The sequence below is a fragment of the Polyangium fumosum genome (assembly GCF_005144585.1).
GTDB classification, from domain to species: Bacteria; Myxococcota_A; Polyangia; order Polyangiales; family Polyangiaceae; genus Polyangium; species Polyangium fumosum.
The window spans coordinates 1-57,671 of the sequence record NZ_SSMQ01000043.1 but is presented as its reverse complement, the minus strand read 5'-3'; the positions used below and the strand labels follow the sequence as shown (position 1 = coordinate 57,671).

At 69.2% G+C, this 57,671-nt stretch carries 43 protein-coding genes and 2 pseudogenes (1 of these 45 running past the window's edge); 19 read left to right on the top strand and 26 right to left on the bottom strand.

Translation table 11 applies throughout. The annotated features are described in order from the left end of the window. The 4 genes in view from E8A74_RS32810 to E8A74_RS52970 are tightly spaced (at most 59 nt apart) and all read right to left on the bottom strand, a layout consistent with a single transcriptional unit that may run on beyond the window. On the bottom strand, positions 1-953 hold the 5' portion of the coding sequence (locus tag E8A74_RS32810; RefSeq protein WP_136933058.1) for an alpha/beta fold hydrolase. It extends 7 nt beyond the left edge of the window; only the first 953 of its 960 coding nucleotides appear in the window; its start codon is at positions 951-953; its stop codon lies beyond the left edge, outside the window. Then, a complete protein-coding gene (locus tag E8A74_RS32805; protein WP_136933057.1) occupies positions 953-1,537 on the bottom strand; it encodes a 2-hydroxychromene-2-carboxylate isomerase in 585 nt (194 codons plus the stop codon). The genes E8A74_RS32810 and E8A74_RS32805 overlap by 1 nt, the downstream gene beginning before the upstream one ends. 59 nt (positions 1,538-1,596) lie before the next feature. Next, positions 1,597-2,778, bottom strand: a complete 1,182-nt coding sequence (locus tag E8A74_RS32800; protein WP_136933056.1) for a rhomboid family intramembrane serine protease — start codon at positions 2,776-2,778, stop codon at positions 1,597-1,599. Positions 2,779-2,793: 15 nt separating this feature from the next. Continuing rightward, a complete protein-coding gene (locus tag E8A74_RS52970; RefSeq protein WP_170229551.1) occupies positions 2,794-4,365 on the bottom strand; it encodes a WD40 repeat domain-containing protein in 1,572 nt (523 codons plus the stop codon). Between the two features lie 360 nt (positions 4,366-4,725). Here E8A74_RS52970 and E8A74_RS32790 point away from each other — a divergent pair, with 360 nt between their 5' ends. Beyond that, entirely contained in the window at positions 4,726-5,382 is a 657-nt protein-coding gene (locus E8A74_RS32790) for a hypothetical protein (RefSeq protein ID WP_136933055.1), read from the top strand. Positions 5,383-5,385: 3 nt separating this feature from the next. On the opposite strand, the gene E8A74_RS32785 is transcribed toward E8A74_RS32790, so the two are convergent. Next, positions 5,386-6,507 carry a penicillin-binding transpeptidase domain-containing protein gene (locus E8A74_RS32785; RefSeq protein WP_232379858.1) on the bottom strand — a complete coding sequence of 374 codons (1,122 nt, stop codon included), beginning with the start codon at positions 6,505-6,507 and terminating at the stop codon, positions 5,386-5,388. Between the two features lie 100 nt (positions 6,508-6,607). Here E8A74_RS32785 and ribA point away from each other — a divergent pair, with 100 nt between their 5' ends. Then, a complete protein-coding gene (ribA, locus tag E8A74_RS32780) occupies positions 6,608-7,399 on the top strand; it encodes a GTP cyclohydrolase II (protein ID WP_136933054.1) in 792 nt (263 codons plus the stop codon). On the opposite strand, the gene E8A74_RS32775 is transcribed toward ribA, so the two are convergent. Both E8A74_RS32775 and yddG read right to left on the bottom strand, forming a co-directional pair. After that, positions 7,383-8,885, bottom strand: coding sequence for a cytochrome B6 (locus E8A74_RS32775; protein ID WP_420814223.1), 1,503 nt, complete (start codon positions 8,883-8,885; stop codon positions 7,383-7,385). The genes ribA and E8A74_RS32775 overlap by 17 nt on opposite strands. Before the next feature lie 168 nt (positions 8,886-9,053). Continuing rightward, positions 9,054-9,926: an aromatic amino acid exporter YddG gene (gene yddG, locus E8A74_RS32770; protein WP_136933053.1), complete on the bottom strand. Its 873-nt coding sequence runs from the start codon at positions 9,924-9,926 to the stop codon at positions 9,054-9,056. A 231-nt stretch (positions 9,927-10,157) separates the two neighbouring features. Here yddG and E8A74_RS32765 point away from each other — a divergent pair, with 231 nt between their 5' ends. The 3 genes from E8A74_RS32765 (at position 10,158) to E8A74_RS32755 (ending at position 13,007) form a co-directional block, all read left to right on the top strand. After that, on the top strand, positions 10,158-11,297 hold the full coding sequence (locus E8A74_RS32765) for a hypothetical protein (protein ID WP_136933052.1): 1,140 nt from the start codon (positions 10,158-10,160) through the stop codon (positions 11,295-11,297). A gap of 67 nt (positions 11,298-11,364) precedes the next feature. Next, positions 11,365-11,628, top strand: coding sequence for a hypothetical protein (locus tag E8A74_RS32760; RefSeq protein ID WP_136933051.1), 264 nt, complete (start codon positions 11,365-11,367; stop codon positions 11,626-11,628). After that, on the top strand, positions 11,625-13,007 hold the full coding sequence (locus E8A74_RS32755) for a tetratricopeptide repeat protein (protein ID WP_136933050.1): 1,383 nt from the start codon (positions 11,625-11,627) through the stop codon (positions 13,005-13,007). The genes E8A74_RS32760 and E8A74_RS32755 overlap by 4 nt, the downstream gene beginning before the upstream one ends. A gap of 113 nt (positions 13,008-13,120) precedes the next feature. Here the strand turns inward: E8A74_RS32755 and E8A74_RS32750 are convergent, their stop codons facing one another. Beyond that, the gene (locus E8A74_RS32750) at positions 13,121-18,046 is read right to left on the bottom strand and encodes an AAA family ATPase (protein WP_136933049.1); all 4,926 of its coding nucleotides are present in this window, start codon (positions 18,044-18,046) and stop codon (positions 13,121-13,123) included. Positions 18,047-18,456: 410 nt separating this feature from the next. Here E8A74_RS32750 and E8A74_RS32740 point away from each other — a divergent pair, with 410 nt between their 5' ends. Next, entirely contained in the window at positions 18,457-18,900 is a 444-nt protein-coding gene (locus tag E8A74_RS32740) for an RNA polymerase sigma factor (RefSeq protein WP_136933048.1), read from the top strand. A gap of 638 nt (positions 18,901-19,538) precedes the next feature. Further along, a complete protein-coding gene (locus E8A74_RS32730) occupies positions 19,539-20,618 on the top strand; it encodes a polysaccharide deacetylase family protein (RefSeq protein ID WP_136933047.1) in 1,080 nt (359 codons plus the stop codon). Positions 20,619-20,634: 16 nt separating this feature from the next. On the opposite strand, the gene E8A74_RS54170 is transcribed toward E8A74_RS32730, so the two are convergent. Continuing rightward, entirely contained in the window at positions 20,635-22,614 is a 1,980-nt protein-coding gene (locus tag E8A74_RS54170; protein WP_211365495.1) for a TolB-like translocation protein, read from the bottom strand. Positions 22,615-22,895: 281 nt separating this feature from the next. On the opposite strand from E8A74_RS54170, the gene E8A74_RS32715 reads away from it, so the two are divergent. Beyond that, positions 22,896-23,714 (top strand): pentapeptide repeat-containing protein, encoded by an 819-nt coding sequence (locus E8A74_RS32715; protein WP_136933045.1) that lies wholly within the window; start codon positions 22,896-22,898, stop codon positions 23,712-23,714. Positions 23,715-23,724: 10 nt separating this feature from the next. Here E8A74_RS32715 and E8A74_RS32710 read toward each other — a convergent pair whose 3' ends face one another. Next, positions 23,725-24,366, bottom strand: coding sequence for a hypothetical protein (locus E8A74_RS32710; protein ID WP_136933044.1), 642 nt, complete (start codon positions 24,364-24,366; stop codon positions 23,725-23,727). Between the two features lie 134 nt (positions 24,367-24,500). After that, the gene (locus tag E8A74_RS32705) at positions 24,501-25,760 is read right to left on the bottom strand and encodes a CAP domain-containing protein (protein ID WP_136933043.1); all 1,260 of its coding nucleotides are present in this window, start codon (positions 25,758-25,760) and stop codon (positions 24,501-24,503) included. A 165-nt stretch (positions 25,761-25,925) separates the two neighbouring features. Here E8A74_RS32705 and uxaC point away from each other — a divergent pair, with 165 nt between their 5' ends. The 3 genes from uxaC to E8A74_RS32690 are packed head-to-tail and all read left to right on the top strand — an operon-like array spanning position 25,926 to position 29,435. Then, entirely contained in the window at positions 25,926-27,362 is a 1,437-nt protein-coding gene (uxaC, locus tag E8A74_RS32700; RefSeq protein WP_136933042.1) for a glucuronate isomerase, read from the top strand. Next, complete coding sequence (locus E8A74_RS32695) at positions 27,359-28,183, top strand: SDR family oxidoreductase (protein ID WP_136933041.1); 825 nt, start codon at positions 27,359-27,361, stop codon at positions 28,181-28,183. The genes uxaC and E8A74_RS32695 overlap by 4 nt, the downstream gene beginning before the upstream one ends. A 1-nt stretch (position 28,184) precedes the next feature. Beyond that, positions 28,185-29,435: a lactate racemase domain-containing protein gene (locus E8A74_RS32690; protein ID WP_136933040.1), complete on the top strand. Its 1,251-nt coding sequence runs from the start codon at positions 28,185-28,187 to the stop codon at positions 29,433-29,435. Here E8A74_RS32690 and E8A74_RS32685 read toward each other — a convergent pair. From E8A74_RS32685 to E8A74_RS32675, 3 genes are read right to left on the bottom strand one after another with little or no spacing between them, the layout of a single operon-like run. Beyond that, the gene (locus E8A74_RS32685; protein ID WP_232379856.1) at positions 29,421-30,215 is read right to left on the bottom strand and encodes an ATP-binding cassette domain-containing protein; all 795 of its coding nucleotides are present in this window, start codon (positions 30,213-30,215) and stop codon (positions 29,421-29,423) included. The genes E8A74_RS32690 and E8A74_RS32685 overlap by 15 nt on opposite strands. Then, positions 30,212-31,201 carry an ABC transporter permease gene (locus E8A74_RS32680; RefSeq protein WP_136933039.1) on the bottom strand — a complete coding sequence of 330 codons (990 nt, stop codon included), beginning with the start codon at positions 31,199-31,201 and terminating at the stop codon, positions 30,212-30,214. The genes E8A74_RS32685 and E8A74_RS32680 overlap by 4 nt, the downstream gene beginning before the upstream one ends. Before the next feature lie 2 nt (positions 31,202-31,203). Beyond that, positions 31,204-32,202: a sugar ABC transporter substrate-binding protein gene (locus tag E8A74_RS32675; RefSeq protein ID WP_136933038.1), complete on the bottom strand. Its 999-nt coding sequence runs from the start codon at positions 32,200-32,202 to the stop codon at positions 31,204-31,206. A gap of 85 nt (positions 32,203-32,287) precedes the next feature. On the opposite strand from E8A74_RS32675, the gene E8A74_RS32670 reads away from it, so the two are divergent. Beyond that, positions 32,288-33,106: an inositol oxygenase family protein gene (locus E8A74_RS32670; protein WP_136933037.1), complete on the top strand. Its 819-nt coding sequence runs from the start codon at positions 32,288-32,290 to the stop codon at positions 33,104-33,106. On the opposite strand, the gene E8A74_RS32665 is transcribed toward E8A74_RS32670, so the two are convergent. The 5 genes from E8A74_RS32665 to E8A74_RS32645 form a co-directional block, all read right to left on the bottom strand. Next, complete coding sequence (locus E8A74_RS32665) at positions 33,107-34,519, bottom strand: gluconokinase (protein ID WP_136933036.1); 1,413 nt, start codon at positions 34,517-34,519, stop codon at positions 33,107-33,109. Between the two features lie 472 nt (positions 34,520-34,991). Then, the gene (locus E8A74_RS32660) at positions 34,992-37,271 is read right to left on the bottom strand and encodes a xanthine dehydrogenase family protein molybdopterin-binding subunit (protein WP_136933035.1); all 2,280 of its coding nucleotides are present in this window, start codon (positions 37,269-37,271) and stop codon (positions 34,992-34,994) included. Beyond that, complete coding sequence (locus E8A74_RS32655) at positions 37,268-37,735, bottom strand: (2Fe-2S)-binding protein (protein ID WP_136933034.1); 468 nt, start codon at positions 37,733-37,735, stop codon at positions 37,268-37,270. Before E8A74_RS32655 ends, E8A74_RS32660 begins: the two co-directional genes overlap by 4 nt. After that, positions 37,732-38,376, bottom strand: coding sequence for an Isoquinoline 1-oxidoreductase subunit (locus E8A74_RS32650; protein WP_136933033.1), 645 nt, complete (start codon positions 38,374-38,376; stop codon positions 37,732-37,734). Before E8A74_RS32650 ends, E8A74_RS32655 begins: the two co-directional genes overlap by 4 nt. A 98-nt stretch (positions 38,377-38,474) precedes the next feature. After that, positions 38,475-39,101, bottom strand: a complete 627-nt coding sequence (locus E8A74_RS32645) for an SMI1/KNR4 family protein (RefSeq protein ID WP_136933032.1) — start codon at positions 39,099-39,101, stop codon at positions 38,475-38,477. A gap of 206 nt (positions 39,102-39,307) precedes the next feature. On the opposite strand from E8A74_RS32645, the gene E8A74_RS32640 reads away from it, so the two are divergent. Beyond that, a complete protein-coding gene (locus tag E8A74_RS32640; RefSeq protein WP_136933031.1) occupies positions 39,308-40,252 on the top strand; it encodes a DUF1349 domain-containing protein in 945 nt (314 codons plus the stop codon). A 34-nt stretch (positions 40,253-40,286) separates the two neighbouring features. Here the strand turns inward: E8A74_RS32640 and E8A74_RS52960 are convergent, their stop codons facing one another. The 3 genes from E8A74_RS52960 to E8A74_RS54165 form a co-directional block, all read right to left on the bottom strand. Continuing rightward, positions 40,287-42,980, bottom strand: coding sequence for a hypothetical protein (locus tag E8A74_RS52960; protein WP_170229550.1), 2,694 nt, complete (start codon positions 42,978-42,980; stop codon positions 40,287-40,289). 986 nt (positions 42,981-43,966) lie between these two features. Next, positions 43,967-44,779, bottom strand: coding sequence for a hypothetical protein (locus E8A74_RS32630; protein ID WP_136933030.1), 813 nt, complete (start codon positions 44,777-44,779; stop codon positions 43,967-43,969). Between the two features lie 158 nt (positions 44,780-44,937). Beyond that, a complete protein-coding gene (locus tag E8A74_RS54165; RefSeq protein WP_211365494.1) occupies positions 44,938-47,550 on the bottom strand; it encodes a hypothetical protein in 2,613 nt (870 codons plus the stop codon). A gap of 495 nt (positions 47,551-48,045) precedes the next feature. Here E8A74_RS54165 and E8A74_RS32620 point away from each other — a divergent pair, with 495 nt between their 5' ends. Then, positions 48,046-50,208: an FG-GAP-like repeat-containing protein gene (locus tag E8A74_RS32620; protein ID WP_232379855.1), complete on the top strand. Its 2,163-nt coding sequence runs from the start codon at positions 48,046-48,048 to the stop codon at positions 50,206-50,208. Positions 50,209-50,543: 335 nt separating this feature from the next. Next, complete coding sequence (locus E8A74_RS32615) at positions 50,544-51,014, top strand: glutathione peroxidase (protein ID WP_136933098.1); 471 nt, start codon at positions 50,544-50,546, stop codon at positions 51,012-51,014. A 129-nt stretch (positions 51,015-51,143) separates the two neighbouring features. Here the strand turns inward: E8A74_RS32615 and E8A74_RS32610 are convergent, their stop codons facing one another. The 4 genes and pseudogenes from E8A74_RS32610 to E8A74_RS32590 form a co-directional block, all read right to left on the bottom strand. Beyond that, entirely contained in the window at positions 51,144-51,698 is a 555-nt protein-coding gene (locus E8A74_RS32610; protein ID WP_136933028.1) for a dihydrofolate reductase family protein, read from the bottom strand. Next, entirely contained in the window at positions 51,686-51,946 is a 261-nt protein-coding gene (locus tag E8A74_RS32605) for a hypothetical protein (RefSeq protein ID WP_136933027.1), read from the bottom strand. The genes E8A74_RS32610 and E8A74_RS32605 overlap by 13 nt, the downstream gene beginning before the upstream one ends. A 277-nt stretch (positions 51,947-52,223) precedes the next feature. After that, a pseudogene (locus E8A74_RS32595) lies at positions 52,224-52,753 on the bottom strand (NHL repeat-containing protein); the annotation flags it as partial. Between the two features lie 61 nt (positions 52,754-52,814). Next, positions 52,815-53,219, bottom strand: a pseudogene (locus tag E8A74_RS32590) (helix-turn-helix domain-containing protein); the annotation flags it as partial. 122 nt (positions 53,220-53,341) lie between these two features. Between E8A74_RS32590 and E8A74_RS32585 the strand changes: the two are divergent. Genes E8A74_RS32585 through E8A74_RS32570 form a run of 4 tightly spaced genes read left to right on the top strand, consistent with a single transcriptional unit; the run spans position 53,342 to position 57,359 of the window. Then, complete coding sequence (locus tag E8A74_RS32585; protein WP_136933026.1) at positions 53,342-54,055, top strand: response regulator transcription factor; 714 nt, start codon at positions 53,342-53,344, stop codon at positions 54,053-54,055. A gap of 3 nt (positions 54,056-54,058) precedes the next feature. After that, the gene (locus E8A74_RS32580; protein ID WP_136933025.1) at positions 54,059-55,423 is read left to right on the top strand and encodes a sensor histidine kinase; all 1,365 of its coding nucleotides are present in this window, start codon (positions 54,059-54,061) and stop codon (positions 55,421-55,423) included. A 35-nt stretch (positions 55,424-55,458) separates the two neighbouring features. Continuing rightward, positions 55,459-56,589, top strand: coding sequence for a CotH kinase family protein (locus tag E8A74_RS32575; RefSeq protein WP_136933024.1), 1,131 nt, complete (start codon positions 55,459-55,461; stop codon positions 56,587-56,589). A 14-nt stretch (positions 56,590-56,603) separates the two neighbouring features. Then, positions 56,604-57,359, top strand: a complete 756-nt coding sequence (locus tag E8A74_RS32570) for a polyphosphate polymerase domain-containing protein (protein ID WP_232379854.1) — start codon at positions 56,604-56,606, stop codon at positions 57,357-57,359. Positions 57,360-57,671: the final 312 nt, after the last annotated feature.

Here is a 57,671-nt window from a genome sequence, read left to right as displayed (position 1 = left end):
CCGAGCGAGGCGCCCGCGCGCTCGGGGTCCTCGGCGGCGCGGAGGAAGGGCAGGATGGTCTCGACCATCCGATCGGGCGAGTCGACGTGGGAGAAATGCGACGTGCCTTCGAGGTATCGAAGCTCGGAGCCCCGCGCGAGGCGGTGGAGGGCTTCCCCCACGCGGGGCGAGACCACCGGATCCTTCCGGGCGTACACGAAGAGCAGCGGCACGGGGAAGGGCGCGCGGCCGAGCTCGTCGACGAAGGCATGGAAGCCCGCGGGCGCGAGCGTCTCGTGCAGCGATTTCGTGAAGCACGCGAGCCCCGCGTCCGTGGCGAGCGGCGCGCCGTACTCGTCGAGCTCCTCGCGCGATTTGAGCCGTTCGTCGTGGTAATGGACGTTCCGGTACACCCAGCGGCGCGGGTCGCGCTGCACGAGGTAACGAAGAAGCGCGCGGCCCGCGCCCGTCGAGAGCATGGCCCGCAGCGCCACGTACCGCGGCTCCGGCGTGCCCGGCGCGTGGTTCACGACGAGGCGCGAGACGGCCGCTGGATCCTCCAAGGCGAGGTGCATCGCCACGTACCCGCCGAGCGAGTTGCCCATGACGGCGCACCCGCGGATGCCGAGCGCCTGCTGGAGCTCGGCGAGGAACGTGCCAAAGCTCCGCGGCGAAAAGTCCGCCCGTGTCGGTTTGTCGGAACGGCCGGCGCCGGGCAGGTCGGGCGCGAAGACACGGAAGAACCGGCCGAGGGGCTCGAGCACGTACCGGAACGAGTAACTCGACGTCATGAGCCCGTGCACGAGCAGGAGCGGCGGGCCCGAGCCCACGACACGGACGTGCACGCCGACGTCGCCGAAGATGCGGGAAGACACCTGCACGCGGCGCGCCTCGGCGCGGTGGTAGCCGTGCGGGATGCGCGGCAGCGCGGGGAGCGCCTCGTAGGGGAGCCGTTCGAAGGGTCGGAGCGCCATCAGCCTTTCAGCGCTTCCTCGACGAAGTGGAGCCGATCGTTGCCCCAGAAGAGCTCGTCCCCGACGAACATCGCAGGCGCGCCGAACGCGCCGCGCGTGATGGCCTCGTCGGTGTCCGCGCGGAGCCGATCCTTGATCGCGGGCGTCTCGATCGCGGCGAGCGCGGCCTCGGCGTCGAGGCCCACGCCGCGCGCGAGCTCGGCGAGCGTCTCGGGGCTCGCGATGTCCCGATCCTCCGCCCACATGGCGCGGAAGGTGGCCTGCGAGAACGCCTCGGCTTTGCCTTGCTCCGCGGCGACGTGGACCATGCGCATGGCCTTGATCGTGTTCGAGGGGAAGTGGCTGGAGAAGCGGAAGGGCACACCGTAGTGCCGCGCCCAGCGATCGAGGTCCTTGAAGAGGTACGCGCCCTTCGTGGGGATCTTGGCCGGCATGTCGTTGCCCGCGGCCTTGAAGACGGCGAAGAGCACGAAGGGGCGGTACGCGATCGTCGCGCCGACACGCGCCGCGAGGGCCGGGAGCTGCGTGGCGGCGAGGTAGCTGTACGGGGACGAGAAGTCGAAAAAGAAGTCGACGGTCTTCAAGGGGCGGCCTCCGGGAAACGACGAGTGTAGGGGCGATGAATCGCGCAGAGAAGGGGCGTTCACGGGCCCGCGTCGCGTTCGATCCCCGCGTCGACGTCGAAGGATGGCTCCGCAGGGCCGTTGCCAGGGTCCACGTGGAGGGCCACGGCGCGCGCGCGGAGCCGCCCGGCCTCCTCGTGACGGCCGAGCTCTTCGTAGGTGCGGCTCAGGCTGTAGAGCGAGAACGCGTCGTCGCCGTCGAGCGCGAGCACCTCTTCGTAGAGGCGTATGGCTTCGTCGTGCTTGCCGTCCGCCTGCGCCGCGTCGGCGCGGGAGCGCTTCGTGTCGACGAGCGTGCGCTTCATGCCCGTGTTCTCGGGCGCGAGCGCGACGGCCTGCGTGTACGCGCGCGTCGCGTCGTCGAGCTTGCCCTTGCGCGCGTACGCGATGCCGAGGTTGTACCAGAAGGTCGCGCTCTTCGGGCTCACCTCGAGCGCCTTCTCGTACCGCGAGATGGCCTCGTCGAAGTTCCCCGCGTCGAACGCCTCGTAAGCGAGGCGCGCGCTGTCGCCGCCTCCGTCCTTCGAGACGTTGACGCGCGGGCGGAGCACGGTCGCGCCCGCGCCCGAGGCCGCGACGACGAGCAAGACCCCGAGCCCCGCTCCGGCGCGCACCGAAGCGCGTCGACGCGCGACCCGCAGGCCCCCCGTGATCACGAGCCCCATGAGCACGCCGAGCAGCGCGCCCACGCCGTGCGCCACGTTCGCGACGGGCAAGACGTCGAAGACGGTCGTCGCGATGCAGAAGAAGAACCAGACGATGAAGAGCTGCGTCGAGCGCGCGTCCACGGTGCCGCGCATGCGCGCGTCCGCGCGATCGAGCACCCACGCGAGGCCGAAGAGGCCGTAGACCACGCCGGACAGGCCGATCCCGCCGACGAAGGCCGCGTACTCGGCCGCCGCCGATCCCGCGGCGAAGAGGAGCACGAGGCCGAGCAAGCGGAACGATCCGAAGCGCTCCTCCAGCATCGTCCCTAGGACCCAGAGCCAGGCGATGTTGAAAACCAAGTGCAACGCATTGGCGTGCGGCAAGGCGCTCGTGACGAGGCGCCACGGCTCGCCCTCGAACGCGCGCACGTTCATCACGAGCGGCTGGATCGATCGACCCGACGCGTCGAGCACCGTGACGAAGAGGGCGAGCATCGCCACGCCGGCGGTGATCGGAAAACGCACGAACTCGGAGACGGGCGGCGGCTTCTTCAAGGCGCGTCGGAGGGCTCAGGGCTCGAGCTTCAGCTCGGCCGCGTGGATCAGGGCCTCGAGATCGTCGAGCGAGGGCAGCGGCGCATGATCGAGCGTGATGGTGAGCGAGCCGGGGCCACGCTCGATCTGGACGTCGCCCTCGCCCGCGCCCGGCGCGATCTCCGCAGCCCACTCGCGATCGGCCGCGGCGACGCGGCGCGCCTCCGCGCTCAGACGATCGCGGATCCAGCGCGAGAGGCGCACCAGGCTCGACGAGGGCGGCGGATCCTGCTCGGGCTCGTCCGCGGTGACGGTCACGAGGAGGCGGTACCGATCGGCGCTCGTCCGGATCTGCACGTACGCATAACCGCCGCGTAGCGGCAGACGCACGCCGAGGCCGTCGGCGTCACGCGCGAGCAGGTTCGCCGCGGTGCGGTAGCTCGACTCGGCCCAGCCCGTCGACAAGCGTGCGATCAGCGCCGCTGCTGCGCTCGACAGGGCGACATCCGCGCTGCCCTGCGCCTCGGGGACGACCCGCAGCGTCTGCGGGGGCGTCGGGATGCGCCCCTCGAACTCACGGCTCCGCAACGTCACCGTGCGGCTCGCCGGACCCACGCCGGAGGGCGTGTCGTCGCCCGCGTCGTCGGCCGGGGACACGCGCAGATCCCCGCTCTCGGCGTCCCGCAGCCACACCGCGCCGCACCACCACGCGGCCACGGTCTTGCCGTTCGGCAAGAACGCCATCGGGCCCGGGCTCGCCGTCCAGAGAGGGCGCGCGAGCGGCACGCTGAAGACCTGCGTCGCGCGGGTCCGGCCGAGCGCGGTGACGAGCGCGCCGTCCGGCGAGAACTCGAGCGCCGCGACGCCGCGCAGCAAGGTGAGGCCGTTCTTCACCGCGAGCACCGCGCGCGGCTCGCCCTCGTGGCCCGGCTCGAACAAGCGGATCCGGCTGTCCGGCCCCGCCGCCGCGACGAGCGTTCCATCGGGCGAGAACGCGACGGCCGCGTCGGTCTCGCGCACGCCCTCGGGCCGCACGTCCCGGAAATCGTCCGTCGACCAGTGCACGACCGGCGTCACGCCCGTGGCCGCCGTGAGCAGGCGACCGTCGGGGCTCCAGGCGAGGCTGCGAAGCCGCCGTCGATGCGGATACGAGAGCTCCTGCACGAGCGCTCCATCCGCGAGCCGGTAGACGAGCACCGCGCTCGTGAGGCGATCGGCCGTGACCGCGAGCAACGTGCCGTCGGGCGAGAGCGCGATCGGCGCCTCGCCGCGCCACGGCTCGGGCGTCAAGCATCGCCCCGTGACGAGGTCGAAGACCTGCACCGTGTGCACGGCCTCGTCGGCCTCCACGCGCGCGTCGAGGGCGGAACGGGCTGCGCTCGGCGGCACACGCGCGTCGTCGGACCACGCCGTGACGAGGCGCCCGCCGTCGGGCGAGAGCGCGAGCCCCGTCGCGCCCACGCCGAACCGGAAGAGCGCTCGGCCGACGCGCAGATCGTAGACGACCGTGCGCCCGTTGCCGATCGCCGACGCCGCGAGTCGCTTGCCGTCGGCGGAGACGGCGAGGGCCGTGGCCTCGTGCGAGAGGGGGAGTTGACTTGCGTGCACGCGGCACGAGTCTAGCGCCCCCGCGTCCGTGAGACGATGCCCGGACAGAGGGACCGTGGTCCTTTTTGGACGATCGTTTGCCCGAGGCCACCCCCCCTGCGCGCCGCGCCCCGTAGCCCACATCTGTAAACGATGTCACAGGCTCTCGCCGTGACGCGCCTCCCGCGACTTCGTCCGGGTACGGCGTGTCGGCAGGGCGCCCTCGGCGCGGACCCGATTGACCGGGACGCCGCGGGCCCAATCTTCACCCTGACGAACGTGGTGGAGGGTCCACCGGTCGTCCGCGCGACGGAAATTGCGGTCCGCCTTCGTTTGGATCGCGCCGCGGGCGCGCCGAACGAAGGCGGGATGGGGGGCGCCATGTCGAAACGAACACGTTCATCCCGATCGAACCTCTCTCCGAAGACGAGGCGCGCCGCGCTCTCGTTCGTGCCTCTCCTCCTCGGAGGCATGCTGCTCGCCGGCCAAGGCTGCTTCGCGGGCGCCGATGCCGCCGACAACGGGCTGACGTCGGCCCCGAGCTCCCTCGTCGCGCAGCCCGAGCCCTCGAGGGAGGAATGGCGCGACTTGGCGGATGCCGCGAAATCGATCTCCCTGCCTTCCGCGAGCGCCATCAGCGATATCCCGGATTCCGGGATCCAGAGCGCGGCCCAGGAGCTCTACGACGCGCTTTCGGACTTCCAGGGCGCCGCCTCCGCCGATTACGAGACGCTTCGCGGCGCCGCGGAGCGCGTGAACGCGGCGGGGTCAGGCCTTTTTCAGGCCATCCAGGACGTCGTGGGCGGCGGCGGCGAGGAGCCGGGGCGGGAGCGCATCACCCGCCCGCCGCCCGACGTCGACCCAACCGAGGCGATCGCGCTCGCGCTCTCCGCCTCCGAGCGGGAATACCGCCGGTGCCTGCGGCACACCCTCACGGGCTACACGCTCTGCCTCGCCACGGCCACGACGATCGGACTGAAGGCGCAGTGCAATGCGAACTTCCTCGCCCTCACGATCGCCTGCACCGCGGTCGCCTGAAGCTCAGCGCCCGCGTCGCTCGTCGCGGCTGCCCGCGAAGTAGGCTTCGAGCAGCTCGCGGCCGACGATGTTCGCCTTCGTCCGCCAGGTGATGTCGTTCGCCAGCATGACCGCCACGGCGATCTCCGGCTTGTCCGCAGGCGCGAAGGAGGCAAACCACGAGAACATGCGCGCCGGCTTCTTGCCGACGAGCGTGCCCGTCTTCGCGGCCACGGCCATGCCGGGCAGCGCGCGCGTCCCGTCCGCGTGGCGGAACGCTTTGACGCACGTGCCCCGCTTCGTGGTGACCTGGAGCATGCGGTTCAGCGTGCGCGCGACGCGCGGATCGAGGGCGCGGCGCTCGACCACGCGGGCGACGGGCACGCCGGGATCCTTGAGCACGAGCCGCACGCGCTCGCCGCCGTTGGCGATGGTCTGCATCGCGAAGAGCGCGCCGAGCGGCGAGAGCTTTCCGTTCCAGAACCCCGCGGCGGCGCGGGCCATGCCGAAAGGATCGGCCGGGATCTCGACGCGCCCCGCGTGGGCGGGGACGTCGATCGGCACGTCGCCGGCGAACCCGAGCGCGGAGGCCATGCGCCGCAGATCGTCCGGGTCGAGGTGCCGCTTCGCCATTCGCGCGAACACCATGTTGATGCTCTTGCCGAGGGCCTCGCCGAAGGGCGTGCAGGCGCTGCCGCCGCGCCGGTCGAGATCGGCCTCCGTGATGTCGTGCTCGCCGCCCGACCAGCACGCCTCCGTGCCTTCGTTCGCGTGGCCGCCGTCGAGCAGCGCCGCGGCCGTGACGATCTTGAAGAGGCTCGCGCTCGGGGCGTAGGGCTCGGCCACGAAGTCGCGGTTGCCGCGGCTCGCCCAGACGAGGATACGCCCGGTGCGCACGTCCGAGGCGACGATCGCGGCCTCGGGGGCGCCCGAGCGCGCGAGCAGCCGCTCGGCCTCGCGTTGCAGGCGAGGATCGAGCGTCAGGCGCACGGGCTTGGCCTGGCCCCCCACGGCGCCGTAGGCGGCCTCGGACGTGACACGGACGCGGTGGAGGCCGAGCGACGCGGCCTCTGCGTCGGGCGAGCCGACGAGGAGGACGGACGCGAGCGCGGCCGGGGCGAGGAGGGCGCGGATCGGGGACACCACGGGGGGCTATCGATCGAACGGCGCCCGTAGGCCAAGATTTTTGGCATCGGCACCCGGGCCTGCTAGTCGCAAGGCGGGTGGTGGGAGGAGAGAAAGGTCGATGACGAACGCCGGTCGTGGGGGCTTGCTCGATCTCGTGGAGCGGGACCGGGTCCACGAATGCGACGGCTACGGCCCGGCGGGGCTCTGCGTGCGGGTGGTCGGCGTCGCGGATCTGCCGACGCGGGTCGGCCGCTTCCAGATCGTCGCCTTCTGGAACAACCGCGACGCGAAGGAACACGTGGCCATGGTGCACGGCGACGTGATGGGCGCCGAGGAGGTGCCCACGCGCCTGCACTCGGAGTGCCTGACGGGCGACGTGATGGGCTCGCTCCGCTGCGATTGTCGGGATCAGCTCCTCGAAGGCCTGCGGCTCATCCAGTCGATGGAGCGCGGCATTTTGCTGTATCTGCGGCAGGAAGGCCGCGGGATCGGGCTCATCAACAAGATTCGGGCCTACGGCCTGCAGGATCAGGGCCTCGACACGGTGGAGGCGAACCTCGCGCTCGGCTTCCGCGACGACGAGCGGGACTACGCGGTGGCGGCGCACATGCTCCAGAGCCTCGTCGTGAAGTCGGTCCGGCTCATCACGAACAACCCGAACAAGATAAGCCAGCTCGAGCAGTACGGCGTGAAGGTGGCGGGCCGGATCCCGCACGTGATCCCGCCGAACGACTACAACAAGTTTTACCTCGAAACGAAGGCGAAGCGCAGCGGCCACTACATCGACATGGAGGGCAAGCCGCACCTCGCCGAGCAGAGTGATCCGGTGATGGTCGACGGGATGGACGGCCCGGCCGAGGAGAACCCGGCCGAGACGGACGCGCGCGGAAGACCTACAGGACCCGCATGAACGCGACGAGGTCGCTCTTCTCCTGATCGGAGAGCTTGAGCTCGAGCACGAGGTTGAAGAACTCGACCGTGTCTTCGAGCGTGAGCAGCCGTCCGTCGTGCAAATAAGGCGGCGAGTCCTTGATGCCGCGCAGCGGGAACGTCTTGATGGCCCCGTCGGCGATGGCGAGCCGCCCGTTGATCAGCGTGGGCGGGAAGAACCGCTCCGTCCGCAGATCGTGCATGAAGTTGTCCGAGTAAATGGGCGCCGGGTGGCAGTTCGCGCATTGCCCCTTGCCGAAGAAGACCTCCTGCCCGCGCATCTCCTCGGGCGTCGCGAGCTTCGGATCGAGCTTCCTGTCGAGGACCCGGAGCTTCGGCGCGGGCGGGAAGTCGAGCAGCTCCTGGAACTCGGCCATCGCGTGCACCTCGCTGCCGCGATCGAGGAAGTGCACGCCCTTCTTCTGGGCGATGACGGGATCCCCGTCGAAATACGCGGCGCGCTGCTCGAACTCCGTGAAATCCTCGATGCTGCGGAGGGCGCGTTGTGAGCCGAAGAGGCGCTGCTGATTCACGCCGCGCAGGGAGGGCGTGTCGATGCGCCGCCGGTGCGATTGCGGGCGGACGTCGCCGACGAGGTGGAACGCGGCGTTGGAATGGCCGTTCGTGTGGCATTCGAAGCACGAGACGCCGAGGGAGGGTTTGGCCGAGCGGCGATCGCTGGTCTGGTTGAATTGCTGCTGCGGGAACTGCGAGACGAGCAGCCGGAGGCCGTCGAGCTGCTTCGGGTTCAGGATGCCGTCGAAGAGCTCGAAGAAGTTCTGCGTGGTGACGAGCTGCCCGCGCGAGACGTCGCCGAGCTCCGGCCGGGTCGTGAGGAAGATGGGCGGCGGGAACTCGGGGATGAAATGCTCGGGCAGGTCGAACTCCACGTCGAACCGCTCGAGATCACGGCCCTCCTGCTTCTTGATCTCCGTGATGTGGACCTTCGGGAAGACCATCCCGCCCTCGCCCTGTTTGGCGTGGGGCAGGGGGAAGAAGCCTGCAGGCCAGAGTTTTTTGTCCTTGATCTCGGCGGGCGTCATGCCCGCGAGGGCGCTCCAGGTGACCCCGGCGGGGAGTTTGACGCGGATGCCGGTCTGGATCGGCTTTCCGCGGGACATGGTGACGCCTTTCGAGCTCCGGTTGGCGAGGTCGTACCGCTCGGCGAGCAGGTCCGCCTGGCGGCGCATGACGCCCGACTTCTCGGCCGAGAGCCGCTTCATGATCTGCGCGAAGGGCTCCTCGATGTCGACGGGGGCGTAGCTCGTCTTTCGATCGCCCGGGGCGAGCAAGCCGAGCCGCGGATCGAGCGTGAGGGCCGAATCGGTGGAAGCCGCGCCCGCTGCGGCCCCGGGCTTCGGGCCGGCCTGCGGCTCGGCGATGGCTTGTCCAGGCATCCCCGCCGAGCAAGCCGCGCCCGCGGCGAAAATGAGCCCCAAGAGAAGGGAAGGATGAGACAACCGCATCGAATCCTCCTGCTGACTTCGACTGTTCGGCTTGGATGCCGCACGCCGGACCCGCGTCGCGCCAGAAAAAACGGAAAGAAGGAGGAAGGGGGAGGATGCGCGGGATCTTCGAGAAAAACGAGGCAGAAGGGAACGACCGGGACGGGTCCGCGCGCGGGACCCCGGGCTTTACCGCGTCGACCGCTTCGTTCCGATCGTAGCGACCAGCGCCCCGACGACGATGAGCCCGCACGAGACGGCGAGCGTGACGCTCGGCTTTGCATGGCCTGCGAGCACCAAAATGGCGGTCGAGAGCACCGGAGCCGCATACGACGCGACGCCGAGGAGGCGGATGTCGCCGCGCTTGACGCCGATATCCCACACATAAAAAGCAATGCCGACCGGGCCGATGCCGAGCGCGAGGAGCGCGAGCCATTGCGTTGTGTTTTGAGGCCAAACCGTCGTTTCGAAGGCGAGGTGGCCGAGCAAGCTGAGGGCGGAGGTCGCGAGGCAAAAACCGGCCACGGCGTCGGTCGGCACCTCGCCAAAGCGCCGGGAGAGGACGGAGTACCCCGACCACACGAAGGCCGCCGCGAAGGCGCACGCATACCCCGGTAGGTACTCCGTCCGGGCGTCGAGGGCGCCGCGGCCGAGGAAAAGGACGAGAATGCCGGCGAAGCCGAGGAGCGCGCCCAGGAGATGGGACGCGCGGAGCCGCTCGCCGGGCAGGAACGACGAAAACAGCACGATGAGCAGGGGCCAGAAGTAGTTGATGAGGCCGGATTCGGCGGGCGGCGCCCATCGCAAAGCCGCAAAGTAGAGGGCGTGATAGCCGAAGAGGCCGCCCGTGCCGAGGGCCCAGACAAGCGGGGGCTGGCGGAGGGATCGGATGGCGTGGGGCCGACGGAGCCACGTCACGACGCCGACGAGGCCGCCGACGAGGAAGGTCATGGCGGCGAGCTGGAAGGGCGGGACGGTGCCCGAGGCAGCGGTGAAGACGGCGAGGAGCGACCAGAGGAGGACGGCCGAAAAGCCGGCGGCGGTGGCGGTGCGGGGGGTCATGCAATCGCGGGCGGAAGCTAGCACGAGGCAAGCAGCAGGCTCGCGGCTCGGCCAAGGCGGCGCGAGGGGTCGAGCTGCGCGCGAGATACCCGCGTTCGGCGCGTCCGGCGCACCGTACGAGCGCCGCGAGGAACATCACGAACGCGTGCGGGCGAAGGGCCTTCGATGACGGAAATTGGGCGGGAGGGGCGCAAACGGGGATGATGCCGGGGGGCGGCCAGGGAGGCAGCGATGACCGGCAAGACAGGGGGCGACCGAGGCGGGTTCCGGCAGGGCGCGCGTCCGCAACATCCGGCGAAGGCAGCGCAGCCGAAGCCTGCGCCCGCGACGGCTGGACCGCGCGCCCCACATCCGGCGAAGGTGGCGCAGCCGAAGCCTACGCCCGCGGCAGCGACGTCGCGCGCCCCACATCCGGCGAAGGTGGCGCAGCCGAAGCCTACGCCCGCGGCAGCGACGTCGCGCCCGCCGCATCCGGCCGCGGTCGTGCAGCGGCGAGCGGCGCACCCGCCCCACGCTGCGGCCGCCCCTCCACCACGCGCGGAGGGGCAGCCGGTGGCCCAGCCGTTCGGAGCGATGGCGGTCGCCGCGGCGCCCTACGTTGGAGGCGCGATGGTCCTCGGGGGGCTCGCGTATGGGGCCTATCGCCTCCTGTACGGCGGGGGCGGCGGGGGGCTCGATTTTCCCCGGGGGAACCTCCGGGACGACGCCCCGGAGGTCCGGCTCCGCTGGGCGGACCTCTTCGCCAACCCCCCGCAGTTCCTGGGCGCTCGGGAGATGACGCCCGAGGCGCGTTTCATGCCCGCCGGCCCGGTCGAGTCCGTCGGGACCCAATCGATTCCCCGGGTCTTCACGTACAACTGCGAAGGCCGACACACCGACCTCGTCGAGGCGCTGGGGGGTCGGGCCGTGGGTGTGAAGGTCCTCCAGGCGGGCACGAACACGTCACGCGAGGCCGTCTTCGTGCCGTGGGCGCAGAACCAGGCCCATCGCGTCACGCTGAACAACCAGATGGACGTGTTCATGACCGACCCCTTGAACGGATGCGGCATCTTGATCGCCGGCAACCGCAACGGGCCCACCGTGATCCACGCGAATTACTACATCGGGCCGGAGGACCCAGGGATCGCCGAGGCCGCGCAGCTCGCCAACCGGCCCCCCCGGGAGCATTGCAACCACCTGCGCGAAGCAGCCTACGACGAGCTCGCGCAACACCTCAATATGAACAACCACTACCTCTTCTCCCCCAGGGCGTATTACGCGAACGGGCTTGGCGCGCGTGTGTTCGGGATACGCACGAACGATGGGTGGACGTTTTATGCCACGACGCGCGCAGGTCAGAACACGGTGACGGCGCGCATCTGGCCGGCGTGAGCGGGGGGACGGGGTACCCGCCCTGGCTTTGCAACGATGGCTCGGCCCGTGATACCCTCCGAGGCCTATGAAAAGGCGTGGCCTCGGCTGGAGCGCGCTCGTTTTGTTCACTTGGTTCTCCTGGGTGGATGCCGCGCGGGCCGACATCCTGCCGGAACCCTCGCGGCCGAAGGACTGGGACGAGCATCCCGCCCCCACGCCCGATGTACCCCTCGAGGACGCGCTGGCGCGCCGGCTCTTGCCGCTGCTCGCCATCGGCATGGCGGGAGGATCGGCGCTCGTCGCATTGAAGCGTGCGCGCATCCACGTCAGCGCGAGGCGCGGGTCATGAGGCGATTCCCGGAGGAGGGTCGCTTCGACGTGCGTGGCAATCCGGACGATGTCGCCAGCGCCCGTCACGTGCTCTGGAAGTATACACGGCTCTGGTACCGGAACATCGAGCCCGGTCTCTCGAAAAAAAGAGCCTACTGGCTCCTCGGCAGCGACCGGCAAGCGGGTGGACAGGTGTACATTCATCCGCGCGGCGAGGCATACGCCTGGGCGGAGGACCTCGCGATCGAGGCCGTCGCGCGGCGCGTGCAGGCGCTCGCGTCGCCGTACACCGTGCCGGTGTTGCAGGTGGGCCCGGGCATCGTCTTTGCGGCGCCTCCGCCCGCCTGCCCCCGGCCATCTCTGCCGATCGAAGCAGCGGCGGCGTGCGCATTGCAGGCGTGCGACGTCGTGGCGCGCCTGCACGAGCAAGGCTGTGGTCGGCTCGGGTTTGGTCCGTCGCACCTGCGCCTCGTCGAGCAGAGCGGGGACCTTCAGGTTCGGTGGCTCGTTCCAGGCGTGGCCGACCTCGATTTGCTCGAGGCGCTCGAGACCACGGACGACTGCGAGGCGGAAGCCATGCATCCGCGCTGGGGCTTGAACGTCGATCCCATCCAGCACGACCTTTGGCAGCTCGCATTCTTCTTTTTCTCGTTGCTCGCGATGGACACGCGTGCCCAGGCCGCCCTCGAACCGGACCGGCGAGAGGCGCTCCGGACCCTGACGCAGATCCGCGACGGAGGACCCGAAGCGGGAGGCATCCAGGACGCTGCCGCCATGGCCGGTCTCTTCACCGTCCTCGCACGTTTGCCGCGCGCGGGCGTCGAGCCCTTGCCGGTCGTGCGCGTCTTGCCTCGGCTTTATCCCGACTGGGACGAGGTCATCGTCGAAGGCGAGGCCATGCTCGAGGAGGCACGGCTGCAACGCGAGCGCGATTCACATCGAGACTGGGTCGTTTACGTGAAGCTTCCGCTCGCGGCCGCTTACCACCAGCGCGCGAGCCGAGCCTGGGCGCGAGGTGATGTCGGAGCGGCCCTCGGCGACGTCGATCGGGCCCTCGCCCTCGACGATCATGCCCCCTACCACACGACCCGCGCGGTCCTGCTCGATATGCTGGATCGCCGCACGGAGGCCCGTGCAGCCATCGCCACCGCCTTCAAGGTCGATGCACGCCAAGAGAACACGCAACCCCCCTGGGGCGAGCAAGACACCGACAACAACGCGAAGAACGTGGAGCGGGCGCGCGCGCACCTGACGCGCGGCATCCTCGCGTTGCGCGAGAGATCACTCGATGCGGCGGAGGAGGATCTTCGTCGGGCCGAAGAGCTCGACCCCACCCCTGCGTCCGCCCGTGCACGGGCCGCGGTGCGGCGAGCGCGCGAAAGGACGCAACCAGGTTGAGCGGGACTGGCTGCTCGCCTGCTGGCCGGCAAGCCCGTGGGGTCGTTTTATCGGTGGGGTTGATCGCGTCGATCGATCGGCCACGAGGTGGTCGATGAAGAGAAAAGGGGGGTTCACCTCCGCGTCGAAAATCCCCCTGCACCCTCCGACCGCATATACGCGCGCAGCGCGTCCCGCAGCGTCGCCCGCGTCGTCAGCTCCTTCAGGCCCGCGTCGAACGCCACCATCGTCTGCGCAACGGCCGCGCGAATCCCCGTGATCACCACGCTCGCCCCGAGCAGCCGCGTCGCGCCGACAATCCGCATGATGCGCTCGCCCGTCTCGGAATCGACGCTCTCCACCCCCGTCAAATCAAGGATCACCTGGCGGCACGAAGCGGAGCCAATCCGATGCAGCACCCGCTCCATGATCTCCTCGCCCCGCCGCGCGTCGAGCACCCCCACCAGCGGGACCGCGATCACCCCGTACCAGACCTCGATGAGCGGCGCCGACAGCGCGTGGATCACCTCCTCCTGCTGGCTGATGACCGCGCGCTGGTCGAGAGCCTCCTGCTCCCTGCGCTCCTGCTCGGCGCGACTCAAACGAACGAGCGCCTCATTCGCGTGCCGTAGCTCCGCCGTCCGCTCCTCCACCTGCCGCTCCAGCTCCCCATACAACCGCGCATTCTCGATCGCGATCGCAGCCTGCGTGCAGATGAGCCCCACCACCTCGACCCGCGCAGGCGTGAAGGCTCCCCGCGCGAGGTCATTCTCCAGATAAATCACGCCCGAAAGCTGACCTTTGCCGATGATGGGCGCAGCCAGCGCCGAGCGCGGAGGCGCGTCCACGAGGTAAGGGTCGAGCGCAAAGGGGCCATCCTGCGCGCGATCCTCCAGGAGCACGCTCTCACGCGTGCGCGCCACGTACGCGAGCACGGTCGCAGGCAGATCCGAGCGTTGCCCGAGATCTCGCTCGATCGCCGTCGAGGCAGGCGCGTCTTCCTCGCCAAACGCGCGCTGCTCCGCTTCGACGACGAGGTTGCCATCCCGCAAAAGGAGCAAGACCCCGCGCCGCGCGCCGGCGTTCTCCAGCGCCACGCGCAAGAGGGCGTCGATCAGTCGGGGCAGCACAATCTCGCCCGAGATCGCTTGCGCCGCCTTGAGCACCGACCCGATGTCGAGGGCGTCCGCCGAAGGCGCAGGCGTGCTCGGCAAGGGCGCGTCGAACGTCTCGTCGCGCGCGACAAGCTCGGGATAGGCGCGGGCGAGGCGGCGCGAGGCAATGGTTGCGCCCCAGCGGGCATAGAGCCGGCGCGCCTCGCTGAAGTGAGCGCGCGCGAGCGTCCTTTTCCCGGCGTCCATCCAGTGCCTCGCGCACAGCTCGTTCGCGAGCGCCTCGTCATGGATGTAGCCGCCGCGATGCGCGAGCGAGATCGCAGTGTCGTAGAGCTCCGCCGTCACGAACCTGTCTTCGCCGCGGGCGCGGGCGAGCTCGGCGCGAACCAAGGCCGCGCGGGGGGCGAAGTTTTCCGGACAGATCTCCGCCCAAGCATCGAGCTTCTCCGCGTAGGCCGCGGCGCGCGAGAGCATGACCGCGCGCTCTTCAGGCGCGGCGCTCGTCGAGGCGCGCGCGAGCGCGAGGGCCGCGTAGGCGCGGAACACAGGCGTGCCGTGCCAGACCGCGATGCTGACGAGCTCGGGGTTCGACGCGAGCACGACGCGCGCCGCCTCCTCGAAGGCGCCCTGGAAGACCCGCAAAAAGACGATGTAGAGCTGCGCGAAGAAGAACGCGCTTTCGTTCTTGATCCGGCGACACGCGGCCATGACCTCCTCGATGTCCACGAGGGGCCCGACGAGGCGGCAGGGGTCGTCTGTCTCGACCGAGAGGTTGTAGGCGATCTGTCCGGCCGCGCCGGCCATCCAGGTGATCGCGTCGAAGCGGTCGAGCTTGCGGATCGGCTGGTAGCTCTTCGCCTCGGCGAGGATGTCCTCGATGGGCAAACCGCGCATGAAGCTGTTCGTGACGGCGTTGACCGTGTTGTAGAACGCCCAGATGTACTGGCCTGTCTCCAGGCCTGCGTCCTTGCCCCTGATCAACGTGTCCCAGCAAGCGCTGTAGCCGTCTCCCCAGTACTGGACGAAGCCGCCCCACATGTTGCGGATCATCGCTTCGTTTTTCTTGTCGCCGAGCTTCTCGCCGAGCCGGACAGCGATGCGGCCAAGCTCGTAGCCAAGCTTGATATGGCCGCGGACGCACAAGAGCATGCCGAAATTGATACAGCCGTAGGTCGTGCTTCGCGACAACCCGTGGCGGTAGGACAGCTCGAGGATCTTGGCGATGCTGATGCTGAAGTTGTTCGTCGCGAGGAAGTACGTCGGCGCGAACAGCTCCTCCAGGACCTCGAGCAGCGCGGCGATCTCGGGGTCCTCGAGCGGCGGCAGGTCGAGGAGCGCTTCGGGCGAGCGCTCGACGACGAGGTCGAGTGTCACGCGCATCTGCTCCTCGAGCGTCGCTTCGTCCGGGAACGCGGGCAGGTCGAGGCCAAAGGAGTGCATCACCACGAGCCCCTCGGCGAGCGCCGCGGGCAGGTCGTTCTTGAGCACCTGCGCTTTCATCTTGAGCCGCAGGATCTCGGTTCGAGCGAGCCTCGTCGTGGCGCGCTCGAGGGCCTCTCCGAGCGCGGCGAGCGCGTCATCGTGATGGCCGAGCAAGGACAACGTGACGCCGAGCTTCCTCGCGTAGGCGAGGCGGAGTTGATGCTTCGACGTCCAGGCATCTTCGGGGAGGCATTGCAGGCCGAGCTCGAGGAAGCTGCGCGCGGCGCCAAACGCGGCGGATTCTTCGGCTCGCGTGGCGGCGACGAGGTTCATTCGGGCGAGCGTCTCGCGTTCGTGTGGATCGTCGATGAGCTCGAGCGCGCTGTTCAGGTGGCCGACCACGTCGAAGAGGTTGCGGCTCTCGGACAAGGGCGTGCTCTCGGCGAGCAGCCTGCCGATGCGCAGGTGGAACGCGGGCCGGCCAGAGGCCGGGATCATCGCGTACGCGCCTTCCTGGACCTTGTCGTGAGCGAAGCGGTAGCCGTTGCGGCCTGGGATGATGAGCCCTTCCGCGGCGGCGGGCTCGAGGCGGCCGTAGGCCTGTTCGTGCGTACATTCGAGCACGGTGGCGAGCACGCCGAGGTCGAACTCGCTCCCGATGGCGGCGGCGAGGCGGAGGGCTTCCTGCGTGGTTTTCGGCAGGCGGGCGATGGTGCGCACCATCAGATCGACGACGTTTTCGCTGTAGGCGAGCTCGTCGAGTCGCTTGAGGTCCCAGTCGAAACCCGTCCCGGGCTTGAAGGTGAGCACGCCGTGGTCGCCGAGCGAGAGCAAGAAGCGGCGGACGAAGAAGGGGTTGCCGGCGGTTTTTTTGAGGATGGCGTCGGCGAGCGGGCCGGTGTCCGAGCGCCGCAGGCTGTCGCTGAGCAAGTCGACGATGTGACGACGCTCGAGCGGGCCGAGGACGATGTCGCAGACGGAGAGGCCTGCGCGTTTGTGCTCTTCGAGCGCCGCGATGAACGGGTGGGCGGGGGAGACTTCGTTGTCGCGGTAGGCGCCGCAGAAGAAGAACGACTCGAGGGAGTCGTCGGCGAGCAGGGCGCGCAGGAGGTCGAGGCTCGCGAGGTCGATCCACTGCAAGTCGTCGAGGAAAAACACGAGCGGGTGGGCCCTGCGCGCGACGACCGAGACGAACTGCACGAAGCATCGGCTCAGGCGGTTTTGCGCCTCGACGGGTCCGAGCGCGGGCACGACTGGCTGCGGGCCGAGCAGGTGTGCCATCGAAGGCAGGACGTCGCAGATGACCTGGCCGTTTTGTCCGAGCGCCTCGAGCCATGCGCGCTGCCAGGCTTGGATCCGCTCGGTGCTCTCGGTGAGGATCTGCCGCACGAGGCCGTCGAAGGCCTGGATGATGGCGCTGTAGGGGGTGTCGCGGTTGAACTGATCGAATTTGCCGCTCGTGTAGTAGCCCTTCGCGCGGGCGAGTGGCTTGAGGATCTCGTGCACGAGCGAGGATTTGCCGATGCCCGAGTAACCGGAGACGAGGACGATGGAGCGTTCGCCGCCGAGTGAGCGTGTGAAGGTCGAGGTGAGCGCGTCGATGTCGCGCTCGCGACCGTAGAGCTTCTGGTGGATGCGCAGCCCGCCTTCGTGGTCGTGTTCGGCGGGCGTGAAGAGGGAGATCGTGCCGAGGGTCTCGAGATCGTGGCGACAGCGGCGCAGGTCGGCGAGCAGGCCTTCGGCGCTTTGGTAGCGGTCTTCGGCGTTTTTCTCGAGCAGCTTGAGGACGAGAGGCGAGAGGGTCTCGGGCACCGAGCTGTCGATGTGCGCGGGGGGTTTGGCCTGAAGGGCGAGGTGCGCGTGGATGAGCTCCATGGGCTCGCGGGCTTCGAAGGGGCGACGACCGGTGAGGGCTTCGTAGAGGAGGATGCCGAGGGCGTAGAGATCGGCGCGGTGGTCGACGCTGCGGTTCATGCGGCCGGTTTGCTCGGGCGCGGTGTAGGGCAGGACGTCGTGGAGGACCTCGTACGCGTAGAGTCGCTCGTGTGCGCGCGTGACCTCGGCGTCGACGCCGGAGCCGGTGAGCTTGAGCGCGCCTGCATCGCCGACGAGGATGTTCAGGGGGCGGACATCGCGGTGGGTGATGCCGCGTCCGTGCAGGACGGCGAGGGCTTCGGCGATCGCGGTGGCGATGGCGAGGGCCTCGGAGACGGGGAGCTTGTTGCCTCGGCGCGCGGCGAGGGTGTGGGCGAGGGTTTGGCCTGGGAAGTGTTCGCGTATGACGATGAGGCTGTCTTCACGCGCCTCGACGCCGAGGACGGCGACGAGTCTTTGCGAGCTGAGCTGCGCGAGTTGCGCGTACTCGTGTTTGAATCGCGCGATCTCGGCGCTCCGGGCGCGTCCGATGGACAGGCTTTGGAGCACGACGGGCAGGCCGTCCTGCACCCGTCGCGCGCGAAACGTCTTCGCGAACGGCGTTACTTCGACGCGTTCAAAGGCTGTATACCCTGCAATGTCGAGCATCGAGAAGTCCACCGAAGAGTGACCGAGGAAACGTCTCGGGCAGGTCGGGGCGATGCCCTCTGCTCGAGCGAAACAACGACCTTACCAAACTTTGCGGGATGGGGCGTTGAAGTCGTTGCGCCATTCAAGGCGTATGCTGGGCTACGAGCCCCGCAGCGTCGGCGCGTGCGGCCGAGGAGCGCTGGTGAAGGAATGGGGGGCGGAGGCGGGAGCGGGAGCGCGAGCGGGAGCGGGAGCGCGAGCGGGAGCGCGAGCGGGAGCGCGAGCGGGAGCGGGGGCGGGAGCGATTCCCTCACCTCCGGCGACGGGACGATTCCCTCACCCCCGACGAACCAATCCGCAGGTTGGTGTGAGGGACTCTCCCCCGACGAACCAATCCGCACGTTCGCGATTGCCTTCGCCCCCAATTCATGAGACAGGACAAGCGACGCCAGCCGGCGCCTTCAACACCGACCGGCGTCTCCCCACAACCCCGCACAACCGGAGTCATGAGTATGACAACGATACCGCTCCATCTTCCGCCGGCAAACTTTACGGCGGCGCACGCCCTGCTGGGGCGCCTTTACCTCGAACACCGCGCTTTCCTGCGCCGCGTTCTTCTCGGTCAGTCCATCCCTCCCCGCGACGTGGACGACGTCGTGCAGGACATCTTCCTCACGGCTTGGCGGCGCCTCGAATGCCTCATCGTGCCGGAGCAGGCCCGCCCGTGGCTCTTGGTGATTGCTGTGGTGATGCCGTACCTGGAAGGCCGTTCGATCCGGGAGATCGCCGAATCCCTCGGCATCAAAACGAAGACCGCCCACGCCCGCCTGCACCTTGCCCGGGAGCACCTGAAGACGCTCGCACTCGCGTGATCCGCTCCCGCCCCCGCTCCCGCCCCCGCTCCCGCTCCCGCCCCCGCTCCCGCTCCCGCCCCCGCTCCCGCTTCCGCTTCCGCTCCCGCTCCCGCCTCCGCCGTCCGATGCGTAGGCCCGCGGGCCCGGAGCTGCGCGAGGGTTGTCCTTGAACAGGGAAGCGCTGTCGAAAAAACATCCGCCGCGCATCCCTGCCCACGTCCACTCCTGGATGGATCCGAGTCGCATCGGAGGTCCCTCGACCTCCGGCAGGAGGTCCCTCGACCTCCGGCAGGAGGTCGTCAACCTCTGCCCAGGCCTCACCCACCTCCGCCACGACGTCGCCTTCTTCCGCGTGTAGATGCTCCACCTCCCGAAGAAGGTCGCCGCTCTCCCCCCGAAGGGTGCCCCCCTCTCCACCGGGAGTTCGTTCCCCTCCGACAAGACATCCCCCGCCTCCGCCACGACGTCGCCCACCGACGGCAGGCGCCCATCGCTCGCCGAGAGGACGTCCCCCGCCTCCGCCAGGAGCGCAACAACCTTCGTCCGCAGGTCGCCGCTCCCCCGCCTGCCGCCGCCTCATCACCTTTTGGGTTGCCAGGGTCCGTGCGCATCGCGGGCTCGGCCTGCACGGGCATGGCCGGTGCTTACGAAGGGGCATGCGCATTCGTCGCCTCGTCGGCACCATCGCCCTCACCCTCGTGCCTACGTGCATTGCCGGATGCGGCGACGCTCCTCGGGAGAATGACGACGTGACCCAGGGCGTGCACGCTGCGACCGTGGCGCGGCCTCCGCAATTCGTGATCCTCGCCTTCGACGGGTCGAAGAGCCTCTCGTTCTGGCGCGAGTCGCGCGCCTTCGCCGCCGCGAACGCCCTGAAGTTCACGTACTTCATCAGCGGCGTGTATTTCATCCCGAATGCGGCCAGGGAAGGGTACGATCCTCCGCGGCACGCCCCGGGTACGTCGGCGATCGGGTGGGGAGGGACGATTGACGAGATCACGGAGCGCTTCGAGGAGGTAAAAAAGGCCGCGGCCGAGGGCCACGAGATCGCCTCGCACGCGAACGGCCACTTCGACGGCAGCTCGTGGAGCGAGGCCGACTGGGAGAGCGAATTCGAGCAATTCGACGAGATCCTCTTCGAGGGCGTCGGGTTGACGGCCCCCGATCTCGGCTTCGGCCCGCGCGACGTCGTGGGCTTCCGCGCGCCGCTGCTCGCCCACAGCCCCGGCCTCTTCAGGACGCTGGTGAAGCGGGGCTACACCTACGACACGAGCAGGACGGGCGCCGCGAACCACTGGCCCGAGAAGATCGCGGGCATCTGGAATTTCCCGCTGGCGGAGCTCCGCATCGTCGGCTCCGGCAAAGCAACCCTCTCGATGGACTACAACTTCTACGTCGCCGATTCGGGCGCCAGGCCGAACCCCGCCGGCAAAGAGACGTACAAAAAGCAGATGATCGACACCTACACGGCCTACTTCGAATCGAACTACTTCGGCAACCGCGCCCCCGTCCACATCGGCCACCACTTCTCGAAGTGGAACGGCGGCGCCTACTGGGAGGCCATGCAGGCGTTCGCGCAGGCCGTGTGTGGCCTGCCCGAGGTGACGTGCGGTACGTACAAGGATCTCGTGGAGTTCGTCGACGAGCACGAGGACGAGCGGAGCGATCTTCAGGCCGGCAACTTCGCCCGTATGCCTCGTCCGTTGGAGCTCACCCGCGCGGCCGACGTGCCCTGACCACGCCCGCGACCGCTCATTTCGCCAGGCGCAGGAGCTTGCCGGCAACCGTGAAGTAGACGTGCGTGGCGTCGCTGCCGAAGCCGTCCAGCGCGAGTTGACCGGCGCCGACGCCGGAGCCAATCATGCGCAGCATTCCCCCGGTCTTGGGGACCGCGAACAGGAAGGTATTCAACTTGCCCGGGGCGTTCTGGTACGCGCCATCGGGCCCTGTGCCGCCGTCGAGGAAAACGGTGGTGTCGTCGACGGCCCGCACCCGGAGCTTCCATCCCGCGAGCGGGCTCGCAATCACCGCGTCGTTCATCCCGTCGAGATCACGTCGACGCACCCCGCCGGCTTCGTCGTAGAAGTAGATGTGCGTCCCGTCCGACTTCACGTCCCCCTGGAGCAGGTACACCGAGTTCCCGCCCGCTTTGGGCACGCGGCGGAGGTCCAAGAAGTCATTGTAGAAGACGTAATTCCCCGCGAGCGTGATGTCGTCCTGCAGGGACGCGTCATCCGAGACGAGCGCGGTGGTCGCGCCGCCGCTCTTCGGCATCCGCGCGATGATGTGCCATGGCGAGATGGTGTAAGAGAAGAACACATCCGCCGCGTCGATCTCCAGGTCGGAAATACTGCCGAGCAAACCCAGGTTCTGCGACCAGAGCGTCTCCGGCGCGCCGCCGCCCTTGGAGAGGCGACGAACATGACCATTCGAGTTCTGGTGGGCGCTCCAGTAGACGTACCCGGCATCGACCACGATATGGCGGATCTGGCCCTGCGCGGAGACGAGGGTCGAGACCCTGCCGTTGCTCTTGGAGAGCGCGAGGAGGTTGCCGCCGTCATCGAAGTAGACGCGGTCGTCGTCGACCGCGAGCACGGTCGCCATGCCCTCGTGGAGCGACGTGGGTGCAGGGGAGCAGACGCCCGCATTGCAGCCGCCGTAGGAGCAGCCGCCGCAGCCGCCGCAATGCGCGGGGTTGACGAGCGGATCGATCTCGCAGGCGTCGCTGGTCGATCCGTTGCAATCGATGAACCCCGGCTTGCAGTCGATGCAGGTGCTCTCGACGCACGCCTCCTTGTCGGCCGGGCAATCGGCGTTCGCCATGCAGCCACAGGAATGGGTCTGCGGCAGGCACACCTGCCCCTGCGGCATGCCGGCGCACTCGGCGTCGACGGTGCAGCCGCTGCAAACGCCGGTGTCGGAGCAAAAGCTGCCGAACGGGTTGCCCACGCAATCCATGGCGCCGCTGCACGGCAGGCATTGCCCCACCATGACATCGCAGAGCCGGCCGTTGCAGTCGTCGATCCCCTCGCACGCGAGGCAGACGCCCGCCGGGTTGCAGAGAGAGCCGATGCCCGTGTTGATACAATCGGCGTCCGACGCGCACGGAGGATCGGCGGCGATGGTCAGGGTGTAGCCGCTCTCGAACCAGAAGCCGGCCACCGTGATGTACAGCGTCATGGGCGCGGGGATGCCGAGGCGAATCTGGCCGGACGTCGCCAAGCAGCCAAGCTCGGTCTCCGGCGCGTCACATGCGGCCCGCACGTATACACCGTGCCCCAGTTCGCTCCCGGGCCCCGTGGCCTCGATCCGGTAATTGCCGGCGGCGGGGACCTGAAAGACGAGCGTGCTGGCCTTGTCGTCGGCGGCGCTGCCGCAGGCCGCCGACAGGGTATTCGCCAACTGATTCGCGATTCCCTGGTAGGAGCCATTCAACGCGATGGCGTCGGTGATGTCGATGGGATCGGCGCAAGTGCCCACGGGCATGCCGCCGCCGCCGCCGCCCGTGCCGCTCGACGCGCTCGATGAGGAGGAAGACGCGCTCGAAGACGCGGACGCGGACGAAGCGCTCGACGACGATGCGGACGAGGACGACATGCTCGCCGAAGAGCCGCCCGCGCCGCCCGCGCCGCCCTCGCCGCCCTCGCTACCGGCGCTGCCCCCGCCGCCGCCGCATCCGGCGGCGATTGCACAGGAGAGCAGCGAAAGATTCACAAATCGAGCACGAACCATCCGTCCTTACCTCCGCGGCGAAGCTAGCACGAAGGTGCAGCGCGCCAGCCGTCCGGTCGCGCCCTTTCCCTGCTGGGATCGGAGCTCGAAATCGCGCGGTGTTGGAATGCAGCGACTGTCGCTGCAACGGGAGCCGGAGCGACAGCAAAAGCAGCGAGGCCGTCGGCAGCGAGGCGGGCACCTCGCCCGACGGATCCACCTCCTGGTGCAGGAAGCCGGCGCGGGCGGGTGTACCGTAAGGGATCGGCCTGCACGGGTATGGCCGGTGCTTACGAAGAGGCATGCGCATTCGTCGCCTCGTCGGCACTCCACCGATGCCCTTCCGCTCGCTGCTGCCCGCCGTCGCGTCCTTCCTGCTCACCGCCGCGTGCCTCGGCCCTGCACAAGCGGCGGACGCGAACGCCGACCTGGAGACATTGCTCGCGACCGGCGGTTGCACCGGGTGTGACTTGCGAGGCGTCCACCTGGAAGGACGGGTCCTCACGATCCAGGGGCTCAGTCACACGAATTTGTCGGGCGCGAACCTCAGCGGGATCGAGCTCCGGGCGCAATCCATCAGCCACGTCGATTTCACGAACGCCAACCTGCACGGCGCCCGCATCTGGGCGAACAGCATCGGCGACAGCCAGTTCGTGAACACCGATCTGAGCGAGGCCTACCTGGGCACGTCGAGCGGACACGGACAACACTGGATCTTCACGCAGAACCGCTTCCTCTCGTCGAACCTACGGAAAGCGCGGATCGAGACGGACATCTGCTACCACTCCCATTTCGAGAACTCGGACCTCACGGGCTTCAGCATGATCTCGTACGAGGTCATCCGCTACTGCACCGTGACGAACGCCAAGGCCGACCAAAGCTTTTGGGACGGCTTCTTCATCAACCAGGTCTTTTCGAAGACGAGCCTCGTCGGCGCGAGCTTCACCGAAGAAAAGCAGAGCAACATCGATTTCCTCGGCTGCGACCTCCGGAACGCCGTCCTCGGCGACGTCGACGGCCAGGCCCGCAACAACTACACGGACAGCAACCTGAGCGGCGCCAGGATCAAAGGGGTCGTTTGCGCGGAGGGATCCGTCGGCGTGTGCAATCCGGGCTCCTGATTTCGCCGGTTCATCTCCACGTGACCTCGCCTTCGAGCCGGCACACCGGAACGCCGTACGCCGTGCCCTCGGGCTCCGCGCTCGGGAATTCGCAGTGGAGGTCCCTCGCGCCGGCCATGAGGACCATCTCCCCGCCCGCCGCGGCCATGATCGCGCCGAGCCAGCGCGCCAGAATCACGGGCACGCCGCGGACGGAGAGCGAGACCCGACGTGGACCGACGATCTGCGTCTGGAACTTGCCGAACGAATAATACATCGACGGGACCCGCGGAGCCCATACCGCCACGCTTTCGGTCGAGGCGGCCCGGAGCAGGACGCTGTAAAAACCCTTGAGCCGCTCGCGCGCGTGCCACACGCCGAGCTCACGCGCGTGCTCCTCGAAGGGCACGCCGCGGGCGCGCGCCGCTGCGTCCTGGAGGTAGACATTGGGCAGCGAGTCGTACCACTCCGACACCTCGAATCGCTGCTCGAAGAACTTCACGAGCGCGGGCGCCGGCAAGGCCTCTCGGATCGCAGGCAATCCCCCCGGGACGCGCTTGTTCATGAAGTCGTGGTTTCCGCGATAGACATGGCCCTTCTGCCGGAACGGGCTCGCCCCGGGAGCAAAAGGGAGGTCGGGCGGGAGGTCGAACCGCGCGTCGGTGAGGAGCATGGCGCCGGCCCTCATCCTACCGGGTCGGCGCGCAGCGGGGCAATCCCCCTCCAGGTGAGGAGCATTGAAGAAACAAACCAAAGACGAGGCGACGGCGCGACAGAGGATGAGGACGACGGGGGCCGCGCATCGGCCTATCGAAGAGCCCGTCGTCGCACCCATGCGGCAAGCGCGAGGAACACGAGCCCGCCGCCCGTCGCCTCGAAGCCGACGGGCGCAACGCGGCATCCACATCCGGAGGCGCCGCCGCTCTCGTCGCCGTCGCCGCCGCTTCCGCCAGCGCCGCCGCTTCCGCCAGCGCCGCCGCTCCCGCTCCCGCTCCCGCCCGCGCCACCTTCTCCCGAGCTTCCGGGTGTCCCGGCGCAGGGAGCCTCGAATCGAGCGGCCGAGAAATCGGGGCACTTGTCAGCGCTCACGTGGATGGGGACGCCGAGGGTCCCGGTCGTGGGATACATACGCTCGGTGCCATTGCTATCAACAAGGTGAAAGAAATACCGATGGCACCCCGATTCGAGGGTCATCGCCTTCTCGTAGGTGCCATGCGCCTCCGTGCCGTACTTCAGCGCGAGGGAGTCGCAGACCGCTTCCCCCCCGTCGAGCGAGCGCACGACCTCGGCGACCTTCGGGGCCCCACCCCCAGGCAAATAGTAGGTGATCCCGAACGTCGGGTTCGTCACCGGCGCTTCTTTGACCATGAACGATCCATCCCGGCTGAGATCGTAAAAATGGGTCCCGTCGCCCGCCACGGGGTAGGTGCCTTGGACGCCGAACACGAGGTGATGGGCGTAGCGGTTCGCGAGGACCGCGCCCGTGCCGAGCGCGGTGTAGCCGGCGCCGTTGATGGCTCCCCAGTGCGCGTGGGAGGTGATCCACGAGAGCATCGCGAGCTCGGGTTTCGAGTTGCCTTCCTCGGCGTTCTCTGTGGAGGCGCGGTCCGAGAAGTGCGAGAAACGTTCGCCCTGGCTCGTGACCCCACACGCCGTCACGGCGCCTTCGCAGTGCGTGTCCTCGTCCTGCCCGGCGAGCACGCAGCAGGTCGAATGATCCGCGCAGAGCGGGCACGTGGTCGTGGCGATGTGGTTCGATTGGAAGTGCGCGGCGCGCGCGAGGTCGGCGACGAGCTCGAGCGGCGGTGTCGGGCTCGGGATGGGTCGGCCCGACGGCGTGGTCCCGTCGGGGCTCAGGAGGGCATCAAAAGGCCCCGGGGCGGCGCGAATGCGGTTCGTCCAGAACCCGAGGACCCGCTCGTCGTGGTTGGGCAGCTCCCCCACGGGCTCCCCGATGGCCTGCTCGACCGAGTCGTAGGTCTCCGCCGGCGTGACCGCGCAGCTCGCGAGCAGCGCCACACCGGCGAGGGGTCCGCAGAACGTGCGGACGACGTGGCTGGTCTTCATGCGCCCAGCGTAAGCCGACTGCGTGGCGGGAGGATCCCAAAAAGGGGCGACCTGCCATGAAATCCACATCCGGCGCCCCGCGGGCGCGGGCCGCGTTCGCCTGGCGGATCCACGAGGACACGCCCTGGGCTTCGCCCTCGCATTCGTGTCCCTATACTGGGAGGGATGCCGCCCCGCTGGTCGCTCGACCCCGACCGCCTTTTCTCCGCGGAATCCTCGCAGCGAGCGTCCGCCCGGGAGCTCTACGCCCTGGTGCGCGACCTGCCCATCGTGAGCCCGCACGGCCACGTGGATCCCGCGCTCCTCGCGGATCCCGACGCGCGCTTCGGCTCGCCCGCCGACCTGTTCGTCCTGCCGGACCATTACGTCTGCCGCATGCTGCACAGCCGCGGCGTGCCCATGGAAGACCTCGGCCTGCCGACCCGCGACGGGAGCCGCCACGAGCGTGGCCACCGCCGCGTCTGGCAGCGCTTCGCCGACCATTTTTACGTGTTCCGTGGAACGCCGAGCGGGCTCTGGCTCTCGGACGTGCTCCTCTCGGTCTTTGGCGTGACGGAGCGGCTCGACGGAAAAAACGCCCAGCGCATCTACGATCACCTCGCCGAGCGCCTCGAACAGCCGGCGTTTTCCCCGCGCGCGCTGTACGAAAAATTCCAGATTCGTATTCTCTGCACCACGGACGGCGCCGCGGATTCGCTCGAACACCACCGCCGCCTCCAATCCGAGGGCCGATTCGACGTGCGGCCGACGTTCCGGCCCGACGCCGTCGTGCACCTCGGCACGCCCGGCTTCCGTGACCACATCGAGCGGCTCGGCGTGGCCGCCGGCATCGACATCACGACCTACGCCGATTACATCCGGGCCCTCGAAGAGCGCCGCGCCACGTTCAAAGCGCTCGGCGCCACCGCCACCGACCATGGCGCCGTCACGCCGTACGCGGAGCGGCTCGGCCCCGCCGAGGCCGAGCGAATCTTTCTGCGCGCGCTCCGCGGCGAGGCGGACGAAAAGGACGCCGCCCGGTTCTCCGCCCACATGCTCATGGAAATGGCGCGCATGAGCCTCGAGGATGGCCTCGTCATGCAGCTCCACGCCGGCAGCCTGCGCGACCACCACGGCGCGCTCTTCACGCGCTTCGGCCCCGATCGCGGCGCCGACATCCCCGTCGCCACCGAATGGACGCGCAACCTGCGGCCGCTGCTCGAAACGTACGGCGACGATCCACGCTTCCGGCTCCTGCTCTTCACGCTCGACGAGAGCACCTATGGCCGCGAGCTCGCGCCGCTCGCCGGGTATTATCCGGCCGTCCTCCTGGGGCCGCCCTGGTGGTTCTTCGATAGCCCGAATGGCATGGTCCGTTTCCTCGATCAGGTCACGGAGACGGCCGGCCTCTACAATACGGCGGGGTTCACCGACGACACGCGGGCGTTTTGCTCGATCCCGGCGCGGCACGACGTCTGGCGCCGGGTGAGCTGCAACTGGCTCGCGGGGCTCGTCGTGACGGGCAGGCTCGACGCGGAGGAGGCCGCGGAGCTCGCGACGGAATGCGCCGTGGGTCTGGCCGAGCGCGCCTATCGGCTCGGCGCGGAGGATCTTTCCCCATGACTCCGGCAGCGCTCTTCGACATTCGCGGCGAGGTGGCGGTCGTCACGGGCGGCAGCGGCGTGCTCGGCGCCACGTTTTGCCGCACGCTCGCCGCGGCGGGCGCATTCGTGGCCGTGATGGGGCGGCGGCGCGAGCCCTGCGAGCGCGTGGCGGCGTCGATCCGCGCGGACGGCGGCGAGGCCCTCGTGGTGCCATGTGACGTGCTCGACGCCGAGGCGCTCGACTCCGCCGCGCGGCATATCGAGGCCACGCTGGGTCCCGTGACCATCCTCGTGAACGGGGCAGGGGGCAACCACCCGAAAGCCACGACCGGCCCGGATCGGAGCCTGTTCGAGCTGGATCCGGCGGGGTTCGGCGAGGTCTTCGACCTGAACGTGCAGGGCACGCTGAGGCCCTGCCAAACCTTCGGGCGTGGCATGGCCGCGCGGGGCCGGGGCAGCATCGTGAACATCACGTCCATGAGCGCCGAGCGCCCGCTCACGCGCGTGGCCGCGTACGGCGCGGCGAAGGCCGCCGTCGTCAACCTGACGCGCTGGCTCGCGGTCCACATGGCCCAGATGTACGGCCCCGACATCCGCGTCAATGCGCTCGCGCCCGGGTTCTTCTTGACCGATCAAAACCGATTTTTGCTCACCGATCCCGCGACGAACACGTTCACCGAGCGGGGGAGGGCGATCGTCTCGCACACGCCGATGGGGCGGATGGGCGCGCCGACGGATCTCTCCGGCGCGCTGCTTTTCCTGGTCAGCCCGGCGTCGGCCTTCGTGACGGGCGTGGTCTTGCCGGTGGACGGCGGGTTCTCCGCCCAGAGTGGGGTGTGAGATGCTGATCGGCCAGGGGTCTCCCGGGCAATGCCTCACGGACGAGGCCGTCCACGAGATCCTCGACGAGGCGCTCGCCGCGCTGCCGCTCACGGGCAAACGGCTCCTCGTCCTTCTTCCCGACGCGACCCGCACGGCGCCGATCCCGCTTCTCTTTCGGCTCCTCCACAGGCTCCTCGCGGGGCGCGTCGCGCGCCTCGATTACCTGATCGCCCTCGGCACGCATCCGCCCATGGAAACGGCCGCCATCGAACGGCTCGTCGGGAAAGATGCGCCGGGTCGCGACGGCGGGCGGACCTCGATCTTCAATCACGCGTGGGACGATCCGGGCGCGCTCGCGACCCTCAGTGTGATCGGCGAGGACGAGATGGCGCGCCTCACCGGCGGGCTGCTCGCGGTCGCGACCGAGGTGCGGATCAACCGCCGGATCTTCGATTACGATCAACTCCTGATCTGCGGCCCCGTATTTCCGCACGAGGTGGTGGGGTTTTCCGGGGGCGCCAAGTATCTGTTCCCGGGCATCGCGGGGCGCGAGATCATCGACACGACGCACTGGCTCGGGGCGCTCTCGACGAGCATGTCGACGATCGGCGTCAAGGACACGATCGTCCGGCGGGTGATCCACCGCGCAGCCGAATTCGTGCCGGTGCCGGTGCTCTGCGCGGCCCTCGTGCTGCGCGGCGTGGATCTCCACGGGCTTTACGTCGGTCCTCACGCGCAAGCGTGGAGCGCGGCGGCCGATCTCTCGAACGAGCTCAACATCGTCCACACGGCGCGGCGCTACAAGCGCGTGCTCTCGCTCCCCTCGACGAAATACGCCGACCTCTGGACCGCGGCCAAGGCGATGTACAAGACCGAGCCCGTGGTGGAGGACGGCGGCGAGGTCGTCATTTACGCGCCGCACCTCGCGGAGGTCTCGTTCACCCACGGCACACTCATCGATCGGGTCGGCTACCACGTGCGGGATTATTTCCTCGCGCAATGGGAGCGGTTCCGCACGATCCCGCTCTCCATCCTCGCGCACAGCACCCACGTGAAAGGCGCGGGCAGCTACGACGCAGAGCAGGGAGAACGCCCGCGGATCCAGGTGACGCTCGCGACGGGGATCCCGGAGGAGCGCTGCCGGCGGATCCACCTCGGGTTTGCCGATCCCCGGCACGTCGATCCGGCGGCGTGGGAGGGGCGGGAAGAGGAGGGGATCTTGGTCGTGCGAAACGCGGGCGAGGTGCTTTACCGGTTACGAGGCGCGTAACTCGTGCTGGAGCTGCTCCAGCTCCTCGCCGCCCGCCATCCGCCGGATCAGCTCGTCGCGCGTGATGTCCGCCTTCGCGAAGGTTCCCTCGCAGCGGCCCCGGTTCAAAAGGGTGAATCGATCCCCGACCATGTGCGCGTGGTGCGGGTTGTGGGTGATGAGAATCACGCCGCACCCGCGGGTCCGCGCCTCCATCACGTACCGCAGGACGATGCCCGCCTGCTTCACGCCGAGCGCGGACGTGGGCTCGTCGAGCACGAGCACGCGCGCGCCGAAATGAATCGCCCGCGCAATCGCGAGCGCCTGGCGTTGCCCGCCCGAGAGCGCCGAGACCGGCACCGAGAGGTCCCGAAGCTCGATCCCCATGCGCTGGAGCTCGGCGCGCACCACCACCTCGCCCTCACGCAAATCGAGGCGCCGGAGCGGCCCCACGCCCCGCGTCGGCTCGGCGCCGAGGAAAAAGTTACGCACGACCGAGAGCATCGGGACCATGGCGAGGTCCTGGTAGACGGTGGCAATGCCCCGGGCGAGGGCGTCGCGCGGCGAGGAGAACCGGACGGGCTCGCCGTCCACGAGCAGCCGCCCCTCGTCCGGCGGATGGACGCCCGAGAGGGTCTTGATGAGCGTCGATTTGCCCGCGCCATTGTCGCCGAGCACGCACAGGATCTCGCTCGCATGCACGCGCATCGAGACGTCTTCGAGCGCCGTGATACGACCGAATCGCTTGGTGATGTGCTCCGCTTCGAGGATCGGAGCCAAACCCTTCGTCTCGTGGCTCATCGCCGCGCCTCCGCCGCCCGCGTCTGGACGGAGCTATTGAGGAGCACCGCCAGGATCAGCACGGCGCCGAGGAAGACCTTGTACCAGTCCGAATCCACGCCCGAAAACACGATGCCCTGCTGCACCATGCCAAAGAGGAGCGCGCCACAAGCCGCGCCGACGACGGAGCCACGCCCGCCCGTGAGGAGCGTGCCGCCGAGGACCGCGGCGAGAATGGCTTCGAGCTCCTTGCCCGTGCCGCGCAGGACGTCCGTCCCGCGGAACTGCACGGTCTGAAACGTCGCGACCAGGCACGCCGCGAGCGCCGTCGTCATGAAAAGGACGATCTTCACGCGGTCGACCGGAATCCCCAGACGGCGCGCGGCGTCCGGGGCGCCGCCAACCGCAAAAATCCAGTTCCCCGGCCGCGTGCGCACGAGGACCCACGTGGCGAGCGCGGTGAGGCCCACCCACCAGAGCAACGTGATCGAAAAGGGCCCGATCTGCCCGGCGAAGAGCTTCTGCGCCGCGCCGAACCCGCCCGCGTCTTCGAGGCCGCCCACCTGGGTCCGTCCGGTGAGGAGGCGCGTCGTGCCAATCGTGCCGCCGGCCAGGATGAAGAGCGTTCCCAAGGTGACGATGAACGAGGGCAACCGCGTGCGCGTGACGATCAGGCCATTGACGAGGCCCACGCACGCCGAGAGCGCCGCGGCCGCCGCGATGCCGCCCCACAAAGGCCAGCCGAGCTCGGTCGTGCAAAGCGCGACGGTCATCCCGCTCGCGGCCATCGTCGAGCCGACGGAGAGGTCGAACTCGCCCGCGATCATCAAGAGCGCGACGGGCGCGGCCAGGATCCCGAGCTCCGCGGCGATGGCGAGGTAACTCGCCGTCCCGGAGAGCGTCAAAAACCCGGAATCACCGGCCGTGACGGCGAAAAACAACCAGGCGGCCACCACGGCGGCCACGACGCCGAGCTCGGGGCGGGCGAGCCAGGTTCGCGCGGACACGGCTACCGAATGCCTTTCTTGCTCGCGTCGATCACGGCCGCCGCATTCTCCCGCGTGACGAACGAGGGCCCCGTGGGGATGGCCTCCGCCGCGGGGAGCACGCCGTGCTGGGCGTATTGCGCGAGCAGGACGACGGCGAGGTACCCTTGCAGGTATTGCTGCTGATCGATGGCGAACAGGATCTGCCCGTCGCGCGCTGCCGCGAGGATCTCGGGCGAGAGATCAAACGTCGCGAGCTTCGTCGTGCCGAGCCGGTTCGCCGATTGCAGCGCCGCGAGGGCCGCGCGCGCGGCGGCCGGGCCCAGCGTGAAGACGCCGTCGACCTCGGGCGTCGTCGCGGCCAGGATCTTTTGCTGCATGTCCGTGGGGCTCGCGGCGTTCACGGAGAGCACGCGGCCCTCGCCGCCGGCCTTCGTGAGCGCGTCGAGGAAGCCGCGGCAGCGCTCGTCCTCGGAGACATTGCCGACCTCGTGGTTCACGCAGATCGCGCGGCGCACGCCGGCGCGCGCGAATCGCTCGCCGCCGGCCTTCCCGGCGTCGTATTCGCTCTGGCCGATGTGCAGGAGCGCGCCCATCTTCCGCGCCTCCTCGCCGCCGGCGTTGATGGTGAGGATGGGAATGCCCGCGTCTCGCGCGGCCTGCAAGGAGCGCGCGAGGGCGGCGGGATCGGGCACGGAAACGATGAGCCCGTCCGGCTTGCGGGCGACCTCGGCGTCGATGAGGCGGCTCATCGCGACCATGTCGAAGGCCTGGGGCGCCTGGTAGGTGACGGTGACGTCCATGTCCTTCGCCGCCTGGTCGATGCCGTTTTTCACCACGGACCAGAATGGATCCGAGGCCTGGCCGTGGGTGACGACCGCGAGGCGCGGGCGCGCGCGGGAATCACGCGTGGTCGCGCTCGCGCGCTCGCCCCTGCCGCACGCGGCGGCGAAGAGGACCATGAGGAGGCAGCCGAGGACCCTCCACAACGCAGAGCGGCGGACGGAGCGCTCTCTGTTCATGTTCCCATTTCCTCGCGGAGAGCCTACGCTGCGACCTTTCGACAATCCTAGCGCTGCCCGGCCCTTCGCGCTATTGCCCGGGACAATGCAGGCGATAGAGGACGGCAAACGAGCGAGCGCCGCTGGGAAAAAGGAAACCTCGGAGTTCCGCGATTACCGCGCCGAGGCGAGGCCCAGCGTCAAGGAGCTTTACCGGCTGAACCACGAGAACCAGACGCTCTCGTTCGTCCTGGAGAAGGAGCGCCGCTACCTGAGCCTGCATCGGCAGCGGGCGGGGATGTGGGAGGTGCTCGAGCGGCTCGAGCGGCTGGTCGACGACAGCGATCCGGACACGGAGCAGTCGCAGATCGCGCACGCGCTCCAGTCCGCGGAGGCGGCGCGGCGCGACGGGCAGCCGCCGTGGTTCGTGCTGACGGCCCTCATCCACGACGCCGGCAAGGTCCTTTGCTTGTGGGGCGAGCCGCAATGGGCCGTCGTGGGCGACACGTTCCCCCTGGGCTGCGCGTTCTCGGATCGGATCGTCTTCCCCGAGCTCTTCGCGAACAACCCCGATCTGCAAAACCCGCGTTCCCAGACGCCGTGTGGCATCTACGAGGAGGGCTGTGGGCTCGCCGAGGTCCACATGTCGTGGGGGCACGACGAATACCTCTACCACGTGGTCAAGGACTACCTCCCGATGGAGGCCCAGTACATGATCCGGTATCACTCATTCTACGCGGCGCACCGCGAGGGGGCCTATGGGCACCTGATGAACGAGCAGGATCGGCGGATGATGGAGTGGGTGCGGCGCTTCAACCCCTACGATCTCTACTCGAAGGCCGACGCGCCGCCGGACGTGGCGCGGCTGCGCCCCTATTACCAGGACCTCCTCGCGACGTATTTTCCGGACGAGCTCCGCTGGTAGTCACGGATAGAGCCTGCGATAAAGCTCGATCTGCCGCTCCTTCGCGGCCCGATAGACGCCGGCGACCTCCGGCCGCGGCGCGAAACGATGGGAAGCGGACGGGGCGAGGTCGGCGAGGGATCCGAGGCCCCGCGCCTCCAGCGCCAGCATCGCCGCGCCGCGCACCGTCGCCTCCTCGCCCATGAGGTGAACGGGCGTCTGCATGGCGTCCGCGAACATCTGCGCCCAGGCCGGCGAGGCGGAGAGCGCGCCGCCGCCGGCGTGAAGGGCGCCTGTGCCGCCGAGCGCGTCGAGGATCTGCGCGAGGCGCAAGGCAATCGATTCGTACAAGGCCTGGACGATGTCGCGCGGGGTCGTCGAGAGACGCAAGCCGTGCAAGGTGGCCGTCGCGTCCGGCCGATACCCGGGGCTGCGCTCGCCCGCGAACATGGGCAACACAGTGAGCCCATGCGCGAACGGCTCCCCGAACACGAGGGGCTCGCCGTCGAGCCTCAGATGCGCGCATGCCCAGGCATATGCATTTCCGCCTTCGCTCGTGGCACCTCCGAGGAGCTCGTGTGTTTCGTCGACGGCGTAGGCCCATAACCCTTTCGGCACGGGACACGGCGGGGTCTCTGCGACACGCATCTGCCGCAGGGCCGCGGTCGTCCCGACGGTCAACGAGGTGCTCCGCGGCGCGATCGCCCCGCTGCCGACGTGCGCCGCCAGCCCGTCCCCGAGGGCCAGGAAAAACGGCACGTCGCGGAGCGCGGGCCAGCGCTCGGCATAGGCGAGCGCGAGGCCCCTCTCGGTATGCCACGCGCCGGCGAGCGGTGGGAGGGTTTTCGGCGCGAGCCCGAGGATGTGCAGCCATTCGGCCGACCAGCGTCGAGATCCGCGGTCGAGCAGGCCCCCCCAGGCCGCCACGGACAAGCTGCACGGCACCTCCCGGCCGAACCAGGCGCGGTACAGGTACGTGCCGACATCGATCCACATCGCAGGCGTGATCCGCCCGCTCCGCGCATACCAGCGCAGCCGCGCGGGGTGATACGCCGTATGCAGCGGGCACCCCGTCGCCTGGTACAAGGACGCGACGTCGACCTCGCTCCGTAATGCCTCGACGTCCGCAGCCGGGCGCGTGTCGGCATAGGTGAACACGGGGGTCACGGGCTCGTGCGCGGCGTCCACGCCGAGCAGGTTCCCCACGAACGTCGCCAGCGCGACCGCGTCGATCGGCGGCGCGCTCGCCACGATTCGATCGACGCACCCCTCGACGGCGCGCCGCAACGCGCGCGCGTCCGCCTCCGAGGTGCCGTCCGCGGCCACCGTGAAGGCATGAGACTCCGCCGTCTCCGCGAGGATCTGCGCGCGCCCATCACAAATGGCGGCGCGCACCGACGAGCTGCCGACATCGATCACGAGCACATGCGCCATGGCGGTTTCCTACCCCGCATCACGCCCCCCGGCATCCCGCGCTTCGCTGGGGCTTTGCCCCAGACCCCAGCAGGGGCTGTCCGCCCCTGCACCCGGACCAGCCAGGGGCTGGACCCAAGCTCGATGAACTGCGCGATGCGCAGTTCATCGAACAGGCCCGGTCAAGACCAGCAGCGGCGTTGCCCACCGAGACGGCCGCGCTGCTGGTTCGGCTGGCACCCCGGCTTCTTCGTCGGCCCGTTTGAAAAACTGCGCGTGGCGCAGTTTTTCAACCCTGGGTCCAGCCCCTGGCGCCCCTGGCTGGTCCGGGGTCGAGGGGACGGACATCTACAAGAATTTTCCCCCGCATCGACTGCGCTTCGCGCAGTCGATGCCCAGAGGTCCAGGGCTGGCCCTGGTCCGGGGTCGAGGGGGCGGACAGCCCCCCGCGGGGTCCGGGGCAGAGCCCCGGGGCGCGGGCGGCGGCCAAGCACTACCCGGAGAGCCCCCGCACGAGCGGGATCTCGCGGATGCGCTTGCCCGTCAAGGCGAACACCGCATTCGCCAGCGCCGGGCCGACCGGCGGCACGCCCGGCTCGCCCACGCCGCACGGAGGGCCGTCGCTCGGCACGAGGTCCACGTGGATCTTCCGCGGCACCTCGCCGATCCGCGCGATCCGCGCGTCCCGGAAGTTCGACTGCTGCGTCGCGCCGCCCTTCATGGTGACCCCGCCGAAGAACGCATTGCTGATCCCCATGACCACCGAGCCCTGCATCTGCGCGTGGGCGCGCTCCTGGTTGACCACCAGGCCCGCGTCCATGCAGATCCAGGCCTCGTCGACGCGGACCTTGTTCCGCTCATCGGGCACGACGGCCAGCACCACCGCCGTGTACGAGACGAAGCTCCGGTGCGCGGCGAGGCCATAACCGCGGCCGTCCTTCTTCCGCTCGCTCCAGTTCGCGGACGCCGTCACCCGCTCGACCACGCGCCGCAGCCGGCCTGCGTCGACCGGATGTTTTTCGAGGCTCTCCCCGTAATTCGCGAGCTTCTCGATGCCGAGCGCCGCGAGCCCCATGATCCGCGGCGGGCCGATGATGTCGAGCCACACCTCCCGCGGATCCGCCCCGCGCGCGTGCGCGATTTCATCGATGAGCGAGCCGATCCCGAAGGCGTGGAAGATGTTGTAGACCGACCGATACCAGCCGATCCGCACGTGTGCCTTCGCCGGGCACGCCTCGGCGCGGACGTTCGGCACGTCGAGGGCGAGATCGAGCACGCCTTGCTGGAGGTCCGTGATGCCCGGCCGGTCGGCATCGCTGAACGTGGAGCTGATCGGGGGGAACGCCGTCCGGTGCTGCCACGCGATCACCTTGCCCTTCGCGTCGAGGCCCGCGCGGATCTGCTGCGCGTTCACCGTGTTGTAATAGTCGTGGTGGATGTCGTCCTCGCGCGTCCATTGCACGCGCACCGGCACGCCCGCCTCGCGCGCGAGGAACGCCGCTTCGGCCGAGAAATCCGCCTTCGATTTCCGCCCGAACCCGCCGCCGAGCAACGTCACGTGCACGGTGACGGCGTCCTCGCCGAGGCCGAGCGTCTTCGCCACCTGCGTCCGCGCCGCCTGCGGGTGCTGCGTCGGCGACCAGACCTCGCAGCGCCCGCCCGTGACCCGCGCGAGGGCCGCGGGCGGCTCCATCGAGAGGTGCGCGAGGTGCGGGACCACGTAGTCCGCCTCCACGATCCGCGCCGCCTTGGCGAAGGCCGCGTCGACGTCGCCGAGGTTGCGGTACGTCGTCCCCGGCGCGTGCACGGACGCAAGCAGCGTGTCCCGGTAGGCGACCGAGTCGTAGCCCGCGTTGTCCCCGAGATCCCACGTGATGTCGAGCGCCGCGCGCCCGCGCATCGCGGCCCACGTGTTCTCCGCGAGCACGGCGATCCCGCCCCAGGGCTGGAATCCATAAGGCCGCGCCGCCGCGGGCATCTCCACGACCCGCTTGACGCCGGGGACCTGGAGGGCGCGCGTCGCGTCGTACCGGGCGACCTTTCCCCCGACCACGGGGGGCCGCGCGATCACCGCGATCAGCATGTCCGGCAGCTTCAGGTCGGCCCCGAACACCGCCTGACCCGTCACGTACGCCGGCCCGTCGAGCAGCGGCAAGGACGTGCTGTTCGCCCACCCGAGCTCGCTCTTCGGCCGGAGTTTTACGTTCTCGCGCTTGGGCACGGGCAAGTTCCCCGCCGCCTCCGCGAGCTCGCCGAAGCCGAGCGTGCGCTTCGTCGGCACGTGGACGACCACGTTCCCCCGCGCCTCGCACGTCTCGGGTTTTACCTTCCACTTCGCCGCCGCGGCCGCGACGAGCATCGTGCGCGCGGTGGCGGCGACGTACCGGAGATCGTCGTAAAACTTCCGGATGCTGCTCGATCCGTCGGTGTTCTGGTCGCCGTACTTCTTGTCGCCGTCGGCCTGGCGGATCACGACGCGCTTCATGTCCGCGCCGAGCTCGTCGGCGAAGAGCACCGGAATCGTGCTCCGCACGCCCTGGCCCATTTCGGAGCGATGACAGACGAGCGTCACCGTCCCATCCGGCGCGACGTGGACGAACGGATTGGGACGAAGCCCCGGGCCGTCCTCGGGCGCCGCGGCGCGGGGGCTCGGCCCGGCGCGGCCGCTCGGCTCGTCGGCGAGGGCAGGCAGGCCAATCGCGAGGCCGGCCAACGAGAGGTTCAGCCCGACGAGGAACGATCGCCGGGTCACGCGCATGGCATCCTGGCTCATCGCTCGCCCTCCGGCATTCCAGAGGCCTTGCGGATCGCCGCGCAGATCCGCGCATACGTGCCGCACCGGCAGAGGTTGCCCGCCATCGATTGCTCGATCTCGTCGTCGGACGGCTTGGGCTTCGCCTTGAGCAAGGCCGCCGCGGTCATGATCTGCCCGGCCTGGCAATACCCGCATTGCGGCACGCCGAGCTCGACCCACGCGCGCTGGAGCGGATGGCTCCCGTCCGGCGAGAGGCCTTCGATCGTGGTGACGGCGTGCCCGTCCGCGCGGCGCACCGGGGTCACGCACGCGCGCACGACCTGCCCGTCGAGGTGCACGGAGCACGCGCCGCAAAGCGCCTCGCCGCACCCGTACTTCGTCCCGGTCAAGCCGAGGACGTCGCGCAGCGCCCAGAGCAGGGGCATGTCGGGGTCGACGTCGAGCGTCTTCTCGACGCCGTTCACGCGGATACGCACGCTCATGGTCTCGCCCCTTCCGCGGGGCATTCCGCCCCGGACTCTGCCCAGGCCGCAACGATCGCGCCGAACTGCTCCTGCGTCCCCGGGACGGGCTCGCGATCCGCCCCTGGATGCCATCCCCAGCCGACGAGCGCGTCGTGGGCATTGTGCTCGACGATCGCGGCGAGGGACTTTCCGCCGTTCCGCTTGGGATCCTTCATCTGCTCGCAGATCTCGCGCGGCGATTTGCCGACCCACGCCATCTCGAGTGGCGCGAGCGCCCAGTGGGGCGCGCCGGGGACGCGGGTGAGCGCCTGGTTTTTGTCCTGGTGGCAGCTCGTGCATTCCATGCCGACGACGCCGTGGCTCTCGGGCCCGCGCACGGCCGGCGGATCGTGGAGCTGCATGTTCATGCCCTGGTGGGGGATGTCGCCGTTCGGATGGCAATTCACGCAGCGCGGGTGCGTGAACACGCGGCTCGCTTCGAGGAAGAGGGCCTGGGAGCGGGCGCGTGTGTCCTCGATGCCCGCGAAGTCGGACGGCGCGCGAAGCTCGCCGGGGGCGATCTTCCGAAGGTCCGTGGGGCCTTTCGGCGTGTCCCCGGTCGGACCTCCGCAGCCGGCGAACACGAAGGCCACCGCAAAAGGCAGGAGCCGCTGGTGCATGGCCGTGCATAGCGCGAAAGCGGGCGGCCGGCCATCAGCCTTTCCCGCAGCAGGCTTCGTGCTTTTGTGTCGGGAAAAACCCGAGCGCGCCGGGGGCGTCAGAACGTGGTCTGTCCGCGGCGTGCGGCTTCGATGCGTCCTCGCATCTCGTCGAGGGCGTCGTCGAGGTGCGCGCGAAAGCGGACGCGCTCGCCGGACCAGTCGATGCCGTGGTCAGTGCCGACACCCACGAGGCCGGTGGCGCGGAAGAAGCCCGGCCAGTCGTAGAACGACGAGAAGTCGAAGATACGCACCTCCTGGTCGAAGTCGCCTTCCTCGACCTGGGGTCCTTCGTCGATCTCGCCGCCGACCCAGATGTCGACGCCGTCCATGAGGTTCTCCCACGACCGATCGAGGACCACGTCGAGGGGCGGCAGGACGAGCACGCCGTCCTCCTTTGCATTCTCGATCGTGTCGAAGAGCGCGTACTCCCAGGGCACCACGCCGCGCAGGAACGTGTCCTCGCGGCCGACGTAACGCGGGCTCTTCGCCGCCATCCACCGGATCTGCACGGCGCCCACTTCGGCGTAAAACGCGCGCAGGTCGCCGGGCACGGGGCCGTCGAACCAGGCGTCGAGGCGCGCGAGCGTCTCGGCCGAAGCGGGCGGCCCGAGCTCGGCGCCGAGCACGACGACCTCGGGCACGCGGCGGAGCTGGTCGATCAGGGTGGCGAACAGGTCTCGCATGGTCTTCTTCCAATATCAGGCCGAGGCGACCTCTCCAAGGGCCATCGTGTCGAAACGATCCTGCACGCGATGCATCGACGTCCATGAAATCATATCACTTCCTTCATCGGGAAGGTTCAGCGCAAAGTTCTTCATGTCGGAGGGCGCGGGACATCGTCGCGGCGGAGAGCGCGCTCGGTCTTGAGCCGCTCGCGAGGAGAATTCATATGCTGACCAAGTTCAAAAAAGAAGATGCCCTCCGGAATCATGCGCGCAAGAGCCCCCCAAGGCACATGGCCGTCCTCGCACTCGCGCTTGGTGCTGCGACGTTTGCCAGTGGCTGCTTCGTGAGCCATGTGGACCGGGTGGGGCCCGAGTGGGACGTTCATGCGGACGAGAAAACGCTCGCCGTCGACGCCTCCCCCCAAGGCAACGATGACCTCGCGCTGCTGAGCGACGAGTTCGAGGACGCTTCCACGCTTTCGCAGTGGGCAAAGCTGAGCGACGTGGAGGGATGGCCGGAGGAGATCAAGAAGCTGGACGCCAATACGGCGAACCCAGGAAATCTCACCTTGGAACCCTATGCGAGCTTCTGGTTCGGCGACTTTCACGCGCCGTTCCTCTTCAAGAAGGTGACGGGTGATTTCATCGTCACGACGCGCGTCTTGGTCACGGGTGCGAGCACAGACGTACCCGCGCGGGGGTATTCGCTTGCGGGTCTGCTCGCTCGCGCACCCCACGACGAGGGGCGCAAGAATTGGAAGGAAGGCACGGAGAACTGGATCTTCATCACGGCCGGGACCGGCGACGGTGACGGCGTCCCTCAGTTCGAGACGAAGAATACCAAGGACAGCTCGAGTCGGCTCGAGCTCAGCCCACGAACCCCCGGCTGGGTGGAGCTTCGCATCGCGCGCGTCGGCACGCGCATCACGCTTCTTCGTCGCGCGGAGAAGGAGGACTGGCGCGTCATGCGCCGGGAGGAGCGTCCCGAGCTGCCGCGAACGCTTCAGGTGGGGCTCATCGCGTACACGGACTACGACTCACTGAAGTGGGACCTGATCTTCAACCGTGTCGACAGGTATCACAACCGCGTCATCACCGACGGAGTGCCGGACCTCATCGGTCGCTTCGACTACGTTCGCTTTCAGAGGCCATCGGTATCCAAGCGGTGATCGAGGACGGCGATGCGGCCCTAGCTTCCAAGGTTCACCCAAGATTTTGAGGCCTTCCCGCTCCATTTTGGAGCACCCAGCGCTCCATTTTGGAGCGCTCCCGAACAAACTTGGAGGCTCGGCGCGTCGTGCGGCGAAGGCGCGCGACGAGGAGGAGGGAGGCCGCGGCGCCGAAGGGCAGAAGCGGCTTCGTCTCGCCCGGCGTCACCCGACAGTCGCAGCCCTCGCCGCCGTTGGCGGGCGGCGGAACGCCGGCCCCGCCTGCGCCTGCGCTTCCGCTCCCGCTCCCGCTCCCGCTCCCGCTCCCGCCTCCGCTCCCGCTCCCGCTCCCGCTCCCGCCTCCGCCTGCACCGTCCAGCTCCACGAATCGCCCGAAGACACGATTCGCGCCGAACGGCTCTCCCGGAACGAACCGCGCATACGCCACGAGAGCCTTGTTCGCATTCTCCGCCGCCATCACGGGCGCGCCCTCGACCCACGTCGGTTCGGCCGAGAGCGGGACTTTCGGGGTCACCGTGCCGTCGGCTTCGATCGTCCTCGCCACGAGGTCGACGGCGGCCGGGTCCGCGGGCGCCGTGAGGACGCGGAACGCGACGAGCACGCGGGGCCCCACGGCGACGAGGGCGGGGCACGTCCCCTGGACGTAGCCGTGATAAAACGCGACGTCGTCGCAAGGGCCGACCGGCACGTCCTCGGCGAGCAGGAGCGCGGGCTGGTCGAGGACCGTCCCGTCGGACGTCACGCGCGCGGCGCGGAGATCCACGCGCCGCTCCTCCTCCTGCGGCTTGCGCTCCTGCCACACGACGACGTGGTGGGTCCCTTGAAAGGCCACGTCGGGAAAGACCGCCGGCGTGGGCGACGCGGACGGGGCGACCAGGAAGCCGCCTGGATCGAGCGGCTCGCCCGCGGGGGTCAGGCGGCCGGCGCGAATGCCGGTGCTGGAGGCCCAGGTCACGAGGAAGTTCGTCCCGTCGAACGAGAGGGTCGGCGCGGAGCCGACCCATTGGGCAGGCGCCGCGGACAGGTCCATCACCGGGGAGACGACGCCGTCCTGGCCCACGCGGAAGGCGTGGAGAGCCCCCGCCTCGCTCGCGCCCACGAACATCAGGCCCGCGCCGTCCGTGGCCGCGTCGTGGGAGGCCGGGAGGACGAAGGGCGGGGAATCGAGGACCACGCCGGCCGGGCTCAAGCGCGCCGCGCGGACCGCGAGCGGATATTCATAGGCAGGAAAGGACGAATCGGTCCCCCACACGACGAGGGTGTTCTGGCCGTCGAAGAACGCGCGGGGCTCCATCTGGATGTTGGCGCCGGTGAAGACGGGGATGCTCTGCGGGTCGAGCAGGGTGCCGTCCGGGGACAAGCGCGCGGCGTAGATGTCGTACCACTGGATGCCTTGCTCGAAATCGCGGTCGTCGGTCCACACGACGACGTGGTTCGTGCCGTCGAACGCCACCGCGGGCTGGTATTGTTGATTGGAGCTCTGCGAGACGACGATCCGGGGATCGTCGAGCGCGGCGCCCGCGGGATCGAGGCGCGTGCCGACGATGTCGCCGCTGTTGACGTCGTCGGAGCTGTGGCTCCGCTGGGTCCAGAGGGCGAGCGCCCCCGCACCGCTGCTGGCCAGGGCGACGTCGTAGACGTTGTTGCCGAGCGGCACGCCCGCCGGGGGACCCAGCGGGAGCCCGGCCGGCGAGAGGCGCGCCGTGCGCAGCGTGACGGCGTCGGTCATCGGCTCGTAGTCATTCCAGGCGAAGACCGTGTTCACGCCGTCGTGGGAGGCGACGAGGCCCGAGGGATACCCCGCGACGCCCGACACCGGAATCGGGCTCGGGTCCAGCATCACGCCCGCGGACGAGATCCGCGCGGCGAACGCGCCGGTGGAATGGCCCCAGCCGAGCACGTACTGGGCGCCATCGTGGACGAGCACGGCATGGTCGGCCTGCGGCTCGGCGACGAGGACGACGTGGGTGGGATCGAGCGGGGCGCCTGCGCCGGAATAACGGCGCCCGCGGATCTCCCCGTCCTTCCAGACCACGAGGTAATCGGTGCCGTCCGTGGCCACGACGGGACGCGCGGGGTCGGGGGCGTCGTCGGCGGGCGCCACGAGAAAGCCGCCGGGATCGAGGACGGTGCCATCGGCGGCGACACGCGCGGCGCGGACCTCGCAATTCGAGAAGGGACAGGTCTTGTCCCAGACGACGAGGGCGCCCTGGCCATCGGAGGCGACCTTGGCCTGGATGTGCTCGTCCTCGGCCACGAGGATCCCGCCGGGATCGAGCACGGCGCCGGCCGGGTCGACGCGCATCAGGCGCACGCTCGAAGGAGAGGCGCCGGAAGGCTCCGAGGTGCTGCCCTCGTAGACGAGGAGGAAGTTCGTTCCGTCATAGGTGATCGCGGGATGGCGGCCGTCGGCGAGGTGAAGGCCGTAGGGGTCGACGAGGGTGCCGCCCGGCATCACGCGCGAGCCAAAGAGGCGGTCCCGGCCATTACGCCCGTCTTGCCAGACCGCGAAGTACGCGCCGTCGCCGAAGGCCGCCGCGGGGCTGCCTTGCACCTCGGCCGCGAAGCCGGGGAGGGGATCACCGAGGCCGATCTCGGGGCCGATGATGGTTTCGAGGGCCGCGCGCGCGGAGCCGAGCGCGGGGGACGCCGGTGTGTTTTCACCGCAGCCGAGGAGGACAAGAGAGAGGAGGGACGACGTGAGGAGGCAGGGCAGGGTACGGCGCATTCTTGCGAGCGTACCGTGGGTTTGCCTTGGGAATCCACGGGCGCGCGAGGCGATTTCCTGCCGAGCGGCGCTCGCGGGCCCTTGCTCTCGGGTTTCGTGTTGTGAACCCTTCCATGGGTTCTGTCGGGGACACGCCGAAACCGTCGCCGCTTTGACGCGAGGAGCGACGTGAGGCCGGGCAGGCCCCGCCCCAGGGCTCCGCGGATCCCCCGTTCCCACACGGGGTCGAGCCCCAATTCAGCGGTGTTGCGGACCCACCAGATCTTGCCCTCGTCGTCGCACGCGACGGCTTCGCCGAAGTCGGCGGCGTCGAGGGCGATCCCGCGGGCCTCGATGATCGGGAGGTCCTCGGGTATCGACGCTTCGTCGAACCGCCCGAAGCTGCCGACCCAGCCCGTCGCCAGGTCGAGGACCCCATCGTCGAGCGCGATCCGTTGCCCGTCCGGCGCGCAGGCATGGATGAAGTGACGATCTCCCCAGCTCGACGCGTCGAAGGACACCCCATCGACCGGGTTGTCGATGACGCAGTCTTCGGGCTCGCGGGACCTCTCGGTATCGATGACATAGCAGCGCATGGCCGCGGGCCAGGGGCCCGCGTGCCAGCGTTCTTGCGCAGCGTCGTACACCCATACGCCCGCGACGCGAACGTCGCTCGGCACCGCGTCGTCGATCGCCCCCATCCCGCGTGCTCGGCGGAACTCGACCCAGCGCTCCACCGCGCGATTCATGCGAATCCCCGGCGGCAGCGAGATCTGGAGACGGCAGTCTTCGCCGCGGAGACGGTAGACGGCGCCGTCGATCTGCGCCCACAGATCGGTGCCCACGAACGCGACCTCGCGGATCCGCGTCTCGTCGACGGGAGCGCCCACGAGGCGCACCGCCCGCGTGGGGATGCGCTCCATTCTCAAGCCATTGACGAGGGGGGAAGCTCCAGACATTGGTATCACTCGCAGGTTGCGGCGCAGAACGGACCAACAGCGCGGCGTTCAAGGCGTCTGCGCGTAGCGATCGAGGTGCGCGATCGAGAACCGCGGACTCTGCATGCGCTCGAGGAGCGAGGCATAAACGCCGTGCATGATCTCATCGGTCGAGCCGAGCTCTTGCGTGTAGTCCGAAGGGATCACGAAGAGCTCGTCGTCGAGCGCGGGGCCGAGCACGACGTCGGTCGCACCGGCGCGGAGGTCGCTGCCGTCGATCGGGTTTTTGCCCATCAGCCACACGCGGATCCCGCGCCAGAAGCACGCCTCGGACACGCTCGTGAGGATCTGCGACGTGCGGCGATAGCAGCTCGCCTTCAGGCCATGGATGTCGCGCACGTCCAGTGCCTCGAGTGGTCCCTCCTGGTAAAACGGGAGATCGGGAAGGACGAGGTCGATGCTCCGCCGGACGGCCGCCTGCGCCTCGGGACCGAGCTTGCGGTACTCTTCGAACAGGTGGGCCGCCGCGGTGCGGAAGCGAATCACCTTCCGCTGCTTCGGGAACACACGCACCTCGGACTCGCCGTCGCTGACGGTGTAATCGTCGCCGGCGAACATGCCGCCCGTGGTCTCTGCGCGAACGCGTCCGTTCTTCACGTGGAAAACCATCCTGAGCGAGCCGTCGTGCTTCTCGTAGACGATACGCGCGGTCGTCGGAGGCATCGGGTGCACGAACGGGTTGTCGCTCGCGTTCGCGACCGGCGATACGCTACCGACGGGCGCGACCGCATCGTGACGGCTGCTCGGCTTCGGCGCACGCGAACACGCGAGGAGCGTCGTCGCCGCGAGCAAGACCAAAGAGAGCTTCGTCGTCGTCATCATCGAGGAGCACCCTAGTCGCGGTCCGCGAGGCCGCCAGCGCATTCGAGCGGGCCACGTTCCATCCCGGCGACTGGGCGCTCAGGGGGCGCGGGCCCGAGCCCCAGGGGTCATGCCCGCGTGACGGCATCTGCGTCCAAACCGGGATTTCCTCCTCCCCGCTACCGAACAAGATGGGCGGAGCGGCGCATCGTACGGCGAAGGCGCGCGAGGAGGAGGAGGGAGGCCGCGGCGCCGAAGGGCAAGAGCGGCTTCGTTTCGCCCGGCGTCACCCGGCAGTCGCAGCCCTCTCCGCCGTTGACCGGCGGCTCGCCCGCGCCGCCAAGGCCACCGGCGCCGGAGGAGCTCGACGCTCCACCTGCGCCTCCGCTCCCGCTCCCGCTTCCGCTTCCGCCGCCGCTTCCGCCTGCGCCGTCGAGCTCCACGAACCGCCCGAAGACACGATTCGCGCTGAACGGCTCTCCCGGGACGAACCGCGCATACGCCACGAGGGCCTTGTTCCCGTTTTCCGCCGCAATCGCGGGCACGCCCTCGACCCACGTGGGCTCGGCCGAGAGCGGGACTTTCGGGGTCACCGTGCCATCGGCCTCAATCGTCCTCGCCACGAGGTCGATCGCGGCCGGGTCCGTGGGGTCCGTGAAGGCCCGGAATGCGACGAGCGCACGGGATCCCACGGCGACGAGGGAGGGACAGGTGCCCTCGATGGCGCCGAAGGCGGAATACGCGACGCCCGCGCAAGCACCAAACGGCAGGTTCTCGCCGATCACGAGCCCGGGTGGGTCGACGACCATTCCGTCGGGGGTCACGCGCGCGGCGCGCAAGTTCGCCAGCCGCGGAGCCACCACCTCCTGCCACGAGACGACGTGGTGCGTTCCTGTAAACACCACGTCAGGCGACTCGGTCGGCATGCCAGGCGCGGCGGGCGCGACCAAAACACCTCCTGGATCGAGCGGCTCGCCCGCAGGGGTCAGCCGGCCGCCGTGGATGCCGGCGGCGGAGGACCAGGTCACGAAGAAATTCGTCCCGTCGAAGGAGATGGCCGGCGTATGGCCGAGCCATTCCGTCGGCGCCGCGGAGAGGTCGATCACCGGGGAGACGACGCCGTCCTGTCCCACGCGGAACGCGTGGAGCTTGCCGGCACTCGCGCCCACGAACAGGAGGCCCGCGCCGTCCGAGGCCGCGTCGCTGGAGGCCGGGAGCGGAATCGGCGCGGCGTCGAGGATCTCGCCGCCCGGGCTCAAGCGCGCCGCGCGGCCCACCAGGGGCTCCTCGGGAGGGAAGCTCTCCTCGCCCTCCCATACGACGAGGGTGTTCTGGCCGTCGAAGAACGCGCGCGGCTGCTTCTGCATCCAGTCCCCCGCGAAGACGGGGATGCTCTGCGGGTCGAGCAAGGTCCCGTCCGGGGACAAGCGAGCCGCGTGGATGTCGAACCACTGGGTGCCTTGTTCGAAATCGCGGTCGTCGGTCCACACGACGACGTGGTTCGTCCCGTCGAAGGCCACCGCGGGCTGGGACTGTTGATTGGCGCTTTGCGAAACGACGATACGCGGCTCGTCGAGCGCGGCCCCCGAGGGGTCGATGCGTGTGCCGACGATGTCTCCGCTGGTGACCTCCCAAAAGGAATGGCTCCGCTGCGTCCAGAGGGCGAGCGCCTCCGCGCCCGAGCTGGCCAGGGCGATTCCGTCGACGTTCTTGCCGAGCGCGATGCCGGTCGGGGGATCGAGGGGGATCCCGGCCGGAGAGAGGCGCCCGATGCGCAGGAAGCTCGCTTCGACGCCGTTGGAATCCCCCCACGCGAAGAGCGTGTTCACCCCGTCCCGCGCGGCGACGAGGCTTCCCGGATAACTCGAGGGGTCGATCGCGACCTCAATGGGGCTCGGGTCGATCACGGCGCCCGAGGACGAGATCCGCAAGGCGCGCACGCCGGTGCCCGTGGCCCAGCCGAAGACGTAGTTCGTGCCGTCGTGGAGGAGCGCGGGGTCCCACGCGTCCGGGCCGGCGACGAGGACCGTGTGCGTGGGATCGAGCGGGGCGCCGGACGCGGAGAACCGGCGCGCGCGGAGCTCGCCGTCCCGCCAGACCACGAGGTACTCCGTGCCGTCCGAGGCCACGATGGGGGCGGCGAGGTGGGGCCCTTTCGGGACGGACGCGACGAGGAAGCCACCGGGATCGAGCACGGCGCCGCCTCCGGCGACACGCGCGGCGCGGACCTCGCAGGTCGAGGAGGAGCACGCCTTGTCCCATACGACGAAAAAGCCATGGCCATCGGAGGCGACCTTGGCCTGGATCGTGTCGTCGTCCGCGACGAGGATCCCCCCGGGATCAAGGACCACGCCCGCTGGGTCGACGCGCATCACGCGCACGCTCGAAGCCACGCCGGTGGGCATCAGGGTGCTGCCCTCGTAGGCGAGGAGGAAGGTCGTGCCGTCGGAGGCGATCGAGGGCTCGCGGCCGTCGGCGAGGTGGCGGCCGTACGGATCGACGAGGGTGCCGTCGGGCATCACGCGCGAGCCGAAGATACGGTCCCGGCCATTGCGGTGATCCTGCCAGACCGCGAAGTACGCGCCGCCGCCGAAGGCCACCGCGGGGCGCCATTGCAGCTCGGCCGCGAAGCCGGGGAGGGGATCACCGAAGCCGATCTCGGGGCCGACGACGGTCTCGAGGGCCGCGCGGGCGGAGCCGAGCGCAGGGGACGCCGGCGCGTGTTCACCACAGCCGACGAGGACGAGAGGGAGAAGGGACGACGAGAGGAGGCAGGGCAGGGTAAGGTACATTCTCGCGAGCGTACCGTGAGTTTGGCCCGGGGATCCACGGGCTCGCGAGGCGATTTCTTGCCATGCGGCGCCGGCGGGTTTCGTGAAGGGAAGAGGTCAGGCGGTTCTGTCGGGGACACGCTGAAAACGCGGGGACGCTTCCTTTGTTGTTACGTGCTCACCGACCCGTCGTCCCAATCCCCTCCTGACGGACCAACACGCCGTATTCGTTCTCGGCGGAGCAGCCGCGATTGCTCGGGAGGGTGATGCTCCTTCTCCGCATCTGAGGCACACAGTCAGCAGCAGCGGCTGGGTCCGAGGTCCGTCGTACTCCGTGTCGTGATGTCCGCGATACCAGGCCAGCGCGCCGAAAGACGGGCCGGGCCTGCCACGACATCACCCGAGGCCATATTCCACGGTGGCATCGTTCTTGTACTGGCGACCCGACGCATCCCCGTCGGCGCTGGGTCGGCGTCGCGCGGCCCCCTACGCATTCACAAGAACAGAGGACTCGACGTGCGTTATCTCAAAAGCTCTCTCTCCTACCTGACGGTCCCGGCTCTCTCCGCCCTGCTCCTCGTGGGCTGCGCCAGCGCCGACCCCTCCGAGGCCGACAGCCAGGAAGGCGGCGAAGCCGTGGGCGAGGCCCATGACGCGCTCACCGCCGCGCAGTGCAACTACTTCGATGTCAACGGGAAGGTCCAGATCTGCCACAAGACCGGCTCGACGACGCATCCCTACACGATCATCCGTGTCAGCGAGCAGGCGTGCATCAACGCGCATAGCGGCCACAACGGCGACTACGTCACCAGCCTCGACCCGAGCTCGCCGCTCTTCGACCCGACGTGCAGCGGCCTGGGCTGCCTGCCCGTGAACGCGCCGTGCGACGCCACGGTGCCCTGCTGCGACGGCCTCACGTGCCAGAGCGGTACCTGCGTCGACGTCGACGAGTGCGCCGCCGGCACCGACAACTGCGACGCAAACGCCACCTGCACCAATACAGTCAGCTCCTTCTCCTGCGCCTGCAACGCGGGGTACGAGGGCGACGGCGTGAGCTGTACCAACATCGACGAATGCGCCGCGAGCCCGTGTCAGAACGGTGGCGCCTGCACCGACGGCATCAATAGCTACACCTGCGAATGCGCGCCCGGCTTCACCGGCGCAAACTGCGAGACCAACATCGACGAATGCGCCGCGAGCCCGTGCCAGAACGGCGGCACCTGCACCGACGGCATCCATGGCTACACGTGCGCGTGCGCTCCCGACTTCACGGGCGCCAACTGCGAGACCAACATCGACGCGTGCGCCGCGAGCCCGTGCCAGAACGGCGGCGTCTGCACCGACGGCGTGGGCAGCTACACCTGCGAATGCGCGCCCACCTACGAGGGGACCCACTGCGAGGCTTGCTCCGGCCCCCTCGCGGACTGCAACGGCAGCTCGTCCGACGGCTGCGAGGTGAACACCCAGAGCGACGCCAATCACTGCAACGGATGCAACCTCGCGTGCGCGACGGGCGAAATCTGCTCGAACGGCACCTGCCAGGCCGCGCCCTCCGGCCAGGTCCCCGGCACGCCGGTCAGCGTCCCCGCGAACCACGATCCGCTGGCTCCGGCGGTCGCCGATGTGAATGGCGACGGGAAGCTCGACATCCTGGTGGCCAACGCCGAATTCGGATCGATCGTGACCCCCTCCGGCTCGTTCTCCGCTTTCCTCGGCAACGGCGACGCAACCATCCAGTCGGAGGTCACCTATACGGGCGCCCCGCTCTCCAGCAACGCGGTCGTGGCGGTGGACGTGGACGGCGACGGGTGGCTCGACGCCGTCACCGTCAACGGCCAGACCAACCAGCCCCTCAGCAACGGGAGCATCAGCGTCTACCGGAACCTGGGCCCGAGCGCGCCCGGAACCTTCGGCGCGCCGACGACCTTCACCACCGGCACCCCGGGATCCATTCACCTCTGCACAGGGGACTTCGATCAAGATGGGATCGCCGACATCGCCACGACCAGCGTGACCCTGAGCCAGGTGAGCGTGATCCTCGGCACCGGCGGAGGCAGCTTCGGCGCGCCCACGTTCATCACCATCTCGAACACCGGCGGCGTGCAGTCGACCATCGCCTGCCGTGATCTGAACGGCGACGGCTTCTCCGATATCGTGGTGACGAGCCCCTCCACCGCACGCCTGTCGATCCTCCTCAACCAGGGCAGCGGCTCGTTCGCCGCACCCGTCGCCTACACGAACGCCGTCAGCGGCCAGACGGCGGGCATCGCCTTCGGCGACGCCAACGGCGACGGCGTGCTCGACATCCTCTCGAACGGCGCGGCCGGCCGGTACCTCTTCTTCTTCAAGGGGAACGGCAACGGCACCTTCGCGAGCGGCGTTCCGTCCGCCGCCGCGCCCACGGTGGCCTCCAATTCGGCGCTGGGCGTCGTGGCCAATGACTTCAACGGCGACGGCAAGCTCGACGCCTACATCCTGGTCACCGCAGCCTCGGGCGGCGTCCGCCCGATGACCGGCAACGGCACCGGAGGCTTCACCACGGGCACCGTCGTCTCGACCGGCGCCTCGCCCGGCCTCAACGCCATCGCCACCGCGGACATGGACGCGGACGGGTACGCCGATCTCATCCTGACCAACAGGGGATCCGGCACCGTCACCGTGGTCCCGAACGGACTCTGAGGAGGTCCGCGAGACCGGGCAAGCGGGCGCGATGGGGCGTCCTGCTCTGATTTCAGCGCGGTCTCGGTAGGAGACGAGTCATTGAAGCCGCCCGGATCGAGCGGCTCGCCTGCGGGCGTCGGCGGCCGGCGCGAATGCCGGTGCCGGTGGACCTGGTGCGCTCGGGGCTCCGCGCGTTCGGGTTGCCATCGTCGAGGGCGGACGCCGCCGCGGCCCCAGGGAGCCCCTGGCGCCGCGGCCCGTCCTCGGGTATTGCGATCCGCATGCTCAACAAACTGGTCGGCGTCGTGAATCGCGCGGTGTACGGCAAGGCCCCCGAGGGCGGGCCCACCTCCATGCAGGCCCTCTCGCTCCAGCGGCTCGACGGCGCGCCGCTCCCGCTCGAAGAGCTGGCGGGCAAGGTCGTGCTCTTCGTCAACGTCGCCAGCCGCTGCGGCCTCACGCCGCAGTACGAGGGGCTCGTGAAGCTCTACGAGCGTTACCACGATCGCGGGTTTCTCGTGGTGGGCGCGCCTTGCAACCAGTTCCTCGGGCAGGAGCCGGGCTCGGCCACGGACATCGCGCAGTTCTGCTCCACGACCTACGGCGTCGACTTTCCGCTCCTCGCCAAGCAGGACGTGAACGGCGCGGAGCGCAGCCCGCTCTACCAGTGGCTCATCGGCAGCAAGGCAGGCGGCGGCTCGGACATCTCCTGGAACTTCGAGAAGTTCCTCGTCGGCCGGGACGGCGCGGTCCTCGCGCGTTTCTCTCCGCGGGTGACGCCCGAGTCGCCCGAGGTCGTGCAGGCCATCGAAGCCGCGCTCTGACCACGACGTCGAGGCGGCAGGGTCCACGACCTCGTCCACCCGATCGTCCAGGAGTCCTCAACGAGGTCTGCGAGTCCTTCGACTCCGAGGACGAGGACCGCCCTGCCTGATCGGGTCTCGGGTCGAGCGTCATCCCTCTCTGCGGCGGTAGTGAAGCGCCAGCGCGCCGGACGTCAGGCGCTTCGTCGAGACCAGCTCGAGGCGCCGCGAGGGTTCCAGGCCCTGAAACAAGGTCGGCCCATGGCCGGTGAGGACGGGGTGGAGGACGAGCCGGTACTCGTCGATCAGCCCCAGCCGCTCGAGCGCGGCGGACAGCGTGGGGCTGCCAACGAGCACGCCTTGCGGGGTCTTTTCCTTGAGCTGCCTCACGGCCTCGTGCAAATCCCCCTCGACCCGGAAGGTGTTGCTCCACGGAAAGTCGCGGCGCGAGGCCGACACCACATACTTCGGCTTGGCCTCCAGCTTGCGCGCCCACTCCCGCATCGCGCGCGGCGCGTTCTCGTCGCGCGCCACAGCCGGCCAAGCGCTCTCCATCAACTCGTAGGTGACGCGCCCCCACAGCATCGCCCCGGCTGCGTCCATCAACTGCGTGAAGTAGTCGTGCAGCTCGTCGTCCGCGATCCCCTCGCGATGGTCGCAGCACCCGTCGAGCGTCACGTTGAGTCCGAAGGTCAAGAGACCCATGGCGCTGACGTACCACGGCCGAGCAGGCGGCGGCAGACTTCCGATCGCCAGCCCAGCCGACGGTCCACGACCTCGTTCACGGGGTCCACAACCTCGTCCACAAGGTCCACAACCTCGTCCACGGGGTCCACAACCTCGTCCACGGGGTCCACGACCTCGTCCACGGGGTCCGCGACCGCGTGCGCGGGGTCCACGACCTCGTCCACAGGGTCCACGACCTCGTCCACGGGGTCCACGACCTCGTCCACGGGGTCCACAACCCCGTCCACGGGGGTCTACAACCCCGTCCACGGGGTCCACAACCTCGTCCACAGCGTCCGCGACCTCGTCCACGAGGTCCACAACCCCGTCCACGGGGTCCACAACCCCGTCCACGGGGTCCACAACCCCGTCCACGAGGTCCACAACCCCGTCCACGCGGACGCGCGCGTTTCAGGTGGCGTCGTACGTATCGTGGTGACGCCCCCAGCTCATCGTGTGGGCGAGTCCCTCTTCTGACCCCCTTTCGTTCGTCACCGCTTCGCGGCGGCCGCTCTCCGGATCGATCCGGCGAATGTCGCTCTGCTCGTCCTCGTCGGTGCCGTGCCCGAGCTCGTTGTTGACCCAGGCAACGCCGGTCACGAACCGATCGGATTCGAGGGTCCGCAGCAGCGCGCCGGTCGACGTGTCGATCTGGTGGATCTTCCGGGCACGATACGCGCCGACCCAAAGCGTCCCCTCCGCCCACGCCAGGCCGGAGCTGCCGCCGCCAGCGGGCGCGGGAATCGTCCCCACGACGCGCCCCGATCCCGGGTCGACCTTCTGGATCCGGTCGCCGTCGATCTGCCAGAGGTATCGGCCATCAAACGCAGTCCCGGCGGGCGCCGGGACGTCGAGCTCGCGGACGATCTCGCCGCTCGCCGGGTCGAAGGCAGCGAGCGCCTCGCCTCTCCCGAACCACACGCGCTGGCCGTCGAACGTCACACGCCGTGGACGCGCTCCACGCCGGGGAAGGGACCATACTCGCGGACGATCTCCGCTTGCTGCACCTGGGGGTCGCGCTTGCTCGTTTGCATGAAGGCCTCCGCTGCTTTGCGCCCGGCCCACGGGCCGGCACGCGAGAGGGTTTTACCCTCCAGGCAGCGGCCCCGGGGCCTCCGCCTCGTCGAGCTGGCCTTGGAGCAGCAGACGCCGGACGCCGACGAGCCGCGCGAGCAGGGCGTTCGCGTGGTCTCCCAGCGCCTCGAGCGAGCGCGCCGCCGCGTCCAGCGTGTGCGCGGGAAAGCGCAGATCGCGCGTGGCGAGGGCGATCTCCGCCTCGGCCACCTGACAACGAGCCCGCCCGACGCGCTCGCGTGGACCGAACGCGCGCGCCGCGCGCCGGAGCAGCTTCCGCGCCCGGTCGTACGCGCCGAGCTGGGCCATCGCAATGCCCCGCAGGGCGAGGGCGGGCGGGTCCTCGCGCAGCGCCACGCGCTGGAGCGCGCCGAGCGGATCACCGGCCGAGAGAGCGCGTGCGGCCGCGGCGATCCCGGGGTCCATGGCAGCGAAGTAGCGCCGTTCGTCCCGGCGCAGCAAGGCCGTTTCCCGCCCGCTCGTTTGCCCCATGTTAAGCAACTGTTAGCGACGCACTCCGCCTGAGGCGGGGGTGGTAGTCTGCGCGGATGATGCCCGTGGAGAGGACCTCGACCTCGATCGTGTTCATCGAGGACGACGAGAAGCTCGCGCGCCTCACGGCGAGATACCTGGAATCCCACAACGTCCGCGTCACCCTCGCGACCGACGCGCGCGACGGCATCGCCGCCGTGCTGCGCGAGCACCCCGACGTCGTCCTGCTCGATCTCATGTTGCCCGAGATCGACGGCTTCGAGGTTTGCCAGCGGCTGCGCGCCCGCGTGCACACGCCGATCATCATGGTCACCGCGCGCGGCGAAGAGGCCGACCGCGTCATGGGCCTCGAAGGCGGCGCGGACGACTACCTCCCCAAACCCTTTTCCGCGCGTGAGCTGCTCGCGCGCATCCGGGCGCACGCGCGCCGCGCCCGTGGCCTCGCGGGCCCTCCGGCCGAGCGCCAGATCGTCGCCGGCTCCCTCACGATCGATCCCTGCGCGCGCAGGGCGGTCTTCGGCGGGGTGGATCTCGCGCTCACGACCTACGAGTTCGATCTCCTGCATGCCCTCGCCGAGCGGGCCGGGCGTGTCCTCACGCGCGAGCAGCTCGTGGATCTCGTGCGGGGCAGCGCGGACGAGGCCTTCGATCGTTCGATCGACGTGCACGTCTCGCACCTGCGGAAGAAGCTCGGCGACGATCCGAAAAACCCGCGCATCATCAAGACCGTGCGCGGCATCGGGTACGTATTCGCGGTCGACCGGATGTGAGCCATGGCCCTCCGTAACGTCCTGCGCGCGCGCCTGGCCCTCCGCATTTACCTCGTCGGGCTCGCGCAGTTCGCCCTGGTCGCGGCCGGATTCATCGCGCTCCTCGAGATCAACCGGCCCAAGGGGTTCCCGCACGAGCACCAGGTTCGTTTCTTTCACGAGATGATCGCGCGGGAGATCGACGACCCGCGCGAGCTCCAGGGCGTGCTCGATCTCATGCAGCGAGAGCTGCACGCGACGGCCACCGTGGTCGATCCGGACGGCGCCGTCTTCGCGACGAACGCGCTCGGCCCGCCGCCCCGCTGTATGCCGCCCCGGCCGGGGAAATTCATGGAGGACCGGCCTCCGCCTTGTCACGTGAGGCCCGTGCGGTTTCCCGATGGCCGCGAAGGGCGTATCGAGCAACTCTCGGCGTTTCGACCGCCGCCGGGGCCGCCCATCACCGGGCCCCGCGTGGTCGGAATGGTCCTCGTCGTCGTGGGGATCTCGTCATGGCTGCTCGCGCGTACGCTCACGCGGCCGCTGCGTCGCCTGTCTTCCGCGGCGCGCGCGTTCGGCGGCGGCGATTTGAAGGCCCGCGCCGCCCTGCCGAACCGCGACGAGCTAGGCGACGTGTCGCGCGCGTTCGACGAAATGGCCGAACGCGTGACCGAGCTTTTGCGGGCCGAGCGGGAGCTGCTCGCGAACGTCTCGCACGAGCTGCGCACGCCGCTCTCGCGGATTCGAATGGCCCTCGCGCTCGTCGCCGAGGCGGAGGGCGACGTCGCCGTCGCGCGGGAGATGCTCGGCGAGATGGGGGGGGATCTCGACGAGCTCGAGCGGCTCATCTCCGACGTGCTGACGGCCGCGCGGCTCGATTTCGAGGACGTGGCCTCGCACGCCGGCATTCCGCCGCTCCGCCGCGAGCGCGTGGACGTGCACGATCTGCTCACGCACGCAGCGTCGCGGTTTCGCGCGGCGCACCCGCAGCGGGCGTTGCGGGTCGACGTGCCGGCGGATTTGCCCTCGGTCGACGCGGATCCGGTGCTCCTGCGGCGGGTCTTCGACAACCTGCTCGAGAATGCCCACAAGTACACGGAGGAGCCGGCGGAGGCGGTGGAGCTCGTCGCGCGTGGGGGCGAGGACATCACGGTCGAGGTCGTCGACAAGGGCGTCGGGATCTCGGCCGAGGATCTTCCGCGTGTGTTTCGCCCGTTCTTCCGGGTCGACAGGAGCCGCACCCGCGCGACCGGGGGCCTCGGCTTGGGGCTGCCGCTCGCGAAGCGGATCGTCGACGCGCACGGCGGCCACATCGAGCTCATCAGCACGCCGAACGAGGGGACGCGCGCCCGTGTGCGACTCCCGATCGCACATCTTTCGCCAGCTTAACACGCCGTTAACAGGGACCTCGTATCCTCGCGGGCATGGGAACCCGTCTCGCCTCGATCCTCCTGTTTCTATCGGCCTTCACGGGATGCACCGCCGAGGATCCCGTCGAGGGGGTCTTCGACCCTGCCAAACTCCACAAGGTCGAGATCACCATCGCTTCGACGTATCTCGGTACGCTCGAGAGTGATCTCGAGGAGCGCGTGCCTTGCGACATCGTCTACGACGGCGAGCTCGTCGCGGGGTCCGGGATCCGGCAAAAGGGCAATACGCTCGTGGCTCTCGACGACAAGCCGAGCTTCTCCATCAAGTTCGACGCGTTCGACGACCAGGCCAAGCTCTACGGGCTGAACAAGCTCATCCTGAACAACTCGAAGCAGGATCCCAGCTTTTTGCGCAGCCGGCTCGGCTCGGACGTGCATTTGCGCGCCGGCCTGCCCGCGGCGCGCGTCGCGCACGCCCAGGTGACGCTGAACGGCGTCGACAAGGGGATTTACGTGGTGGTCGAGGCCGTCGACAAAGACTTTCTCCGGAGCCACTTCGGCGAAGAGTTCGCCGAGGGCAACCTGTACGAAGGCCCGTGTTGCGGCGATTTCGCGGACGACGTCGAGCACATGGAGCTCGAGGACGAGAAAAAGGACGGGAGGTCCCGGGACGATCTGCGCGCGCTCGCCCAGGTCATCCAGGACACGCCCGACGCGGCGTTCGCCAAGGCGCTGGAAGAGCACCTCGATCTCGGCCAGTTCATGAAGATCTACGCCCTCGAAGCGCTGCTCGGCCACTGGGACGGCTTCGCATTCCGAGCGAACAACCATTACATCTACGATAACCCCGCCACCGGGCTCTTCGTGTTCATGCCCCACGGGATGGACCGGATCCTCGACGATCCTTCGTTCGACACCGAGACGACGCCCGTGACCAAGCTGCCGCTGCGAATCCGCGCGATCACAGCGCTCGAGATGGAGTTCCATACGCAGCTCGACGAGCTCGCCCGGAACGCGTGGAACGAGACGTCGATGCAAGCGGTCATCAACCAGGCCGCCGCGGTGCTCCACACGGCGGCCGCGGGCGAGCAGACGAGCAAGGACCTCGCCGCTTTCGACGAGAGCGTGACCGATCTCCGCAACATCGTGACCGTGCGCAGCGACAAGATCGCCCCCACGAACTGAACCCGAGGCGCGCCGTGGACAACATCATCGAGCGGTACGAATACAAATACCTGGTCCCCGAAGGGCTCGTGCCCGGCATCCGCGCCACGGCGCGCGCGACATCCAAGATCGACAAGTACGCCGGGCCCGACGGGACCTACCGCATCCGCTCGCTGTACTTCGATACGGACCGCTACGACCTGTTCTGGGCGAACGAGCGAGAGCAAGCCGATCGATTCAAGCTCCGGGCGCGCTGTTATCCGGCGAGCACGGAGAGCCCTGTCTTTCTGGAGGTGAAGCGGCGCGTGCTCGACGTGATCGTCAAGACGCGCGCCGCCATCCCCGCGGCCGCATGGCGAGACGTCCTCGCCGGCAAGGAGTCCGCGCTCGCCGCGCTCTCCCCCGGCGCACGATCGGGCGCGATGCGGTTTCTCGCGCCCTATCACCGGCACCACATCCGCCCGGTGTTGCTCGTCGAATACGAGCGCGAGGCCTACATCAGCGAGATCGACACCTACGCGCGGCTCACCTTCGACCGCAAGATCGCCGTCCAGCAGCAGGAATCGATCGATCTCGAAGCCATCCCGGGGCGATGGCGCCCCATCGATCATCGGGGGCAGACGCGGACCCAGGAGCCGGTATGCGTGCTGGAGCTCAAATTCGAGCGGCGCCCCCCGCGATGGATGGTCGCGCTCGTCCAGCGCCTCGACCTGATCCGGTTCTCCTTCTCGAAGTATTGTTACGGCGTGACCGCAGAGCTGACGCTCCCGGAAGCACGGATTCCAGGCTGAGGGAGGAGGGAGGCGTCGCGCTGGGGCTTTGCCCCAGGCCCCAGCAGGGGCTGTCCGCCCCTGCACCCGGACCAGCCAGGGGCTGGACCCAAGCTCGATGAACTGCGCGATGCGCAGTTCATCGAACAGGCCCGGTCAAGACCGGCGGCGATCCTGCCAACGGAGACAGCCGCGCTGCTGGTTTGGCTGGCACCCCGGCTTCTTCGTCGGCCTGTTTGAAAAACTGCGCGGAGCGCAGTTTTTCAACCCTGGGTCCAGCGCCTCGCTGGTCCGGGGTCGAGGGGGCGGACAGCCCCCCGCGGGGTCCGGGGC

Bases quoted from the DNA above. Each gene is read 5' to 3' on its own strand.
- E8A74_RS32790 (WP_136933055.1), top strand. From the start codon at position 4,726: ATGTCGAAACGAACACGTTCATCCCGATCGAACCTCTCTCCGAAGACG.
- ribA (WP_136933054.1), top strand. From the start codon at position 6,608: ATGACGAACGCCGGTCGTGGGGGCTTGCTCGATCTCGTGGAGCGGGAC.
- E8A74_RS32775 (WP_420814223.1), bottom strand. From the start codon at position 8,885: ATGCGGTTGTCTCATCCTTCCCTTCTCTTGGGGCTCATTTTCGCCGCG.
- yddG (WP_136933053.1), bottom strand. From the start codon at position 9,926: ATGACCCCCCGCACCGCCACCGCCGCCGGCTTTTCGGCCGTCCTCCTC.
- E8A74_RS32765 (WP_136933052.1), top strand. From the start codon at position 10,158: ATGACCGGCAAGACAGGGGGCGACCGAGGCGGGTTCCGGCAGGGCGCG.
- E8A74_RS32760 (WP_136933051.1), top strand. From the start codon at position 11,365: ATGAAAAGGCGTGGCCTCGGCTGGAGCGCGCTCGTTTTGTTCACTTGG.
- E8A74_RS32755 (WP_136933050.1), top strand. From the start codon at position 11,625: ATGAGGCGATTCCCGGAGGAGGGTCGCTTCGACGTGCGTGGCAATCCG.
- E8A74_RS32750 (WP_136933049.1), bottom strand. From the start codon at position 18,046: ATGCTCGACATTGCAGGGTATACAGCCTTTGAACGCGTCGAAGTAACG.
- E8A74_RS32740 (WP_136933048.1), top strand. From the start codon at position 18,457: ATGAGACAGGACAAGCGACGCCAGCCGGCGCCTTCAACACCGACCGGC.
- E8A74_RS32730 (WP_136933047.1), top strand. From the start codon at position 19,539: ATGCGCATTCGTCGCCTCGTCGGCACCATCGCCCTCACCCTCGTGCCT.
- E8A74_RS54170 (WP_211365495.1), bottom strand. From the start codon at position 22,614: ATGGTTCGTGCTCGATTTGTGAATCTTTCGCTGCTCTCCTGTGCAATC.
- E8A74_RS32715 (WP_136933045.1), top strand. From the start codon at position 22,896: ATGCGCATTCGTCGCCTCGTCGGCACTCCACCGATGCCCTTCCGCTCG.
- E8A74_RS32710 (WP_136933044.1), bottom strand. From the start codon at position 24,366: ATGCTCCTCACCGACGCGCGGTTCGACCTCCCGCCCGACCTCCCTTTT.
- E8A74_RS32705 (WP_136933043.1), bottom strand. From the start codon at position 25,760: ATGAAGACCAGCCACGTCGTCCGCACGTTCTGCGGACCCCTCGCCGGT.
- uxaC (WP_136933042.1), top strand. From the start codon at position 25,926: ATGCCGCCCCGCTGGTCGCTCGACCCCGACCGCCTTTTCTCCGCGGAA.
- E8A74_RS32695 (WP_136933041.1), top strand. From the start codon at position 27,359: ATGACTCCGGCAGCGCTCTTCGACATTCGCGGCGAGGTGGCGGTCGTC.
- E8A74_RS32690 (WP_136933040.1), top strand. From the start codon at position 28,185: ATGCTGATCGGCCAGGGGTCTCCCGGGCAATGCCTCACGGACGAGGCC.
- E8A74_RS32685 (WP_232379856.1), bottom strand. From the start codon at position 30,215: ATGAGCCACGAGACGAAGGGTTTGGCTCCGATCCTCGAAGCGGAGCAC.
- E8A74_RS32675 (WP_136933038.1), bottom strand. From the start codon at position 32,202: ATGAACAGAGAGCGCTCCGTCCGCCGCTCTGCGTTGTGGAGGGTCCTC.
- E8A74_RS32670 (WP_136933037.1), top strand. From the start codon at position 32,288: ATGCAGGCGATAGAGGACGGCAAACGAGCGAGCGCCGCTGGGAAAAAG.
- E8A74_RS32665 (WP_136933036.1), bottom strand. From the start codon at position 34,519: ATGGCGCATGTGCTCGTGATCGATGTCGGCAGCTCGTCGGTGCGCGCC.
- E8A74_RS32660 (WP_136933035.1), bottom strand. From the start codon at position 37,271: ATGAGCCAGGATGCCATGCGCGTGACCCGGCGATCGTTCCTCGTCGGG.
- E8A74_RS32655 (WP_136933034.1), bottom strand. From the start codon at position 37,735: ATGAGCGTGCGTATCCGCGTGAACGGCGTCGAGAAGACGCTCGACGTC.
- E8A74_RS32650 (WP_136933033.1), bottom strand. From the start codon at position 38,376: ATGCACCAGCGGCTCCTGCCTTTTGCGGTGGCCTTCGTGTTCGCCGGC.
- E8A74_RS32645 (WP_136933032.1), bottom strand. From the start codon at position 39,101: ATGCGAGACCTGTTCGCCACCCTGATCGACCAGCTCCGCCGCGTGCCC.
- E8A74_RS32640 (WP_136933031.1), top strand. From the start codon at position 39,308: ATGCTGACCAAGTTCAAAAAAGAAGATGCCCTCCGGAATCATGCGCGC.
- E8A74_RS52960 (WP_170229550.1), bottom strand. From the start codon at position 42,980: ATGCGCCGTACCCTGCCCTGCCTCCTCACGTCGTCCCTCCTCTCTCTT.
- E8A74_RS32630 (WP_136933030.1), bottom strand. From the start codon at position 44,779: ATGATGACGACGACGAAGCTCTCTTTGGTCTTGCTCGCGGCGACGACG.
- E8A74_RS54165 (WP_211365494.1), bottom strand. From the start codon at position 47,550: ATGTACCTTACCCTGCCCTGCCTCCTCTCGTCGTCCCTTCTCCCTCTC.
- E8A74_RS32615 (WP_136933098.1), top strand. From the start codon at position 50,544: ATGCAGGCCCTCTCGCTCCAGCGGCTCGACGGCGCGCCGCTCCCGCTC.
- E8A74_RS32610 (WP_136933028.1), bottom strand. From the start codon at position 51,698: ATGGGTCTCTTGACCTTCGGACTCAACGTGACGCTCGACGGGTGCTGC.
- E8A74_RS32585 (WP_136933026.1), top strand. From the start codon at position 53,342: ATGATGCCCGTGGAGAGGACCTCGACCTCGATCGTGTTCATCGAGGAC.
- E8A74_RS32580 (WP_136933025.1), top strand. From the start codon at position 54,059: ATGGCCCTCCGTAACGTCCTGCGCGCGCGCCTGGCCCTCCGCATTTAC.
- E8A74_RS32575 (WP_136933024.1), top strand. From the start codon at position 55,459: ATGGGAACCCGTCTCGCCTCGATCCTCCTGTTTCTATCGGCCTTCACG.